This is a genomic window from Enterobacter sp. Ap-1006, assembly GCF_011752835.1.
In the GTDB taxonomy this organism is placed as follows: domain Bacteria; phylum Pseudomonadota; class Gammaproteobacteria; order Enterobacterales; family Enterobacteriaceae; genus Cedecea.
The window spans coordinates 55385-109793 of sequence record NZ_VWWU01000003.1; the positions used below are offsets into that span (position 1 = coordinate 55385).

General features: G+C 51.8%; 65 protein-coding genes and 1 pseudogene (2 of these 66 cut by a window edge). 32 read left to right on the plus strand and 34 right to left on the minus strand.

Annotation, left to right across the window (positions count from 1 at the left end; genetic code table 11):
• The 4 genes from sppA to chiD all read left to right on the plus strand — a co-directional run.
• Nucleotides 1-173, plus strand: partial view of a signal peptide peptidase SppA gene (sppA, locus tag F3J28_RS08435; RefSeq protein WP_166874948.1) — the 3' portion only. It extends 1678 nt beyond the left edge of the window; only the last 173 of its 1851 coding nucleotides appear in the window; the start codon falls outside the window, past its left edge; the stop codon is at nt 171-173.
• Between the two features lie 97 nt (nt 174-270).
• A complete protein-coding gene (ansA, locus tag F3J28_RS08440; protein ID WP_008456661.1) occupies nt 271-1287 on the plus strand; it encodes an asparaginase in 1017 nt (338 codons plus the stop codon).
• 9 nt (nt 1288-1296) lie between these two features.
• On the plus strand, nt 1297-1932 hold the full coding sequence (gene pncA, locus F3J28_RS08445) for a bifunctional nicotinamidase/pyrazinamidase (RefSeq protein WP_166874951.1): 636 nt from the start codon (nt 1297-1299) through the stop codon (nt 1930-1932).
• A gap of 205 nt (nt 1933-2137) precedes the next feature.
• Nucleotides 2138-3412 (plus strand): chitinase ChiD, encoded by a 1275-nt coding sequence (gene chiD, locus F3J28_RS08450; RefSeq protein WP_166874955.1) that lies wholly within the window; start codon nt 2138-2140, stop codon nt 3410-3412.
• Between the two features lie 48 nt (nt 3413-3460).
• On the opposite strand, the gene F3J28_RS08455 is transcribed toward chiD, so the two are convergent.
• Both F3J28_RS08455 and msrB read right to left on the minus strand, forming a co-directional pair.
• Nucleotides 3461-3742 (minus strand): YeaC family protein, encoded by a 282-nt coding sequence (locus F3J28_RS08455; RefSeq protein ID WP_008456664.1) that lies wholly within the window; start codon nt 3740-3742, stop codon nt 3461-3463.
• Between the two features lie 39 nt (nt 3743-3781).
• A complete protein-coding gene (gene msrB / locus F3J28_RS08460) occupies nt 3782-4195 on the minus strand; it encodes a peptide-methionine (R)-S-oxide reductase MsrB (RefSeq protein WP_008456665.1) in 414 nt (137 codons plus the stop codon).
• A 344-nt stretch (nt 4196-4539) separates the two neighbouring features.
• Here msrB and gapA point away from each other — a divergent pair, with 344 nt between their 5' ends.
• Both gapA and F3J28_RS08470 read left to right on the plus strand, forming a co-directional pair.
• Nucleotides 4540-5535 (plus strand): glyceraldehyde-3-phosphate dehydrogenase, encoded by a 996-nt coding sequence (gene gapA / locus F3J28_RS08465; protein ID WP_008456666.1) that lies wholly within the window; start codon nt 4540-4542, stop codon nt 5533-5535.
• Nucleotides 5536-5618: 83 nt separating this feature from the next.
• Complete coding sequence (locus F3J28_RS08470; RefSeq protein ID WP_166874958.1) at nt 5619-6509, plus strand: D-hexose-6-phosphate mutarotase; 891 nt, start codon at nt 5619-5621, stop codon at nt 6507-6509.
• A 98-nt stretch (nt 6510-6607) separates the two neighbouring features.
• Here F3J28_RS08470 and F3J28_RS08475 read toward each other — a convergent pair whose 3' ends face one another.
• Nucleotides 6608-7354, minus strand: a complete 747-nt coding sequence (locus tag F3J28_RS08475) for a MipA/OmpV family protein (protein ID WP_166865198.1) — start codon at nt 7352-7354, stop codon at nt 6608-6610.
• A 424-nt stretch (nt 7355-7778) separates the two neighbouring features.
• Between F3J28_RS08475 and yeaG the strand changes: the two genes are divergently transcribed.
• Nucleotides 7779-9713 carry a protein kinase YeaG gene (gene yeaG / locus F3J28_RS08480; RefSeq protein ID WP_008456669.1) on the plus strand — a complete coding sequence of 645 codons (1935 nt, stop codon included), beginning with the start codon at nt 7779-7781 and terminating at the stop codon, nt 9711-9713.
• Between the two features lie 71 nt (nt 9714-9784).
• A complete protein-coding gene (locus F3J28_RS08485) occupies nt 9785-11068 on the plus strand; it encodes a YeaH/YhbH family protein (protein WP_039302141.1) in 1284 nt (427 codons plus the stop codon).
• 95 nt (nt 11069-11163) lie between these two features.
• On the opposite strand, the gene F3J28_RS08490 is transcribed toward F3J28_RS08485, so the two are convergent.
• From F3J28_RS08490 to F3J28_RS08500, 3 genes are all read right to left on the minus strand, one after another.
• Nucleotides 11164-11913, minus strand: a complete 750-nt coding sequence (locus F3J28_RS08490) for an SDR family oxidoreductase (RefSeq protein ID WP_039306177.1) — start codon at nt 11911-11913, stop codon at nt 11164-11166.
• A gap of 386 nt (nt 11914-12299) precedes the next feature.
• A complete protein-coding gene (locus tag F3J28_RS08495; RefSeq protein WP_166874961.1) occupies nt 12300-13028 on the minus strand; it encodes a MerR family transcriptional regulator in 729 nt (242 codons plus the stop codon).
• Between the two features lie 129 nt (nt 13029-13157).
• Nucleotides 13158-14348, minus strand: a complete 1191-nt coding sequence (locus F3J28_RS08500) for a diguanylate phosphodiesterase (protein WP_166874964.1) — start codon at nt 14346-14348, stop codon at nt 13158-13160.
• Nucleotides 14349-14655: 307 nt separating this feature from the next.
• Between F3J28_RS08500 and ycgZ the strand changes: the two genes are divergently transcribed.
• The 3 genes from ycgZ to F3J28_RS08515 all read left to right on the plus strand — a co-directional run bounded on the left by ycgZ (nt 14656) and on the right by F3J28_RS08515 (nt 15659).
• Nucleotides 14656-14904 carry a regulatory protein YcgZ gene (ycgZ, locus tag F3J28_RS08505; protein ID WP_008456679.1) on the plus strand — a complete coding sequence of 83 codons (249 nt, stop codon included), beginning with the start codon at nt 14656-14658 and terminating at the stop codon, nt 14902-14904.
• Nucleotides 14905-15064: 160 nt separating this feature from the next.
• Nucleotides 15065-15343 carry a hypothetical protein gene (locus F3J28_RS08510; protein ID WP_166874967.1) on the plus strand — a complete coding sequence of 93 codons (279 nt, stop codon included), beginning with the start codon at nt 15065-15067 and terminating at the stop codon, nt 15341-15343.
• A gap of 37 nt (nt 15344-15380) precedes the next feature.
• Nucleotides 15381-15659, plus strand: a complete 279-nt coding sequence (locus F3J28_RS08515; protein ID WP_034808453.1) for a biofilm development regulator YmgB/AriR family protein — start codon at nt 15381-15383, stop codon at nt 15657-15659.
• A 53-nt stretch (nt 15660-15712) separates the two neighbouring features.
• On the opposite strand, the gene F3J28_RS08520 is transcribed toward F3J28_RS08515, so the two are convergent.
• Nucleotides 15713-16138, minus strand: a complete 426-nt coding sequence (locus F3J28_RS08520; protein ID WP_166874969.1) for a GNAT family N-acetyltransferase — start codon at nt 16136-16138, stop codon at nt 15713-15715.
• Between the two features lie 104 nt (nt 16139-16242).
• Here F3J28_RS08520 and F3J28_RS08525 point away from each other — a divergent pair, with 104 nt between their 5' ends.
• The gene (locus F3J28_RS08525) at nt 16243-16689 is read left to right on the plus strand and encodes an NUDIX hydrolase (RefSeq protein WP_286178061.1); all 447 of its coding nucleotides are present in this window, start codon (nt 16243-16245) and stop codon (nt 16687-16689) included.
• Here the strand turns inward: F3J28_RS08525 and F3J28_RS08530 are convergent.
• The gene (locus F3J28_RS08530; RefSeq protein ID WP_166874972.1) at nt 16686-17489 is read right to left on the minus strand and encodes a phosphotransferase; all 804 of its coding nucleotides are present in this window, start codon (nt 17487-17489) and stop codon (nt 16686-16688) included. The two genes, F3J28_RS08525 and F3J28_RS08530, sit on opposite strands and share 4 nt — an antisense overlap.
• 93 nt (nt 17490-17582) lie before the next feature.
• Here F3J28_RS08530 and F3J28_RS08535 point away from each other — a divergent pair, with 93 nt between their 5' ends.
• The gene (locus F3J28_RS08535) at nt 17583-18086 is read left to right on the plus strand and encodes a YbaK/prolyl-tRNA synthetase associated domain-containing protein (RefSeq protein WP_166874975.1); all 504 of its coding nucleotides are present in this window, start codon (nt 17583-17585) and stop codon (nt 18084-18086) included.
• Here the strand turns inward: F3J28_RS08535 and yoaI are convergent, their stop codons facing one another.
• A complete protein-coding gene (gene yoaI, locus F3J28_RS22470) occupies nt 18087-18191 on the minus strand; it encodes a small membrane protein YoaI (protein ID WP_284143111.1) in 105 nt (34 codons plus the stop codon). It abuts the gene before it with no gap.
• A 150-nt stretch (nt 18192-18341) separates the two neighbouring features.
• Here yoaI and F3J28_RS08540 point away from each other — a divergent pair, with 150 nt between their 5' ends.
• Nucleotides 18342-18788, plus strand: coding sequence for a DUF441 domain-containing protein (locus F3J28_RS08540; RefSeq protein ID WP_034808455.1), 447 nt, complete (start codon nt 18342-18344; stop codon nt 18786-18788).
• Here F3J28_RS08540 and F3J28_RS08545 read toward each other — a convergent pair.
• Genes F3J28_RS08545 through F3J28_RS08560 form a run of 4 tightly spaced genes read right to left on the minus strand, consistent with a single transcriptional unit; the run spans nt 18769 to nt 21886 of the window.
• Nucleotides 18769-19464: an amino acid ABC transporter permease gene (locus tag F3J28_RS08545; RefSeq protein ID WP_166874978.1), complete on the minus strand. Its 696-nt coding sequence runs from the start codon at nt 19462-19464 to the stop codon at nt 18769-18771. The two genes, F3J28_RS08540 and F3J28_RS08545, sit on opposite strands and share 20 nt — an antisense overlap.
• The gene (locus tag F3J28_RS08550) at nt 19454-20212 is read right to left on the minus strand and encodes an amino acid ABC transporter permease (protein WP_166874981.1); all 759 of its coding nucleotides are present in this window, start codon (nt 20210-20212) and stop codon (nt 19454-19456) included. The genes F3J28_RS08545 and F3J28_RS08550 overlap by 11 nt, the downstream gene beginning before the upstream one ends.
• Nucleotides 20209-21027 (minus strand): amino acid ABC transporter ATP-binding protein, encoded by an 819-nt coding sequence (locus F3J28_RS08555; protein ID WP_166874983.1) that lies wholly within the window; start codon nt 21025-21027, stop codon nt 20209-20211. Before F3J28_RS08555 ends, F3J28_RS08550 begins: the two co-directional genes overlap by 4 nt.
• Before the next feature lies 1 nt (nt 21028).
• Complete coding sequence (locus F3J28_RS08560; protein ID WP_166874986.1) at nt 21029-21886, minus strand: ABC transporter substrate-binding protein; 858 nt, start codon at nt 21884-21886, stop codon at nt 21029-21031.
• A gap of 294 nt (nt 21887-22180) precedes the next feature.
• Here F3J28_RS08560 and F3J28_RS08565 point away from each other — a divergent pair, with 294 nt between their 5' ends.
• Nucleotides 22181-23716, plus strand: coding sequence for a methyl-accepting chemotaxis protein (locus tag F3J28_RS08565; RefSeq protein ID WP_166874988.1), 1536 nt, complete (start codon nt 22181-22183; stop codon nt 23714-23716).
• Here F3J28_RS08565 and F3J28_RS08570 read toward each other — a convergent pair.
• Nucleotides 23706-24506 carry an AraC family transcriptional regulator gene (locus F3J28_RS08570; protein WP_166874991.1) on the minus strand — a complete coding sequence of 267 codons (801 nt, stop codon included), beginning with the start codon at nt 24504-24506 and terminating at the stop codon, nt 23706-23708. The genes F3J28_RS08565 and F3J28_RS08570 overlap by 11 nt on opposite strands.
• A gap of 98 nt (nt 24507-24604) precedes the next feature.
• On the opposite strand from F3J28_RS08570, the gene F3J28_RS08575 reads away from it, so the two are divergent.
• A complete protein-coding gene (locus F3J28_RS08575; protein WP_008456706.1) occupies nt 24605-25807 on the plus strand; it encodes a CynX/NimT family MFS transporter in 1203 nt (400 codons plus the stop codon).
• A 22-nt stretch (nt 25808-25829) separates the two neighbouring features.
• On the plus strand, nt 25830-26570 hold the full coding sequence (locus F3J28_RS08580; protein ID WP_166874994.1) for a class I SAM-dependent methyltransferase: 741 nt from the start codon (nt 25830-25832) through the stop codon (nt 26568-26570).
• Between the two features lie 488 nt (nt 26571-27058).
• Here F3J28_RS08580 and F3J28_RS08585 read toward each other — a convergent pair whose 3' ends face one another.
• Complete coding sequence (locus F3J28_RS08585) at nt 27059-27766, minus strand: CTP synthase C-terminal region-related (seleno)protein (protein WP_166874997.1); 708 nt, start codon at nt 27764-27766, stop codon at nt 27059-27061.
• A gap of 162 nt (nt 27767-27928) precedes the next feature.
• Here F3J28_RS08585 and F3J28_RS08590 point away from each other — a divergent pair, with 162 nt between their 5' ends.
• Complete coding sequence (locus tag F3J28_RS08590) at nt 27929-28432, plus strand: 2-thiouracil desulfurase family protein (RefSeq protein ID WP_166875000.1); 504 nt, start codon at nt 27929-27931, stop codon at nt 28430-28432.
• Nucleotides 28429-28782 (plus strand): DUF488 domain-containing protein, encoded by a 354-nt coding sequence (locus F3J28_RS08595; protein ID WP_166875002.1) that lies wholly within the window; start codon nt 28429-28431, stop codon nt 28780-28782. The genes F3J28_RS08590 and F3J28_RS08595 overlap by 4 nt, the downstream gene beginning before the upstream one ends.
• Here the strand turns inward: F3J28_RS08595 and F3J28_RS08600 are convergent.
• Nucleotides 28776-29081 (minus strand): hypothetical protein, encoded by a 306-nt coding sequence (locus F3J28_RS08600; RefSeq protein ID WP_008456716.1) that lies wholly within the window; start codon nt 29079-29081, stop codon nt 28776-28778. The two genes, F3J28_RS08595 and F3J28_RS08600, sit on opposite strands and share 7 nt — an antisense overlap.
• Before the next feature lie 93 nt (nt 29082-29174).
• Complete coding sequence (locus tag F3J28_RS08605) at nt 29175-30053, minus strand: LysR family transcriptional regulator (RefSeq protein WP_008456717.1); 879 nt, start codon at nt 30051-30053, stop codon at nt 29175-29177.
• Between the two features lie 132 nt (nt 30054-30185).
• Between F3J28_RS08605 and F3J28_RS08610 the strand changes: the two genes are divergently transcribed.
• On the plus strand, nt 30186-31034 hold the full coding sequence (locus F3J28_RS08610; RefSeq protein ID WP_008456719.1) for a Vmh family MBL fold metallo-hydrolase: 849 nt from the start codon (nt 30186-30188) through the stop codon (nt 31032-31034).
• Between the two features lie 81 nt (nt 31035-31115).
• Here the strand turns inward: F3J28_RS08610 and F3J28_RS08615 are convergent, their stop codons facing one another.
• From F3J28_RS08615 to fumD, 4 genes are all read right to left on the minus strand, one after another.
• Nucleotides 31116-32225, minus strand: a complete 1110-nt coding sequence (locus F3J28_RS08615; protein ID WP_008456721.1) for an SDR family oxidoreductase — start codon at nt 32223-32225, stop codon at nt 31116-31118.
• Nucleotides 32226-32586: 361 nt separating this feature from the next.
• The gene (locus F3J28_RS08620) at nt 32587-32745 is read right to left on the minus strand and encodes a YqaE/Pmp3 family membrane protein (RefSeq protein WP_166875005.1); all 159 of its coding nucleotides are present in this window, start codon (nt 32743-32745) and stop codon (nt 32587-32589) included.
• Between the two features lie 338 nt (nt 32746-33083).
• Complete coding sequence (locus F3J28_RS08625) at nt 33084-33437, minus strand: DUF1304 domain-containing protein (protein ID WP_008456723.1); 354 nt, start codon at nt 33435-33437, stop codon at nt 33084-33086.
• Between the two features lie 40 nt (nt 33438-33477).
• Entirely contained in the window at nt 33478-33693 is a 216-nt protein-coding gene (gene fumD / locus F3J28_RS08630; protein ID WP_039302094.1) for a fumarate hydratase FumD, read from the minus strand.
• Nucleotides 33694-33810: 117 nt separating this feature from the next.
• On the opposite strand from fumD, the gene F3J28_RS08635 reads away from it, so the two are divergent.
• A complete protein-coding gene (locus F3J28_RS08635) occupies nt 33811-34107 on the plus strand; it encodes a 7(1) septoil knot domain-containing protein (RefSeq protein WP_205247150.1) in 297 nt (98 codons plus the stop codon).
• A gap of 54 nt (nt 34108-34161) precedes the next feature.
• Here F3J28_RS08635 and F3J28_RS08640 read toward each other — a convergent pair whose 3' ends face one another.
• Entirely contained in the window at nt 34162-34437 is a 276-nt protein-coding gene (locus F3J28_RS08640) for a hypothetical protein (protein WP_166875011.1), read from the minus strand.
• 141 nt (nt 34438-34578) lie between these two features.
• Nucleotides 34579-34776 carry a hypothetical protein gene (locus tag F3J28_RS08645; protein WP_008456727.1) on the minus strand — a complete coding sequence of 66 codons (198 nt, stop codon included), beginning with the start codon at nt 34774-34776 and terminating at the stop codon, nt 34579-34581.
• Between the two features lie 252 nt (nt 34777-35028).
• Between F3J28_RS08645 and F3J28_RS08650 the strand changes: the two genes are divergently transcribed.
• Nucleotides 35029-35274, plus strand: a complete 246-nt coding sequence (locus F3J28_RS08650; RefSeq protein WP_166875014.1) for a DUF7661 family protein — start codon at nt 35029-35031, stop codon at nt 35272-35274.
• Nucleotides 35275-35524: 250 nt separating this feature from the next.
• On the opposite strand, the gene F3J28_RS08655 is transcribed toward F3J28_RS08650, so the two are convergent.
• Nucleotides 35525-35884 carry a DUF4406 domain-containing protein gene (locus F3J28_RS08655; protein WP_166875017.1) on the minus strand — a complete coding sequence of 120 codons (360 nt, stop codon included), beginning with the start codon at nt 35882-35884 and terminating at the stop codon, nt 35525-35527.
• Nucleotides 35885-35894: 10 nt separating this feature from the next.
• A complete protein-coding gene (locus tag F3J28_RS08660; RefSeq protein WP_166875019.1) occupies nt 35895-36479 on the minus strand; it encodes an NUDIX hydrolase in 585 nt (194 codons plus the stop codon).
• Between the two features lie 107 nt (nt 36480-36586).
• Between F3J28_RS08660 and F3J28_RS08665 the strand changes: the two genes are divergently transcribed.
• A complete protein-coding gene (locus F3J28_RS08665) occupies nt 36587-37342 on the plus strand; it encodes a DeoR/GlpR family DNA-binding transcription regulator (protein WP_166875021.1) in 756 nt (251 codons plus the stop codon).
• 92 nt (nt 37343-37434) lie between these two features.
• Here the strand turns inward: F3J28_RS08665 and F3J28_RS08670 are convergent, their stop codons facing one another.
• On the minus strand, nt 37435-38343 hold the full coding sequence (locus F3J28_RS08670) for a LysR family transcriptional regulator (RefSeq protein WP_166875024.1): 909 nt from the start codon (nt 38341-38343) through the stop codon (nt 37435-37437).
• Between the two features lie 154 nt (nt 38344-38497).
• Here F3J28_RS08670 and F3J28_RS22475 point away from each other — a divergent pair.
• Nucleotides 38498-38647 (plus strand): annotated as a pseudogene (locus F3J28_RS22475) (MFS transporter); the annotation flags it as partial.
• A 78-nt stretch (nt 38648-38725) separates the two neighbouring features.
• Here F3J28_RS22475 and F3J28_RS08680 read toward each other — a convergent pair.
• Complete coding sequence (locus tag F3J28_RS08680) at nt 38726-38935, minus strand: DUF6434 domain-containing protein (RefSeq protein WP_166875028.1); 210 nt, start codon at nt 38933-38935, stop codon at nt 38726-38728.
• Nucleotides 38936-39300: 365 nt separating this feature from the next.
• Between F3J28_RS08680 and F3J28_RS08685 the strand changes: the two genes are divergently transcribed.
• The 3 genes from F3J28_RS08685 to F3J28_RS08695 all read left to right on the plus strand — a co-directional run bounded on the left by F3J28_RS08685 (nt 39301) and on the right by F3J28_RS08695 (nt 43896).
• Nucleotides 39301-40914: an ABC-F family ATP-binding cassette domain-containing protein gene (locus tag F3J28_RS08685; RefSeq protein WP_166875031.1), complete on the plus strand. Its 1614-nt coding sequence runs from the start codon at nt 39301-39303 to the stop codon at nt 40912-40914.
• Between the two features lie 417 nt (nt 40915-41331).
• Entirely contained in the window at nt 41332-42702 is a 1371-nt protein-coding gene (locus F3J28_RS08690) for an FRG domain-containing protein (RefSeq protein ID WP_046449093.1), read from the plus strand.
• A gap of 141 nt (nt 42703-42843) precedes the next feature.
• A complete protein-coding gene (locus tag F3J28_RS08695; RefSeq protein ID WP_286178064.1) occupies nt 42844-43896 on the plus strand; it encodes a hypothetical protein in 1053 nt (350 codons plus the stop codon).
• Between the two features lie 371 nt (nt 43897-44267).
• On the opposite strand, the gene F3J28_RS08700 is transcribed toward F3J28_RS08695, so the two are convergent.
• The 7 genes from F3J28_RS08700 to icd form a co-directional block, all read right to left on the minus strand.
• Nucleotides 44268-45005 (minus strand): hypothetical protein, encoded by a 738-nt coding sequence (locus F3J28_RS08700; protein WP_166875034.1) that lies wholly within the window; start codon nt 45003-45005, stop codon nt 44268-44270.
• Between the two features lie 65 nt (nt 45006-45070).
• Nucleotides 45071-46182 (minus strand): IS3 family transposase gene (locus F3J28_RS08705; RefSeq protein ID WP_166875037.1). Its coding sequence is split into 2 segments (ribosomal slippage): nt 45071-45921 and nt 45921-46182, totalling 1113 coding nucleotides; the frame shifts between segments, so codons are not numbered across the junction.
• A 269-nt stretch (nt 46183-46451) separates the two neighbouring features.
• Nucleotides 46452-47054: a site-specific integrase gene (locus F3J28_RS08710; protein WP_166875040.1), complete on the minus strand. Its 603-nt coding sequence runs from the start codon at nt 47052-47054 to the stop codon at nt 46452-46454.
• 122 nt (nt 47055-47176) lie between these two features.
• Nucleotides 47177-47878, minus strand: coding sequence for a hypothetical protein (locus tag F3J28_RS08715; RefSeq protein ID WP_146108898.1), 702 nt, complete (start codon nt 47876-47878; stop codon nt 47177-47179).
• A gap of 401 nt (nt 47879-48279) precedes the next feature.
• Complete coding sequence (locus F3J28_RS08720) at nt 48280-49098, minus strand: DUF3800 domain-containing protein (RefSeq protein WP_135762308.1); 819 nt, start codon at nt 49096-49098, stop codon at nt 48280-48282.
• A 206-nt stretch (nt 49099-49304) separates the two neighbouring features.
• Complete coding sequence (locus F3J28_RS08725; protein ID WP_166875044.1) at nt 49305-50171, minus strand: carbon-nitrogen hydrolase family protein; 867 nt, start codon at nt 50169-50171, stop codon at nt 49305-49307.
• 65 nt (nt 50172-50236) lie between these two features.
• Nucleotides 50237-51487 carry an NADP-dependent isocitrate dehydrogenase gene (icd, locus tag F3J28_RS08730; RefSeq protein ID WP_166865332.1) on the minus strand — a complete coding sequence of 417 codons (1251 nt, stop codon included), beginning with the start codon at nt 51485-51487 and terminating at the stop codon, nt 50237-50239.
• 107 nt (nt 51488-51594) lie between these two features.
• On the opposite strand from icd, the gene rluE reads away from it, so the two are divergent.
• The 5 genes in view from rluE to hflD are tightly spaced (at most 53 nt apart) and all read left to right on the plus strand, a layout consistent with a single transcriptional unit that may run on beyond the window.
• Nucleotides 51595-52260: a 23S rRNA pseudouridine(2457) synthase RluE gene (gene rluE, locus F3J28_RS08735; protein WP_166875047.1), complete on the plus strand. Its 666-nt coding sequence runs from the start codon at nt 51595-51597 to the stop codon at nt 52258-52260.
• Nucleotides 52257-52586, plus strand: coding sequence for a lysozyme inhibitor LprI family protein (locus tag F3J28_RS08740; protein ID WP_166875050.1), 330 nt, complete (start codon nt 52257-52259; stop codon nt 52584-52586). The genes rluE and F3J28_RS08740 overlap by 4 nt, the downstream gene beginning before the upstream one ends.
• A 13-nt stretch (nt 52587-52599) precedes the next feature.
• Nucleotides 52600-53061 carry an NUDIX hydrolase gene (locus tag F3J28_RS08745; RefSeq protein ID WP_166875053.1) on the plus strand — a complete coding sequence of 154 codons (462 nt, stop codon included), beginning with the start codon at nt 52600-52602 and terminating at the stop codon, nt 53059-53061.
• Between the two features lie 53 nt (nt 53062-53114).
• Nucleotides 53115-54224 carry a tRNA 2-thiouridine(34) synthase MnmA gene (mnmA, locus tag F3J28_RS08750; protein WP_166875056.1) on the plus strand — a complete coding sequence of 370 codons (1110 nt, stop codon included), beginning with the start codon at nt 53115-53117 and terminating at the stop codon, nt 54222-54224.
• Between the two features lie 22 nt (nt 54225-54246).
• Nucleotides 54247-54409, plus strand: the start of a protein-coding gene (gene hflD / locus F3J28_RS08755) for a high frequency lysogenization protein HflD (protein ID WP_166875059.1). The gene runs 467 nt beyond the window's last position; only the first 163 of its 630 coding nucleotides appear in the window; its start codon is at nt 54247-54249; its stop codon lies off the right edge, out of view.

Consider the following 54409-nt stretch of genomic DNA (forward strand, 5'->3'; position numbering starts at 1 on the left):
ACGCCATGACCGGCTCGGTACGCGCCGCGCTGCCGCAGGCCATTCAGGCTTACCTGCCAGCGCCACTGGCGGATGCCGCGCTGGCGGTCAAGGCCCAGAATGACAAATTCGGCACCATGAACGATCCGCAAAACCGTTACGCCTTCTGCCTCACCTGCGGCGATGTGCGTTAATTTACTCAAATGAATCAAAGCCCGGTTAAACCGGGCTTTTTTTTTCCGTCATCCTCTCTATACTCTGCCGCAAATATCGAAAGCCTCGAGCAAAACTATGCCAAAGAAATCTATCTACGTTGCCTACACCGGCGGTACTATCGGGATGCAGCGTTCTGAACACGGCTACATTCCTGTTTCCGGCCATCTCCAGCGCCAGCTGGCGATGATGCCTGAATTCCACCGCCCGGAAATGCCGGACTTCACAATCCACGAATACGATCCGCTGATGGACTCTTCGGACATGACACCTGAAGACTGGCAGCACATCGCCGACGACATCAAAGCCCACTACGACGAGTATGACGGCTTCGTGATCCTCCACGGCACGGACACCATGGCGTTTACCGCCTCGGCGCTCTCGTTCATGCTGGAAAACCTCAGCAAGCCGGTGATCGTCACGGGTTCACAGATCCCGCTGGCAGAGCTGCGTTCTGACGGGCAAATCAACCTGCTTAATTCGCTGTACGTGGCGGCCAACTACCCGATCAACGAAGTGACGCTGTTCTTCAACAATCGTCTCTATCGTGGGAACCGCACCACCAAGGCCCATGCCGACGGCTTTGATGCCTTTGCCTCCCCTAACCTTGCGCCGCTGCTGGAAGCCGGGATCCACATCCGCAAGCTGAATACGCCGCCGGCCCCGCACGGTGAAGGCGAGCTGATTGTTCACCCGATCACGCCGCAGCCGATTGGCGTGGTCACCATCTATCCAGGCATTTCTGCCGACGTCGTGGGCAACTTCCTGCGTCAGCCGGTCAAGGCGCTGATCCTGCGTTCTTACGGCGTGGGTAATGCCCCGCAGCAGGGTGCGTTCATTAAAGAGTTGCAGGAAGCTAGCGCGCGCGGCATCGTGGTGGTTAACCTCACGCAGTGTATGTCCGGCAAAGTGAACATGGGCGGCTATGCGACCGGCAACGCGCTGGCGCAGGCTGGCGTTATCAGCGGCTTTGATATGACGGTGGAAGCGACGTTAACCAAGCTTCACTATCTGCTGAGCCAGGGTCTGGATGCCCAGGCGATCCGTGATGCCATGTCGTGCAACCTGCGTGGTGAACTCACCCCCGACGAATAAGGAACGCCAATGGCGCAACGTGCTTTGCTGTTGATTGATTTGCAGAACGATTTTTGTGCCGGTGGCGCGCTCGCCGTCCCGGAAGGTGACAGCACCGTTGAGGTCGCTAACCAGCTTATCGAACTGTTTAACGCCCGCGGTGAAAACGTGGTTGCCACTCAAGACTGGCACCCGGCAAAGCATGGAAGTTTCGCCAGTACGCAAGGCACTGAATCTTTTTCTGAGGGCATGCTCAACGGCCTGGCGCAAACCTGGTGGCCCGATCACTGCATTCAGAACAGCGAAGGGGCGAAACTTCACCCGCTGCTGAAGGCTTCCGGCGTCGATAAGATCGTCTATAAAGGCCAAAATCCAGCTATCGACAGCTACAGCGCGTTTTTCGATAACGGCCACCGGCAGCAAACCGAGCTGGATGCCTGGCTGCGCGAGCACAACATCCGCAGCCTGGTGGTGTTGGGGCTGGCAACGGATTTCTGCGTGAAATTTACCGTGCTGGACGCGCTGGGGCTGGGGTATGAAGTCACCGTCATCACCGATGGCTGTCGCGGCGTGAACCTGCGGCCCCAGAGCAGCCTCGAGGCATTCCAGGAGATGGCGGTTGAAGGCGCCACGCTAATGACCTTCGCCGATTTTACCTGCCAATAATTGTAGGGGCGGCTGCCCGCCCCACACTTTTGTATCGATTCCGCTCACAATCTACGCTTTTTTTGCTCGCCCTCACCTGGGAGCGCTCTCATAATCATATTCAGTGAATTTATTCAGCACGTTAGCTGATTTCGCTTTCCGCCGTTTTCGTCTGTTAAGCGTGGCCGGGGAGCTTTTATGTTGTGCCCGTCAAAGAGGAATCATTATGTCATTCACACGTAAAATGTTACCGCTGGTGGCCGCGGTGACGCTCGCCTGCAGCGGCGTTGCGCAGGCTGAATCTTTGCTTTCCGTGGGTTACTTCAACGGCGGCGGCGACGTCACTGCCGGTCCCGGGGGGGATATCAATAAGCTTGATGTTCGCCAGATTACCCACCTCAATTACTCCTTTGGCCTGATTTATAACGACGAGAAAGGCGAAACCAACGAAGCGCTGAAAGATTCGTCAAAACTGCATCAAATCTATCTTTCCCCAAAAGTTGTCTCCGACCTTGAAACCCTGCCGGCACTGCGGAAACAGAATCCACAGCTGAAAATTTTGCTGTCCGTTGGTGGCTGGGGCGCTCGCGGTTTCTCTGCCGCAGCAGCAACGCCTGAAAACCGCGCGGTGTTTATCCGTTCCGTGCAGGAAGTGATGGACAAATATGGTCTGGATGGGATCGACCTTGACTGGGAGTTCCCGGTAAATGGCGCCTGGGGCCTGGTGGATAAGCTGGACGCCGACCGGGATAATTTCACCGCCCTGCTGAAAGAGTTGCGCAAAGCCGTGGGCGACAAAAAACTGGTCACCATTGCCGTCGGGGCCAATGCCGAAAGCCCGAAAAGCTGGGTTGATGTGAAAGCCATTGCGCCGGTGCTGAACTACATCAACCTGATGACCTACGACATGGCGTACGGTACGCAGTACTTCAACTCGAATCTCTATGATTCTAAAAAATGGCCGACCGTTGCCGAAGCCGACAAGTACAGCGCTGATTTCGTAGTAAATAACTATCTCGCAGCCGGGCTGAAACCAGAGCAGATGAACCTCGGCATCGGCTTCTATGGCCGCGTACCTAAGCGTGCCGTAGAGCCGGGCATTGACTGGTCAAAACCAGACGCGCAGAAAAACCCGGTCACACAGCCCTACTTTGGCGAGCGTGAACTGGAGCTGTTTAAAACCGCGCTGGGCGTGGATCTGACGAAAGACACTTACGTCAAATACAACGACCTGGTGAAGAAAATGCTGAACGACCCGCAGAAGCGCTTCACCGAAGAGTGGGATGACGACGCGAAGGTGCCGTACCTGACGCTGAAATCTGCTGAAGGTAAACCGCTGTTTGCCATTTCCTATGAGAACCCGCGTTCGGTGAAAATCAAAGCCGAATACATCAAGGAGAAGGGGCTGGGCGGCGCGATGTTCTGGGAATATGGCGCGGATGACAACAACCAGCTGGCGAAACAGCTCGCCGAGTCGCTGGGCATCGATCACGCTAAATAGCGGTTAACGCAGAAAAACGAAGGGAGACCAGTGAGTCTCCCTTTTTGTTTACTGCAGCTTCATCGTTACAAACGGCGCAGGCTCGATGCCAAACTCCGCTTTCAGCTGCTGCTTGCTCTTCATCACCATCTGGCCATTGGTGTCGATAGTCATGTGCTGCGCCTCCGTGTTGTGGCGCGCCTGCCACAGCATCACCAGCTGGAGGCTGTTGTCTTTTTGCTCCTGGGTCAGCGCCACGCCATCAGGCCACTTTCCCAGCTCGACCGCGGTCGCCAGGCGCTGATAAATTTCCGGCGTCATCACGCTCAACATCTCATCCAGATTGCTCATTGGGCACCCCGTCGCAGAATAATTAGCTGAATCGATTCTTCAACCCTCAACCTGCTCACCATTTTGCCCGTCGGTGAAGCTCAGCGAGGCCGAGTTAACGCAATACCGCTCCCCGGTCGGCTGCGGGCCATCCGGGAACACATGGCCCAGGTGCGCGTCGCAGCTGCCGCAGCGGATTTCAACGCGTTCCATGCCGTGGGAATTATCGGTCAGATAGCGGATAGCATCGGGGCTGACAGGCTCGTAGAAGCTTGGCCAGCCGCAGCCTGAGTCGTATTTTGTTTCCGAAAGAAACAGCGGGGCCTCACACACCAGGCAGTGATAAATCCCGTCACGCTTATTATGCAGTAAACGCCCTGAATACGGCGGTTCAGTGCCGTGCTTCTGGGTCACGTAGTATTGCATTTCGCTGAGGTTTTTCTTATTTGAATCAGGGGGTAATTGATTAGACATAGGTGTACATCTCGGTCAGTTCAATTGGGACAGCTCACGGCACCATTCTAACAAAAAATTAACAACGCCGTGCTGCTTTTTGTTCTAAACTTAGCCCTGAAATTCTGGCACGGCACAAAGCGTGACGTGAATCACATTATTGTTGGGACTGGCGTTTAAAATCCCCCGCATCGTCCCCATTTGGATTTAAGCCCAAAAGGAAGCGTGAGGCGTTCAGTCGTACAAACCCTGGTCACAGGATTGATTTGTCGCAATGATTGACACGATTCCGCTTGACGCTGCGTAAGGTTTTTGTAATTTTACAGCCAACCTTTTATTCACTAAAAAATAGCTGGTGGAATACTATGACTATCAAAGTAGGTATCAACGGTTTTGGTCGTATCGGCCGTATCGTTTTCCGTGCTGCTCAGGAACGTTCTGACATCGAAATCGTTGCAATCAACGACCTGTTAGACGCTGACTATATGGCTTACATGCTGAAGTACGACTCAACTCACGGTCGTTTCAACGGTACTGTAGAAGTTAAAGACGGCAACCTGGTTGTTAACGGTAAAACTATCCGTGTTACCGCAGAACGTGACCCGGCTAACCTGAAGTGGAACGAAGTGAACGTTGACGTTGTTGCTGAAGCAACGGGTCTGTTCCTGACTGACGAAACCGCTCGTAAGCACATCACTGCTGGCGCGAAAAAAGTTGTTCTGACTGGTCCTTCCAAAGACAACACCCCAATGTTCGTTCGCGGTGCTAACTTTGAAAAATACGCAGGCCAGGACATCGTTTCCAACGCATCCTGCACCACCAACTGCCTGGCTCCACTGGCTAAAGTTATCAACGACAACTTCGGTATCGTTGAAGGCCTGATGACCACCGTTCACGCAACTACCGCTACTCAGAAAACCGTTGATGGCCCGTCTCACAAAGACTGGCGCGGCGGCCGCGGTGCAGCTCAGAACATCATCCCTTCCTCTACCGGTGCTGCTAAAGCTGTAGGCGTTGTACTGCCAGAGCTGAAAGGCAAACTGACTGGTATGGCGTTCCGCGTTCCTACCCCTAACGTGTCCGTTGTTGACCTGACCGTTCGTCTGGAAAAAGCTGCTTCTTACGAAGAAATTAAGAAAGCAATCAAAGCTGCTTCCGAAGGCGCAATGAAAGGCGTTCTGGGCTACACCGAAGATGACGTAGTTTCTACCGACTTCAACGGCGAAGTACTGACTTCCGTGTTCGATGCTAAAGCTGGTATCGCACTGAACGACAACTTTGTGAAACTGGTTTCCTGGTACGACAACGAAACTGGCTACTCCAACAAAGTACTGGATCTGATCGCTCACATCTCCAAATAAGTTAAGATGAGAACCTGATCCTAAAGGGCGACTTCGGTCGCTCTTTTTTTTGCCTCAAATCGCCAGGACTAAGGAAAAAAGAAATGATTAATAAAATTTTTGCACTTCCGGTCGTCGAACAAATTACCCCTGTGCTTACCCGCCGCGTAAACGATGAGCTGGACGTCATCGTCGTTGATCACCCGCAGGTGCGGGCATCTTTCGCACTTCAGGGCGCACACCTGCTCTCCTGGCAGCCTGCCGGTGAAGATGAGGTGCTGTGGCTGAGCGACATCACCCCGTTCCATAAAGGCAAAGCGCTGCGCGGCGGTGTGCCTATTTGCTGGCCGTGGTTTGGCCCGGCGGAGCAACCAGGCCTGCCGGCGCACGGTTTTGCCCGCAACCAGCCGTGGACGCTGAGCGCGCACAATGAAGACGCCAACGGCGTGGTGCTGACCTTTGAGCTGCATAACAATGCCGAGACGCTAAAACTGTGGCCGCATGAATTCACGCTGTATGCCCGCTTCAAGCTGGGCAAAACCTGTGAAATCGAGCTGGAAGCGCACGGTGAGTTCGAAACTAGCTCTGCCCTGCACACCTATTTCAACGTCGGCGACATTGCAGATGTGAAGGTCAGCGGCCTGGGTAATCCGTATATCGATAAAGTGCTGAATGAAGCCCCGGGCCAGTTGACCGACGGCGTACAAACATTCCCTGACCGCACCGATCGTCTCTACCTGGAGCCGGAAGAGTGCAGCGTCATTCATGATGCCAGCCAGTTGAAGCGCACCCTGAACGTGGTTCATCACCATCATTACAACGTGGTGGGCTGGAACCCAGGCCCGGCGCTGTCCGTTTCGATGGGCGATATGCCGGACGACGGCTACAAAACCTTCGTCTGCGTAGAAACCGCCTGCGCATCTAAAAAACAGAAAGCCAGTGCGGAGAAACCTACCCGTCTGAGCCAGACCATCAGCCTGGCGAAGAAAGGCTAAGCGACTTTCACCAGCTTAGGGCAAAGGCCGCCAACCTCTGCCCCATTAAAAAGCAAACGGGGCGCAGGCGCCCCGTTTTAGTGCGCTTATTGCACCAATTAGAAGCTGTAGTTCACGCCCGTCAGCAGCACACCAGTCCAGTTGCTGTCGACCATTGGGCTGTCGGTCACTTCTTTGGACAACCGCATGTAGCGGCCCATACCGAACACGTTCCAGTCTGCGTTTAGCTTGTAGTTAACGGACAGCTCAACGTACGGTGACCAGCTGTTACCCGCGTCGTACTCGTTCAGGCCGCTGCGGTTGGACTCCTTGCCGCTCACGCCATAGTAGTAGTCGTTTTGATTCTTGCTGTCCCACACGACACCAATCCCCGGCGTGACCGTCAGGCTATCCGCGTTGTAGCGGTACAGCCAGGCGGTGTCCCAGGTGATGCCGTTGCTGTTGTTCAGGATATCCCCGGCCAGCACGGTACGCAGGAAGCCATAGTCGGTGTTATGCACCCAGGACAGGCCCGCCATCACGGTAGAATGGCGGTAGTCCAGCGCGCGCATGCTGTCGTAATTGCTGTCTTTCGGCCTGAAATGCAGCGGCGAATAATAGGCAGTTACGGACAGCTTATCGGCCTGGTCATTCCACAAGTAGTAACCCGCGTTGAACCCGCGGAAGTAGAAATTGTCACCTTCATAGCCCAGCAGAGGCGCCGGATAGACGCGGTTCTGGTCACCTTTGTAAGGGTTTGGCGAAACCAGCGCCCCCGCACCGACAGACCATGGGCCCTCTGCGTGCGCAGCGGTAACGGAAGAGGCTAACAGTACGCCTAATGCGAGAATTTTGAATTTGGTCACAATCCTTTCAGTCCTTTAATCAAATAATCAGCGCAGGAAGTGTAACCGCCCTTGGCTCCCATCCCAAATAATTTACTTAGTCACAACCTTCAACCAACTTTTTAGCTTCCCGCAATCAGATGACGGCGGATTTTCAGCTTTATGTCAGCCAGATGAAAGCAAACACTGTCGCTTATCTCAAATACGAAATTTTTAGGATGAGTTATTGATATGTCATTGAAATTGAGCGTTGGCCGTATGCAAGTTTTGCAAATGCCATCTACGCTTTATTTTAGGAAGGTGAAACGCTGAGACGGCGGCGTGAGCGCCCGGTATCAACCTGGCACAAGGGTTGCTGTTCATTTAGCAGACGTCTTCCGGGGAGCCTCTATTACACATACCAACGGCTCTTTAACCTGTGCTAAAAACGAAAGGACGGCATGCCATGAATATATTCGATCACTATCGCCAGCGTTATGAAGCTGCCAAGGACGAAGAGTTCACACTGCAGGAATTTCTTGCTATCTGTAAACAAGATCGCAGTGCCTACGCGAATGCGGCAGAACGGCTATTGACGGCCATTGGTGAGCCAGTGATGGTAGACACTGCCACAGAGCCACGGCTGTCCCGTCTCTTTTCAAACCGGGTGGTTGCCCGTTACCCGGCGTTTGAAGAGTTTTATGGCATGGAAGAGGCTATCGAACAGATCGTGGCCTACCTGAAACACGCGGCTCAGGGGCTGGAAGAGAAGAAACAAATTCTCTATCTGCTGGGGCCGGTGGGCGGCGGTAAATCTTCCCTGGCCGAGCGCCTGAAAGCCTTGATGCAGCGCGTACCTATTTACGTGCTGAGCGCCAACGGCGAGCGTAGCCCGGTCAACGACCATCCGCTGTGCCTGTTTAACCCGCAGGAAGACGCCTCCATTCTGGAAAAAGAATATGGCATCCCTAACCGCTACCTCGGCACCATCATGTCGCCGTGGGCAGCCAAACGCCTGAGCGAATTTGGCGGCGACATCACCAAATTCCGCGTGGTGAAAGTCTGGCCGTCCATTCTGGCGCAGATTGCGATTGCCAAAACCGAACCCGGCGATGAGAACAACCAGGATATTTCTGCGCTGGTCGGTAAAGTGGATATCCGCAAACTGGAACACCACGCGCAAAACGACCCGGATGCTTACGGCTACTCCGGTGCGCTGTGCCGGGCCAACCAGGGCATCATGGAATTTGTGGAGATGTTTAAAGCGCCGATCAAGGTGCTTCACCCGCTGCTGACCGCCACTCAGGAAGGCAACTACAACGGCACGGAAGGCATCTCTGCCCTGCCGTTCAACGGGATTATTCTTGCGCACTCGAACGAATCCGAGTGGGTCACCTTCCGCAATAACAAGAACAACGAGGCCTTCCTTGACCGAGTGTACATCGTCAAGGTGCCTTACTGCCTGCGCATCTCGGAAGAGATCAAAATCTACGAGAAACTGCTCAACCACAGCGAACTGTCCCACGCGCCTTGCGCCCCGGGCACCCTGGAAACGCTTTCTCGTTTCTCCATCCTGTCGCGCCTGAAAGAGCCGGAAAACTCCAGCATCTACTCGAAAATGCGCGTCTATGACGGGGAAAGCCTGAAAGACACCGACCCGAAAGCCAAGTCCTACCAGGAATACCGGGACTACGCCGGGGTCGATGAAGGCATGAACGGGCTCTCGACGCGCTTCGCCTTTAAAATCCTCTCCCGCGTGTTCAACTTTGACCACGTTGAAGTGGCGGCGAACCCGGTTCACCTGTTCTACGTGCTGGAGCAACAAATCGAGCGCGAGCAGTTCCCGCAGGATCAGGCCGAGAAATATCTGGAATACCTGAAAGGCTACCTGATTCCGAAATATGCGGAATTTATCGGCAAAGAGATCCAGACCGCTTATCTCGAGTCCTACTCAGAGTACGGGCAGAACATTTTTGACCGGTATGTCACCTACGCTGATTTCTGGATTCAGGATCAGGAGTACCGCGACCCGGATACCGGCCAGCTGTTTGACCGGGAATCTCTGAACGCGGAACTGGAGAAAATTGAAAAACCGGCCGGCATCAGCAACCCGAAAGATTTCCGTAACGAAATCGTCAACTTTGTGCTGCGTGCCCGGGCCAATAATAATGGTCGCAACCCAAACTGGACCAGCTACGAGAAGCTGCGCACGGTTATCGAGAAGAAAATGTTCTCGAATACCGAAGAGCTGCTGCCCGTTATCTCGTTCAACGCCAAAACCTCTACCGACGAACAGAAGAAACACGATGATTTTGTCGATCGGATGATGGAGAAAGGCTACACCCGCAAGCAGGTTCGCCTGCTGTGTGAATGGTATCTGCGGGTCCGTAAGTCTTCTTAAGGGAGTTTCCTGCAGGTCACGCCGGGCGGCGTGACCTGTTTGCGCACCTGGCATAAGCAGTTGGGGGAACTATGGCCTACTTCATAGACAGGCGGCTTAACGGCAAAAACAAGAGCGCGGTCAACCGCCAGCGCTTCTTGCGCCGCTATAAGGCGCAGATCAAACAGTCGATTTCCGGGGCCATCAACAAGCGTTCGGTGACCGACGTGGACAGCGGCGAGTCCGTGTCCATCCCCATTGAGGATATCAACGAACCGATGTTTCATCAGGGTCGCGGTGGTCTGCGTCACCGCGTCCATCCCGGCAACGACCACTTTGTACAAAATGATCGCATTGAGCGCCCGCAAGGCGGAGGCGGCGGCGGTGGAAGCGGCCAGGGTCAGGCGAGCCAGGACGGCGAAGGTCAGGATGAATTCGTCTTCCAGATTTCCAAAGATGAATATCTCGACTTACTGTTCGAGGATCTGGCGCTGCCGAACCTGAAGCGCAACCAGCACCGGCAGATCACCGAATTTAAATCCCATCGCGCCGGTTTCACCTCGAACGGCGTCCCGGCCAACATCAGCGTCGTTCGCTCGCTGCAAAACTCGCTGGCGCGGCGCACGGCGATGAGCGCAGGTAAACGCCGCTTGCTGCACGAACTCGAAGAGACCCTCGACACCGTCAGCCGCAGCGAACCCGCTCAGCTGCTGGAAGAGGAGCGTCTGCGGAAAGAGATTGCAGAGCTGCGGGAAAAAATTGCCCGCGTGCCGTTTATCGACACCTTCGATCTCCGCTACAAGAATTACGAGAAACGCCCGGAACCTTCCAGCCAGGCGGTAATGTTCTGCCTGATGGACGTCTCCGGTTCGATGGACCAGGCGACAAAAGACATGGCCAAGCGCTTTTATATCCTGCTCTATCTGTTCCTGAGCCGGACCTATAAAAACGTGGAGGTGGTTTATATTCGCCACCATACCCAGGCGAAAGAGGTGGACGAACACGAGTTCTTTTACTCACAGGAAACCGGTGGGACCATTGTTTCCAGCGCCTTGAAGCTGATGGATGAAGTGGTGCAGGAGCGGTACGATCCGGCGCAGTGGAACATCTACGCCGCGCAGGCTTCGGACGGTGATAACTGGGCAGACGACTCGCCGCTGTGTCATGAGATCCTGGCGAAAAAACTGCTGCCGGTGGTGCGCTACTACAGCTACATCGAAATCACCCGCCGGGCGCACCAGACCCTGTGGCGCGAGTACGAAAATCTGCAGGCCACCTTCGATAACTTCGCGATGCAGCACATTCGCGACCAGGATGATATTTATCCTGTGTTCCGGGAACTGTTCCAGAAACAGACTTCAGACTCTCATAGCTAATAAAATCAGTATGTTATAAGATAAAAACCTGTTGCCAAACGGATTCAATTGGCAACAGGCTCATGCATTTCTAAAGTCAATGTTCAAACGGCTTTCTATTTAACCGCAGCATTTCCCCCGTCGGCAAACAGGGCTGAACCAGCCACAAAACTCGACATATTACTCGCCAGAAACAGTGCCGCGCTGGCTATCTCTTCCGGCTGTGCCAGACGTTTCAACGCATGTAGCCCCGCAGCCCAGGCTTTCTGATGCTCATCACCAGCCATTCGGGTTTCCGTTCCTCCAGGCAGTAAGGCATTGGCACGGATGCCTTGCCCGGCATAATCTGCGGTAAGCCCCTTCACCAGCCCCATCAGCCCGGCCTTAGCCGCCGCATATGCGGCCATTCCCGGCAGACCTACGCTGGTACCGACGAAGCTGGAGATAAAAATAAGAGAACCCCCACCTCGTTTGAGCATCAACGGGATCTGGCTCCGGGCACCGAGATAACCCGCTGTCAGGTTAACGGTCAGCGTATGCTGCCATTCGTCAGGGGCGATCTCTGCCAGTGGACGGATAGCGCCCGTTGTACCGGCATTATTGACCGCAATATCGATACCGCCGAATGCATCAGCAGCCAGGGCGGCGATTGAAGCATGCGTTTTCTCTTCGCCTGCGTCCCCGACAAAAATCCTGACATCACTGCCAACGGAACGAAGCTCCGCCGCCAGCGCATCCAGCGGTGCCTGACTCCTCGCATTCAGAATCAACGAAGCGCCATGCTGAGCAAACAAAATAGCAACAGCCCGTCCAATACCTTCCGAGGCGCCAGTAATCACAGCGACTTTACCTTCAAGTAATTTCATCACTTTCCCCATTTCATTAATGAGATTCCGAAACTCATTTTAAATCTTTCTGTTCATTTTCTTGATGCGTGTCGCCGTTTGATTTCAGCGGCTTATCCGTAAGCCTATGTCCAGGCTATGCCATAAAAACTCTGTTTCTTGCTTTTTAATTAACTTATTGATGGATAAACGCGTTATGGCGGGCCCGGCAAAACCGGATAGGGTGCGCGAAATGACAAGCCTTCAACATTTGGAGAAGGCGTTTTGGATGTTTTTAAGGCTATCCCACGTTGAGAGGTGTACCTGAAACGGATCGGTTTGCAGCGGATAAGGAAAAGCTTAAAACCGGCGCTTCACCGGCTTTTTATAGAAAACGGGGGAATAGCCTGAATCAGGCTGACGCCTGCTTATTGATGGAGTTCAATGTCGTATCCCCACTGCTTCCAGTGGAGGATCTGTTCTTGCTGGGCGGCCAGTAATGCTTTTCCCGTCCATAGAAAAATATGCTGCCCAGGAAAAAGCTCCGGACGCAAGGTTTCCACCGGCTCGGCAAATACGTTCACGCTCAGGCCTCTGCGGGACAAACGCCATGCTTCCAGCCATAACGCAGCCCGATCGTCAGTCTGCCAGCCAATCAGCAGGATTTCTTCGCCACTCTGGCTCTGCACCTCTGCCAGACTTTGGGCGCAATGGCGGATCAACACGCCATCCAGCAGGCTGCGCATCAACAAAGCCGTGGATTCATCCTGGCTAAGTTTTTGCCTTACAGGGAGTAAGAGGTTATCAATTAGCAGGTCAGCACTGTGCTCCCGGCTCAGAGAAATAATTTTCTCACGCAGCTTTGTCGGATTAACTTTCCTGACCAGAAGCATCATTTCTTCTTGCAGCGTCAACCACAGCTGCTCTTCGGGCACATGGTTACGCTCCAGCAGGGCTTTTACTTTGCCTACTGAAACGCCTTTGCTCATCCAGTATTTGATTTCTTCGATGCGCTGGATATCCGCATCATCAAACTGTCGATGCCCCCCCTCGCTTCGCTGGGGCTTCAGCAAGCCGTAACGGCGCTGCCAGGCACGCAGGGTGACCGGGTTGATGCCACATCGCTCTGCTACATCACCGATAGTGTAATAGGCCATAGTGTCCCTCCCCGTACACAGATCCCACGTCTCCATTGAAACATCAGTCAATCTGTTCAATGTGTACAATTTTTTTACGAGTTGTACAAGTGAAATCTGATCCCTTTGAGACACGACCTGCGGCAAATATCACAGCTCTGCTTTACGCTCCGGCCAGGCAATACAGAAATCTCCGTGGCCACAGGGTTTAGCAAACAAATCCCCCTGAAAATGAGAAATACCGGCAGCCTCGAGCCACATCCATTCTTCCGGTTGCTCAATACCCGTGGCTGAAACCGCGATCTCAAGCGAGGCGCAGCATTTGATTATGGCCTGGATAATCGCCTGCTGTGGCCCACTTTTATGAATCCCCCGAATCAGCGCCTGATTAATTTTAAGCCTCTCAGGCTGAAACTGTGCCAGCAGCTGTAGCCCGGCAAAGCCGACGCCAAAATCATCAATCGCAAGCTTGATACCGGCCGATTTAAGCTGCCTGATAGCGTCGGTAAACGCATCCATCTGCGGCATGATTTCGCTTTCGGTAAACTCAATAACCACCTGCTCGGGAACAAACCCGTTCGCCTCAATATCCGCCAGCAGTTGTTCCACGGCGTCAGGCATCATAGCCAGCGTCATCGGCAGCAGATTGATGCATAGAGTTTGCACGCCAATATTAGCGGCGCATGCTGCGGTGAAAGCGGCCTTCGCGTTCAGCAGTTCAGCCAGGTAAACATCGCCCCCTTCCTCCGGCGCTGAATTAGCGTCCGTGGCTAACACCTCTACTGCCGCGACAGTACGAGCCATTGGGTCAACAATCGGTTGAAAAACTATCTTTTCATGCAGCGTTTGTGGACTTGATACCGAATGAGCCGGCGCATCGAGAATAAATTCCCACGCATCACCCGGAGGGATCTCAAAATAGTTCTCTTTTTCCGTCGATTCGATGAAGGTCCGGAAAAAACTCAAGGCCCGGTCATCGTAAGCCAGTTGATATCGGCTAGTCCCTTTTTCCAGAACGACCTGCAAGACATCGTTTTTATCGTGCTCTCTTAAATCAAAAAGCTCCATGCCCACTCGCCCAAAGCGGCGGGCCGGGGCGTAATCACAGAGCAATTCAACAATGTTGTGATGGCGATCGTCTTTACAAATAGCGTGATAAACCTTCTGCACGCTCTCTTCCGGGCCTTCCAAGAGTTGAAAGAAATGTCTGCCGTTGAATAGCAGGATCCCCGTCACATTAGCGTCAATATTTTTTGCATTTGCCGCGGAAACCATCGCCTCCAGAACCTCAAACGGCGTGCCGGCGTGGATGTGGCTACGGTAAATAACTGTCGTGAGCATGGCGGGTTCCAGCGAAAGGTTAAGGGAGTAACTTAACAGATCCCCGCCCTGACGTCTCCACATACTCAACAAAGTCTAAACAACTTAACAACATGGGATGTTTTGCTCGCCATTTACCTTTAGTCAAAATGTACAATTTTACGTATCGATAAGTTAAAAAATTAAAATTATAACCAATTGATAAATAAGAATTAGCATTTTTAGTCAAAAAATAGCGGGCAAAGTAATACACCTTTGTGTACAGTTTTTATAGCAATTGCATAACTTAGTTAACATCTTGCAACGTGTGTATTTACAGGAGCGACTTATGCGACAGGACACTTTTACACCAGGTCAGAACAGCGTAGAAAATGACATTGCGCGCTATTTCAGCCGCGTTGCACCGCCGTCTCAGCAGGAAACAATGGGGCAAATTGTGCTCGAAATTCTCAGCGATGGCCGCAATCTGAACAGAAAAGCGATCTGTACCAAATTGCTCTCTCGACTCGACCGCGTTTCTGAACCGGAAGAAGAAAAGCACTATCAGGCCCTGTTGGGCATGCTTTTTACTCGCTAGCGAATAACCAGCCCGGAGTTCAATCAGAGTAATGCGTTCGCTCCCTGGTGGGAGAGTCACCTTGAAGTATAAATGCTGAATTTTCCTCATTCTCAGACTCCGGCAAATGACTTCATGCCAGCGGTATTTAACCCCCGGCGAAGAAATCAGGAGTAACGAAGTGAAGAGAAGCGACGATGAACAATTAACGGACGAGATTATCGGCGAAGCAGCGCTGTCGTTACTGAACAGCAACAGCGCAATTAATACCCGCGCTTTAGTTGCCAGGTTAGAAGCGATGTTTATATCGGAACAAGAAGTACGGCGACGTAACGCGCTGCAGAAAATTATCGCTGAAATAGAGGGGAATATTTCCCAGCGTCTGACAGGAAAGACAGAAAAAAAAGCGCTTTCAGGCGCAGTTAAGACTCAACGGCTTAACGAAAAAAATGTCCACTAGCGGCCCATGGCCAACAACTGAAAAACGGTGAATGACTATGACACAGCTAATTTCTAATCCCTCTGCAATGCATACCGGAATCGTAGACCACGCATTATCCGACTTTATAAGAAGCACAGCAGACCGGCACGCGGAGGAAAATGCAGCCATCAGTCAGGCCGTCACCGCCATTCTGGCTGCCAATAAGAGCGTTTCCAATAAAGCGATTATTATCTGGCTGGTTGACGCCCTGGAAACGACTCAAGACGTCGTCATGTGCGACGTTTATCGCAATGCTTTAGAGATTGTTGTGGGCCATACCGTGGACGATATTTAAGGCCTGCGCAGACAGTTAAAGGCCGGCCAGAACCGGCCTTTATTGTTTCTGAATTACAGCGTTTTCTTCATAAAATACCGGCTGGTGCCTTCGGGTAAACAGTCAATTTTGCCAAATTCCTCCCAGCCATGCTTGCGGTAGAAGTCCGGAGCCTGGAAACTGATGGTATATAAAAAACCAGCCACACAGCCGCGCCTGCGCCCTTCTGTTTCAAACGTCCTCAGGATCTCGCTGCCTAATCCATGCGCTCTTAACTCAGGCGGTAAATAAAACAGATCGATAAACAGTACACCGAGGGACGAACGCCCCAACATCCCACCAACAACTTTCCCACTCTCGGAACTGCGAACCACAACCGCCAGCGGCTGGCGATCGTTTATCCCGCTCATCGCATCGTTAAACTCACCGAGCCCCGCTTCAATGGGCAGCGAATACTCCTCGCTGATTTGATCAGAAATTTCTAGTTTGAAACCCGACATCGCGTACCTCACTGACATAGCCCATTATCACCCTACCAGTTCTTGCGTTGAGTCTGGCCGATAACACTGTATATATTTACAGACCACAAAAGCAAGAGTCGAGAATGATGAAGAGAGAACGCTACCAGCTTTCCGTCGCCGTATTTGTTGTCCTGCGCCGCAGAGACGAAATTTGTCTCATCCGCAGAGCGAACACCGGCTGGATGGACGGTTTCTATAGCCTGCCCGCAGGCGGTCTTGAAAGCGGTGAAACGCTGCTTAATGCCGCAGCCAGAGAAGCCCACGAAGAGACGGGGGTGATCATTGAGACCGAAGACCTCAGGTCGGTTCACTCGATGCACGTTAAAACCGAAGATCGTTCCTGGGTAGGCCACTTCTTTCTCTGCTCTTCCTGGCAGGGCGAACCTTATATCGCCGAGCCGGATAAGCACGCCGAACTGCGCTGGGTGGATATCCGACAATTACCGACTAATACCGTGCCCTATGTGAAGCAGGCCATCACCGCTATTATCGACGGTGAAATCTATTCAGAGTATGGCTGGCTAAGCTAAGCGAACGTAGAGCGCAATAAATGCCGGGCCTGTGGCAGCCAGGCCGGCAAGTTAACCTGATACCAGTCCAGATACCGGGTTAACATTTGCGGATGTCTTTGGGAAAGAAGATTCAGCACTTCTACCACCAGCCAGGCTTTAGCCAAAAGCACATGACGTGTCAGGTGTGACCTCGACCACTGAGGTGCCACTTGTTGATATCTCGCTACCATGAGGTGAATACTGGCCGGTTCCCCCATTCCTTTAATCAGAGGCGCTAAATCTATCGCCGGGCTCCCACGGCCAAAGCGCTCCCAGTCAAATAAAACTAACTCGCCCCCGGCTCGGCGTCCCCAGTTTCCGGCATTTGAATCCCCCGACACCCATTGCTGCGGCTCAAAGAGCACATCACTGTGAGCTTTGAAATGATGCAACATTGCTTCGAGCTCTGGGGGAAATTTCAGCAGGCTTAGTGCCAACTCCATTTGATCATCCCTCCACTGATGCCGCCTGAAAATTCCTGAGGGTTTCATCTGGCAATGATGGAGCGACGCCAGCTTCTCATACAAATCGGGGGAGGCAGTCAGCGTTTCCAGCGAACAAGGCTGCGGGATAAATTCGATGATCAGCCGTCGTGTCTGGCGATTAAGGGAATAAACGTCGGGAATGCCAGGCCCCTCCGCCCTGAACACGGAGGCATGGTACTGATAAAAATCGAGTTCAACCTCGGATGCATTTCGCTTTTCAACGGCAGGTTTTCCCTGAAAAACGCATTCACACACGAGGGCATTTCCCATCTGCGTCAGTACATTATTAGCCATCTTTTGCCCGAATTTTTGCATGTCAGATAACTATTATCGCGATAGGATGAAAATTCAAAGCAGAGACTTAGAAAGACGACAAGAGGCAGTGCAATGACATCCCACGCAAAAGGCGAAGACGTCCATCAGCAACTTATCGATTTATTACAGCAGCAACAGGCTCGTTACCGTGTAGTAAACCACGTGGCGGCAGGGAAATGTGAAGAAGTCTCGGCGATCCGCGGCACCGAACTTGGCCAGGGCGCAAAAGCGCTGGTCTGCAAAGTCAAAGGCAACGGCGTCAAGCTGCACGTGCTGGCGATTCTGGCGGCAGACAAACAGGCGGATCTGAGCCTGCTGGCACAGCATCTGGGCGGCCTGAAAGCGTCGCTGGCAAGCCCGGCGGAAGTGGATGAGTTAACGCGATGTGTGTTTGGCGCTATTCCGCCGTTCAGCTTTCACGCTCAGCTCCGGCTGGTGGCCGACCCGTCTATTTTCGAGCGTTTTTCAGAAATTGCCTTCAATGCAGGGTTGCTGGAAAAGTCAGTGGTGATGGATACGCAGGATTATTTGCGCATTGCGCGCCCGGAGCTGGTCAATTTTCACCGCCCCGAATAGCTACCCGAGGCGTTCGAGATAAAGGACAGACAGCACCAATACCGAAGCGATCCCGAGGAACGCGGCAGTGATGCAAATCGTGTCGAATAACGCTGGATCGCCCATCCTTTTCTCCCGCAAGCCATTGCCCGCTGTCACATCGTTCAATTATTGACCGCAAAAATGACAGAATGATGAACGGCCACAGAATCGCTGTCGGTCATTCGCCAGAACAATAAAAGTTAAAAACCTCTTATTTGGCAAGGATATATCATGATTTTTGACCCCACACTTTTGATCCTTCTGGCCCTGGCGGGATTAGGTTTTGTCAGCCATAACACCACCGTCGCGGTTTCCATCCTCGTGCTGATTATTGTGCGCGTCACCCCGCTGAACACCTTCTTTCCGTGGATTGAGAAACAGGGCCTGACTGTGGGGATCATTATTTTAACCATCGGCGTGATGGCCCCGATAGCCAGCGGCACCCTGCCCGCCAGCAACCTGATCCACTCTTTCACCCACTGGAAATCGCTGGTGGCGATTGTCGTCGGGATTGCGGTTTCATGGCTCGGCGGGCGCGGCGTGACGCTGATGGGCAGCCAGCCAGGCCTGGTAGGCGGCCTGCTGGTTGGCACCGTCCTTGGCGTCGCCCTGTTCCGTGGCGTCCCGGTTGGGCCGCTGATCGCCGCCGGGCTGGTTTCCCTTATTGTGGGTAAGCAGTAGCCTCCTGCCGCTGCCAGCTGTGAATACGCCAGGCCAGCGCGCTGCACAGCAGGTAATAAACCAGGCCGGTAAAGATAAAAATGGCCGCCGGGTAAATTTGTACCCGGCTGTTGACCTGCCCGGCAACGGTTGTCAGCTCGGGGACATTGACGATAAACGCCAGCGACGTGTCTTTGATGAGCGAGATAAACAGCCCGGCAAACGACGGTAAAGCGTTGCGCAGCGCCTGAGGCAACAGCACTAACCTCAGCGTTTGCCATGGCGTAAACCCGCCGGCAATCGCCGCCTCATTTTGCCCCTTCGCCAGCGCATTCAGCGCCGCCAGCGTGGTGTACATCACTGCCGCAGACGTAAACCAGGCCAGCGCCAGCGTGACGGTTAACGGCCCCGGTAAATCACGCCCGGTAATGGCAGGCAGCAGGAAATAGAGCCAGAAGATAACAAAAATCAGCGGAATGCCGCGGATCAAATCGGCCCAAATGAAAAGTACCCGCCGCACAATACCGCCGTAGCGCCAGGCGACACAGGCCAGCAATAACCCCAGCCCCAGGGCAAGCACGCCAGCACCTACGGCCATCATCAGCGTTAGCAACACACCGCCCGGCTCGCCCTGAGCCATTCTTCCCCACAGCAAATAATCGAGGTTGTCCGTAATAACCGAAATGTTAGCGATCATGCTGTACCTCAGGTTTACGTAACCCGCGTTTTCCTGGCGCAAAGAGTGTAAATAGCCCGCTCATCGCCAGCCCCAGCAGCAAATAAAGCACCGTGCCTGCGGCAAAAGCGCCCAACGCATGGGCGTTGTAGCTTTCGATACGGCGCACCTGGCTGGTGAGCTCGGCAAAGCCGATGCCCGTGGCCAGCGAGGAGAGCTTCATCAGGTTGAGATATTGCCCGACCAGCGGCTGCCAGGCGTTAACCACGCCCTGGGGCAGCAGCACGGTGCGAAAAAGCTGCCACTCAGAGAAGCCCTGAGAAAGTGCGGCTTCGGTTTGCCCCTTCGGCACCGCCTGCAACCCGCTGCGGATCTCCTCCACCAAAAATGCCGAGGTGAACACACCTAGCCCCCACGCCGCGCAGAGAAACTCCGGCGTCAGCCACCAGACGCCGCCGGGCAGCTGAGACCAACTGTGGTCGTCATTAATAAAGCCTCGCCAGCTCTGGGGCAGCGCGTTCCACGCCGCGAAATACCAGAAAAGCAGCTGTACCAGCAAAGGCGTATTGCGAAAAACAGAAACCCAACTCGCCGTGAAATAGCGTCCCGCCCGGCCACCCGCGAGCCGAAGCCCCAGCAGCAGCACGGCAAACAGCGTCGCAATGATTATCCCGGCAAACGTCACCCACGCGGTGGTCAGCAAACCGGAGATAAGCCAGGCTCTCGGGGCTCCACTTAACACCCCCGCCCAGTCAAAGTAGCTGTTCATGATTCTGCCCCGGCATGTAGCGGGTCGAGTACCTTTTGCAGAAAACGACGGGTGCGGGGATGCTGCGGCGAGCGGAAAAACTGCGCCGGGGCCGCCTGCTCCAGAATAGCCCCACCGTCAATGAACACCACTCGGTCGGCGATTTCACGCGCGAACTGCATCTCATGCGTGACCACAATCATGGTAATGCCGCTGTGGGCGAGATCCTTCATCACCTGCAGAACTTCACCGATCATCTCCGGGTCGAGGGCCGAAGTCGGTTCGTCAAACAGGATAATTTGCGGCGATGACGCCAGCGCCCTGGCAATCGCCACGCGCTGCTGCTGCCCGCCTGAAAGCTGCGCCGGATAGTGCTGCGCTTTGTCTGCGAGGCCGACTCGGGCCAACAGCGCCAGAGCCTGCTGATGCGCCGCCTCACGCTTCCAGCCGTGAACGTGGGTTAACGACAGCGTAATGTTCTGCTCAGCCGTCAGGTGGGCGTAAAGGTTAAACTGCTGAAACACAAACCCGATTCGGCTTCGCAGGCGGCGCAGCGTCCTGTTATTCAGCGCTCGGGTGGATTTGCCATCGATAAAAATATCGCCCTCGCTGAGGGTTTCGAGCTGGTTGATGAGCCGTATCAGCGTCGATTTCCCCGAACCGGACGGGCCGCAAATCGCCACCACTTCTCCGGCCGCGATACTCAGGTCTATCTCGCTCAGGACGGCAGTTTCACCATAATTTTTACTCGCTTTGCGAAATTCAACGCTGGCGGACTGCAGATGCAAAAAATCCGCAGCCGAAGCTGCGGACAAAAGAGGCGGTCGTTTAAACATGTTATTTGGCTACAATTTTAAAGCTGCGCGGCTGCGGGGTTTTGCTGTCGGGGCCAAACCAGGCGCTGTAGATTTGCTCTGCCTGGCCACTTTGTTCCAGCTTCACCAGCTCGTCGTTAACCGCTTTTAAAAGGGCAGGTTCCCCTTTCTTCACGCCAACGCCAATCTCTTCCTTGCTCAGCAAATCCGGCAGAATTTTAAACTTCGCCTTATCCGGCGCTTCGGCCAGCAGCCCGGCAAGAATAGTGCTGTCCTGAGTGATCGCCTGGACGTTACCGTTGCGCAGCGCGGTAAAAGCCAGCGGGATATCATCATAAGAAAGCACTCGAATTGACGGGAAACGCTGCACCAGCGCCTGTTCTCCGGTGGTACCTTTCACCGCACCCACGCGCCCTTTCGCGTAATCATCAAGCTTATCCGGCCCGGAAGCCGGGACCAGGAACTGCTGCCCGGTCACAAAATAAGGGGTAGAGAAATCCACCACCTGGGCGCGTTCCGGCGTAATGGTGATATCCGCCACGATAAGGTCGACCTTACCGGACTGCAGGAGCGGAATACGGTTCGCCGGGTTGGTGACCACCAGCTCAAGCTTAACGCCTAAGGATTTGGCCAGTGCTTTCGCGAAATCAACGTCATAGCCCACGATATCGTGCGTTTTAGCATCTATAGAGCCAAAAGGTGGATTTGCGTCAAAAGTGGCCACTTTAACCACCCCCGCTTTTTGAATATCCGCCAGCTGGTCTGCGTGAACCGCGGCGGAGGCCAGGCCGGACAGGGCCAGGACCAAAGCAGAGAGCGTTAATTTACGTTGCGCTGTTGTGTGTGAAGTTGTGTATGTTAAAGCCTTTACCTGTGCCATTGATTTTCCTTGTTATCCCGTCTGTGAGCGAGCTATGCCTTTACGCTCGCACAAGCGCCTTTCCCTCGCCAATGCTTAATCCTGCATTGCATATGCAGAAAACATATTAGTTAATCCTGAGTTAAATCTTTTACTTATAGATTTAACAAATAATTGAGTTAAGTGATTATTTTAAAAATAAAAAATTGGAAATTTATGGCATAAATTTGTGACTCACCCGCTAGTTTTCAGATCTGGTGAAAAAGTTTCCCTTCTCCTGGGCCGATAAGCTTTTCAAATAATAGGAGAGGCAAAATGAAATCACTGGCTCACAATTTGTTGTTATTAATTTGCTGTTCGATTTTGATGTCCGCCCTGGTTACCGCCATTTCACTCTACGGCAGCCACCGAAGCGCCCAAAGCACCGAAAACGGCCTGCTGGCAAAGGATTTGATGTCTGACATCAAGCCCGCACCGATTTACCTGATTGAACTGCGGCTGGTGCTTTCGCGCGTGGTGGAAGGCACGCTGAGCGTCGATCGGGCTGATGCCGAAATTAAGCGCCTCAGCGCGCAATGGCACCAGCGCGTTGATTACTGGAAGGCCGCCCTGCCACCTGAGCTGCAGCAGAATCTGCTCGGGGAACAATACCAGGCCGGGATGGCGATGATCAAAGATGCCAATGACCTGGTGGAGCTTATTCGTTCGGGCGCCCCGACGCCGCTGTTTGAAAAGCTAAAAGCGGCCGATAAAGACTTTTTCGCCCATCAGAAAGGCATTGAATCCTTCGTTAAAGCCTCCGCCGAGTATGCCGATAACGCGGTAGAAAAAGCTCAACACAGCAGCGCTAACTCAACGCAATGGCAGCTGATTGGTTCCGGTGCCGCCGTGTTGCTGCTGCTGGTTGTCGGCTGGTGGGTTCACCGCACGATTTTCCGCTCACTGGGGGGCGAGCCAAGTGAAGTGGCCGAGATTGCCAACGCCGTGGCCTGCGGAGATCTCACCCGAGAAGTGAAAGTGCGCGACGGCGACAGAACCAGCGTCATGGCCGCGATGGAAACCATGTGCCAGCAGCTCACCATGGTCATCCATCTGGTGCACGAAAGCAGCAACCAGATATCCACCCGCTCCAGCGAGATTGCCAGCGGCAATATTGACCTGGCTTCTCGCACCGAAGAACAGGCCAGCGCGCTGGAGCAAACGGCGTCGTCGATGGAAGAGATGACCGCCACGGTGAAGCAAAACGCAGAGAATGCCCAAAGTGCCAGCCAGTTGGCCAATACCGCCTCGAGAAGCGCGGAACAAGGCGGCGCGGTAGTGGCCCAGGTCGTGGAAACCATGGACGGCATTTCAAGCTCCGCCAACAAAATCACCGACATCATCGGCGTTATCGACAGCATCGCCTTCCAGACCAACATCCTGGCGCTGAACGCGGCGGTAGAAGCCGCCAGAGCCGGTGACCAGGGGCGCGGTTTTGCGGTTGTTGCTGGCGAAGTGCGCAGCCTGGCCCAGCGCAGCGCCAGTGCGGCCAAAGAAATTAAAGAGTTAATTGAAGACTCGGTGAATCAGGTCGCCAGCGGCAGCAGACTGGTAAACGAAGCGGGCAAGACCATCAACACCGTGGTGCAGGACGTGAAGCGCGTCGCTGCGCTGATGGTGGAGATTACCCACGCCAGCGATGAGCAAAGCAGCGGCATTGAGCAGGTCAGCACAGCCATCAGCCAGATGGATGTCACCACGCAGCAAAACGCGGCGATGGTGAATCAGGCCTCCGAAGCGGCCGAATCGCTGCTGGCGCAGACCTATGAGCTGAATACCGCCGTGTCCCAGTTTAAGCTGGCTAGTCTGTAAAATCGTCCCCGCCCAGGGTGCTTAAATAACGCCCTGGCGTGGTGCCGAGCGCCTTTTTAAACATGGTAATAAACGCCGTGGTGGAGTCGTACCCCAGCGACTCCGCCACGTTTTGCACGGTCATCCCGCTTATCAAATACCGCAGCGCCACGATGAGCTGCATCTGCTGCCGCCAGCGCAGAAAACTCAGCCCCGTTTCTTTCCCCACCAGCCGGGCAAGATTACGTTCGCTCATCGCCATGTCGTCCGCCCACTGGGCCAGCGTTTTCTTCTCCTTCAGGTTTTTCGCCATGCTGTCCGCCATCGCACGTATTTTGGGGTGAGATGAGATCGGCAGCTGGAGCTGCTCCACCGGCTGATGGGGCAGCTCATCAAACAGGACTTGAACAAGGCGCTGAATGGGCGCGCAGTCGAGATGTTCATGGGGAACGTTGGACAGGCGCAGGATCAGTTCCCGCACCAGCGGCGAGATCTTCAGCGTGCAGCATTCCTGCGGCATGGCGACCGCCTCCGGTTCAATAAACAAAAAGCAGAGTCGCGCGTCCGCCGTCACCCGGTTGCTGTGTGGCATTTTCCCCGGCACCCAAACCGCATACTGCGGCGGCACCATCCACATCGAGTTGGTGACTTCACTGGTGATACCGCCGTGGAGCGCCAGGATCAGCTGCCCTTTTCGATGGGTGTGGATGGGCTTTTCGTTATAGGTTTGCGCGGCGCGAATGCGAAACGCCAGCGCGGGCGTCACGATGCTGTCCGGGTCAAACCCTTCGAGATCCAGGTCACGTTCCATAGCTTGTCCGAATTTAGCGATAATCTGTCATTTTAGCTTGATTCGTAAAAAGGCAGAAGCGTGTATCTTTGCTTTACCGTTTTTCAGGACACAGACACATGACTTCCACGACTTCAGCGAGCAAAAAGAGCCGCGCTCTGCTTCTGCTCGGCATTCTGATGATTGCCACCACCCTGCGCGTCACCTTTACCGGCGCGGCACCGCTGCTGGATATGGTGCGCGATGCACTTGCGCTGTCCACCGCGCAGATCGGGATTTTAACCACCCTGCCCCTGCTGGCCTTTGCGGTTGTTTCCCCGCTTGCAGCCGGGATCGCCCGCCGCTTTGGCACCGAGCGCAGTCTGTTTGGTGCGTTGCTGATCATCTGCGCCGGGATTGCTTTGCGCTCCGCTGGCCACGCCGCACTGCTGTATATCGGCACGGCTATCATCGGCTGCGGGATCGCCATGGGCAACGTGCTGCTGCCCAGCCTGCTTAAGCGCGACTTCCCCGGCCAGGTCGCCAAACTCACCGGCGCCTACTCGCTCACGATGGGCGTGGCCGCCGCGCTGGGCTCAGTGATGGTGGTGCCGATTGCCCTGCACGGCTTCGGCTGGTCCGGCGCCATGCTGTCGCTGATGATCTTCCCGCTGCTGGCGCTGATTGTCTGGCTGCCGCAGCTTGGCAGCAGCACGGTGATGAACCTGTCCGGCAACCCGGCGCTGCACAGCCGCGGCATCTGGTCTTCGCCGCTGGCCTGGCAGGTCACCCTGTATCTGGGGATTAACTCGCTGGTCTATTACGTGATTATCGGCTGGCTGCCTTCCATTCTGATCAGCCACGGCTACAACGAAGCCGAGGCCGGGTCGATACACGGTATTTTGCAGCTCGCCACCGCCATTCCGGGATTGTTTGTCGGCCTGATCCTGAGCCGCCTGAAAGACCAGCGTGGAATTGCCGCTCTGATGGCGCTGCTGTGGTGTCTGGCGACGCTCGGCCTGTGGCTGCTGCCGGCCTTCTCCATCTTCTGGGTGTCGCTCGGCGGCTTTGGCTCCGGCGCGGCGATGATTCTGGGGCTCTCATTCATTGGGATGCGCACCGGTTCCGCACATCAGGCGGCGGCGCTGTCCGGTATGGCGCAGTGCGTAGGCTATCTTCTGGCCGCCTTTGGCCCGCCGGTGATGGGGAAGATTCATGACATTACCGGCAGCTGGGCGATCCCTTTATTAGGTTGCGCGCTACTTTCGGTCGTCATGGGCGTCTTTGGGGCTTATGCTGGGCGCCAGAAAGAGATTGGCGCGGCGGAGAAAGCCGCAGCCTGAACAGACCCCCAAGGAGGATCGAATGACATCATCGGCACCGCAGAACATTTTCGACGACCCGGTATTTTTTGAAAATTACCGTCAGTTACGGGAGCAGGACTCTGGCCTTAACGGGCTGCTGGAGATCCCCGAGCTTTACTCCCTGCTGCCCGTGCTGGATGGCCTGAAGATCCTCGACCTGGGCTGCGGCTTTGGCGACTTTGCCCGCTTCGCCCGCGCCCAAGGGGCGGCAAGCGTGACGGGTTTTGATATCTCGGAAAAGATGCTCGCCCAGGCGCGAGCCGTGACCCAGGACAGAAACATCAGCTACCACAATTTACCGCTGGAGCAATTCTCGCCGGAGGGTGAAACCTGGGACCTGGCGATTTCGTCGCTGGCGCTGCACTACCTCGAAGATTTCGCCCGCCTGAGCAACGCTATCTTTGCTGCGTTAAAACCCGGCGGGCAGTTTATCTTCTCCGTGGAACACCCGATGTGCACCGCCTTCCCGGTGGGCTGGCAGCCCTATAAAGAAGAGGTTATCTGGCCGGTGAACCACTACCACCAGCAAGGTTTACGCCACACCAGCTGGTTCGTGGAGGATGTGCAAAAGTACCACCGCACCACGGAAACCTATGTGAATACCCTGCTCGACAGCGGCTTCGCCCTCACCCGAATGCTGGAAACCAAACCGACGGCAGAAACCCTGGCGCAGCATCCACGTCTGGCAAAAGAGATGCGCCGTCCGGCCTTTTTGATTCTTCGGGCGACTAAGCCTCGGTAAAGATAAGGTCTATGATGCTATTTACGTTGGAACCCAGGCCTCACTTTATGTCCGGCACTGACTTCAACCGCAATGTCGCTTCTGTTTTCTTACCCTCACCCTCTCCCTGGAAGGGAGAGGGAATAGATAAAGCTACCTGAGAGCACTTTCCCCAACGTTTGTTTCCCCTACCACTTTGGGAGAGGGAATAGATAAAGCTACCTGGGAGCACTTTCCCCAACGTTTGTTTCCCCCACCCCTTTGGGAGAGAGAATAGATAAAGCTACCTGGGAGCACTTTCCCCAACGTTTGTTTCCCCCACCCCTTTGGGAGAGGGAATAGATAAAGCTACCTGGGAGCACTTTCCCCAACGTTTGTTTCCCCCACCCCTTTGGGAGAGGCAATAGATAAAGTTCTCTGAAATCACTTTCCCCGACATATGTTTTCCCCCTCTCCCTTTGGGAGAGGGTCGGGGTGAGGGCTATTACCCGCGACCCTAAACCCCGAATTTATCTCTCAGCGGCGGCCAGGAATGCCTCAACCAAAGGGGATGGTCTGCCTTTTAGCGCATTACGTTCGTGCTGGAAAAGCGTTGCCACAAAGAACGGATGCCCCTGAAGTTCAACCGCACGAATCTCGCCCTGCTTATCCCAGCCGGTCGGCTTCAGGGGTTCACCGGCAAGCGCGGTGGCAAACAGCTCCGCAATGCCGTAGTTGCAGTGGTAGCCCTCTTCAATTTCCGTCTCACCATAGGCACGCCCAACCGTAGAGTCAGCCAGAAGCGAGATGTTGTCAGAAACTTCCACCAACGAGCAGCTCAGGCGGCCAATCACCAGGCGCCCTTCACTCGCGGTTTCCGCATGGCCTGCATCTGCCCAGCCGAGCACGTTACGCGCATACTCCACCACCGCATACTGGAACCCGGCGCAGGTGCCGAGGAAAGGAACGCCGTTTTCTCGCGCAAAGCGAACGGCAAGGTAAGCGGCATCTTCATTCAGATAAGGGCTGGAAGGTACGCACCAGATTGCGTCGTAGCCTACCAGATCTTCAGGGCTGGTCACTTCCAGCGAGGAGACCCAGTCGTAATCCGCGCTGACGCCAAGCGCGGCAGCCGCATTATCTAACGCCTGAGGAATGGCCTGATGTGCAATCACCGCCGGGTTATAATCACCGACAAGCGCAATACGTAAAGTGGATTTCAACTGTGAGTCTGACATGCTTTGGTTGGCCTTATGTTTGAGGGAAGAGAACAACATAAGGAATGATAGAGTAGGCGTTTTGCTTTGCGCTGGCAACCGCAAAAATTGGCAGTCTTTCGCCTCTTTCCGCCGTGGCAAACAATGTAGTAATGTGTCAGGTTCACTTCATCGAAGAAGAAAATGAAAGCAAAAATACTGGTTAGTGCCTGCCTGATGGGCTTTCAGGTCCGCTATGATGGCCGCGAAAAATCACAAACTGGCGCCGCCCTCGCCCGACTGCAGGCCGAAGGCCGCCTGGTTATCCACTGTCCTGAACTCGCCGCCGGGCTGCCAACACCTCGCCTCCCCGCAGAGCTTAGTGGTGGCAGCGGTGAAGCCGCTTTACTCGGACATGCCGCCATTCTGGAAAGCGACGGCACAGACGTCACCGAACCTTATCTTCTTGCCGCCTGGCTCGCGCTTCAAACCGCCCGGGAGAATAACTGCCTGTTTGCTATTCTTACCGACGGCAGCCCGACCTGCGGCAGCCAGAAGATTTACGATGGCCACTTTGCAGGCAAAACAATCCCAGGCCTGGGCGTGGCCACGGCGCTGCTGCGTCAGCACGGTATCGAAGTGTTTGCCGACCACCAGATCCCGCAATTATTAAGCCGGCTTGAGGAAGTCGATAAGGAGCAGGCATGATCCGCTGTAAACGAGTCTATGCAGCCCCGTCTGAAGATGACGGCTACCGCGTGCTGGTGGACAGACTGTGGCCGAGAGGAATGAAAAAAAGCGACCTGCACTACGATGAATGGCCGAAGGAACTGGCGCCCTCGAACGAGCTACGCAAAGCCTTTCATGGCGACACTATCGACTTTGCCGCCTTCAGCGAGCGCTACAGGCAAGAGCTTAGGCAACATCAGGACGCAGCCCAGGCGCTTGCCCGACGTGGCGAACACGGCACGCTGACATTGCTGTATGGCGCAAAAGATACCGACCAGAACCATGCGCTGGTGCTGGCCGACTTTTTACGCCACTGCCGGGATCAATAGCTGAGGTGGAGTTCGTCTTCCTGTGGGGAAAAATCTTTGTCCAGCGGCATTAAATGCTCGGCACGCACGAAGGCGTAGCCCTGGCGGCCATCAAAAGCGATAACCTCGCCGGTCACCAGCCAAAGCGGATAGTTTGCCTCCGGCGGAAGCTGTGTTACCACGCCTGTCACCGGATTAACAAAGCGCTCCCCCGGCTGACACAGCCCGAACAGCTCTACCGCTTTACCAATATTCACCCGCCCGGCGGCGGTACGAGCGCCGATGATCATCGCCAGGCTGCCCGGTTTTAATTGAAACATTGCTGCTCCCCTCACTTTTTCGCCGCGAGATCAGAACATTCCTGGCGCAAAAAGTAAACGGCATGGCCACCCGTAACTAAGGTTTTTCTTAAATTATTTTGCGAGCCTGTCCGACAGCGCCGCCAGGAACAGCCTCAATGCAGCGGGCAGGTAGCTTCGGCTCCGGTAGATACCGTAGATCCCCATCGATCGCGGCGGATAAGCTTCAAGCACTTTGACCAGCTCCCCGCTCTCGAACCGCGGCTTCGCATCCTGAACTGGCAGCATCGCAATCCCCACGCCGTCCGCGACCGCGTCCATCAGCACCACGGAGTCATTGGCACTGAAGTTGCCGCTTACCTCCACGTTCAGCGGCTCACCGTTTTCATCCACCATTTGCCAGATGTTGCGCAGGAAATAGCTATATTGCAGGCAATTGTGGTGCGCGAGATCGCCCGGCGTGCGCGGCATCCCCCTTTGCTCAATGTAGGACGGCGAGGCATAAAGCCGGGAGTCACATTCCCCCAGGCGGCGGGCGATAATATTGGGATCGAGATCGTTGGTGATGCGAATAGCCAGATCGATACGCTCCTCAATCATATTCACCGCCTGGCTGCTGACGTGCAGCTCGACCCTCACGTCCGGGTAGTCGCGCAGGAAGTCAGACAAGAAAGGCACAATGTAATACCGGGCGCCAAACTGGGAACAGGCCACCCGCAGAGTCCCCGAAGGCAGATCCTGCTGCTTCTGCGCCGCAATACTTTCCGCCACCTCGTTGAGCGCCCGGGTTTGCTGCAGCACCCGCTCACCGGTCGGCGTCAGGGTCAGCTTGCGGGAGGAACGATGCAGCAGCCGTTCTCCCGCCCAGTGCTCCATTTGTTCCAAATAGCGGCTCACCATCGGCCGGGACATATTTAACGCCCGCGCCGCAGCGCTCAGGCTGCCCAGCTCGCAAATACGGGTATAGACTTTTGCAGCAATGATTCTGTCCATTCTTTCGCCCATCTGTTCGATTTATGAAACTTATCTTACCTGAATAAGGCCATTACGATTCACAAAATGCAATTTACACTGTTTCTCATTCCCAAACGGGCCCATTGATTCAGTTAATCAGGATAGAAAAAGATGAAGACACAGACCCTGGCCGCGGCCACCCTTTTGTTCTCCACCGCAAGCTTTGCCGCCCCGCTGACGCTGGACGTCTACAACCCGCAGGACAAAGGCGTCTTCCCGGTCACCTCTACGCTGATCAGCGGTCCAACGGAAGCCACGTTGGTCGATGCCCAGTTCAGCGTTAAAGACGGCGAGGCGCTGGTGAAAATGATTCAACACAGCGGCAAAAAGCTGACCCGCGTGCTTATCACCGCCGGTGACCCGGATTATTACTTTGGCCTGGAGCCCATTGTTAAAGCGTACCCGCAGGTAAAAATTGAAGCCACGCCGCTGGTCGTCGACCATATCAACCAAACTAAAGCAGAGAAGCTCAAATACTGGGGCCCAATCCTGAAAGATGGCGCGCCGAAAGAAGTCTTCGTGCCGCAGGTGACGCACGAGACAACCTTCACCGTCGACGGTGAAAAAATTGAGCTGCGCCAGCCCGCTTCTCACGCTGCATATCTGTGGATCCCGGCCAACAAAACCATTCTTGGCGGCGTAGGTGTCAGCTCCGGTATTCACGTCTGGACCGCCGATTCCCAGACAAAAGCTGCCCGTCAGGAATGGCGCGATGTGCTGGATGAAATGGCGGCCCTGAAGCCAAAACGCGTGATCCCGGGCCACTACATTGGTGAAGTCAAACCAGGCGCGGCCCCGGTGGTCTTTACCGGCGACTATTTAGCCGACTTTGAGCTGGCGCTGAAGAAAGGCAAAAGCGCCCCGGTCATTGCGGAAATGAAGCAAAAATATCCGGGCCTGGCCGATGAAAGCTCGCTGGAGATGAGCGCCAAAGTGAATACCGGCGAAATGAAGTGGTGATTCGCTAAACCTAAAAAGGGAGCCAAAGCTCCCTTTAATTGAATTCAAAAACTGAAAAGGGAGCCTGCGCTCCCTTTTTTATTATTTGAAGTCGACCTTCATCAGCTCGGGAATCGAATAATCCCGGGTGGTTTCCACGCAACGGCTGATGTAATCCACAAAACGCGGCGGCGGAGACATGCCTAAATCCAGCAGCTTCTCGTTAGAGAAACGCACGTTCAGCATAGAGAACTCCCCGTACAGACGCATCGCACGCAGCATTAAGCGCTCATTGCACGGCCCGTAAATGGATTTGAAGCTTCTGCGGCTTTTCACCAGTTCGCTGTAATCCACCTGCTCATAATTGGAGAAGATTGGCGTCTGGTTCAGCGCGCTGGACATCGCTTCATCGATGTCAGCAAAGCGGATGCTGCTCACGTCCCCGGCGGAGATGTGGTAGATCTTCTCTTTCAGAGAGTCGCTCTTCGCCAGCAGCAGCAGCGCTTCTGCGCAATAGTCCACCGGAATAACGTCGATTTTGTCATCCAGGGAACACATAAATTTCCCGAGCATCAGCACCATGCGGAAGACCCAGAAGATGCTGCTGGACGGGCGGCAGCCCTGCTCGCTGTGGCCCACCACGATGGATGGACGAGCGATAACCAGCGGCAGCTGCGGGAACTGCTCGGACATCATGCGTTCGATGGTGGACTTAGACCAGGTGTACTGCACCAGGTGCTCTTCTTCCGGCTTGCTCGACATGCTTTCCGTTACCAGCGTGCCCGCATCCGGTACACAGGACATTGCGGTGCCGACGTGCAGGAAACGCTGCAGGCCCTTAACCTGGGACATGCGGCGAGCAAACTGCAGCGTGCCTTCCACGTTAACTTTCCAGATCAGCGCATTCTCGCCAAACGATGCCACCGCGGCGCAGTTAATAACGTGCGTGACGCTGGACAGTCTTTCATCATCCAGAAAATGTTCAGGCTCGGCTAAGTCACCCAGTAATATATTTTCCGGGTTAATTTGTGCCAGCTGTGCTTCAGTACAGCCAAAATTAGCAAGGTTATTTCTGATTCTGGCCACGCCCTCCTGAGGAGAGTTCGCTCGTACCAATAGTAATACGGTATTGAAAGAAGATTCAGAGAGGGATCGGGCTAAAACCGCGCCGCCCAGGAAACCTGTCGCACCGGTAATCAAAAGTTGACTCATTATTATAACCTCAGGAGTGAAAACACGAGCATAGTAAAATGGCAAAAATAAACGTTTCCTCAATAAAGCGGATTACCTTTACATAATGCCCAGTACTTTCGTGTAACGGTTTGTACATCCTTGTTTTAAAAGAAAAATAAAAATAAAAAATTAATTTCAGGCGCAATTATTTTGACTATTTATTGATGTCGGTAATATTAAGAAAACCTTAATAAACGATAAACAGAACCGTTATTTCTGGGTAATCAGGAACTCTTTTTAATTTACAGGAAATAAAAAGCCCACAACAGTGGGCTGGAGGTGAGTTGCCAAAGCAGTCATTTTTTCTCGGGCGCAGGCGTCGCAGCAATGGCCCAACAGGTCAATCCCGGGTCTGAACCCAGAACGCGTGAATCAGGCCGGGGAAGTAGCCCAGCAGGGTGAGGAAGATATTGAGGATGAAGGCCCAGCCAAAACCTTTGCCGATAAGCACACCCAACGGTGGCAGGATAATTGTTAAAACAACTCGCCAAAACCCCATATAAACTCCTGATAAATTAGATTAGTCCATACTAAAAAAACACCTTGCCCTTAAAGCGTAGACGAATCTCAGAGGTTTGTTCAGAGTGATAATTCTGGAAAATTTAGTTTCATAACTCAATGTTGAAAAAAATATCATGCGGCACTTGCCAACCATAACAACTCAGGATAATTTCTTGCCTTCGGTAGCTTGATGAACCCTCATTCCGCTATCGAAATATGCCTATATTTCTCCTCCACTGGAGGGGCCGGAACCACTCAAAAAACGATCCGGTCGTTCACCAATTATATTAATGATGATAGCCTTATGGTGACCCGGCGTTTGCCGGGTTTTTTCGATTATATTCCTGCGAATAATGCAATCAATGCCAATGCCGCAGGCGCTGCCTGCACATAAAGTATTTTTTTACTGGCTGTTAAACCACCAAATAAACCAGCAACCAGAACGCAAATAAGGAAAAACAGTTTAAATTCATAGCCGCTGCTTGCCGCCAGAAGTCCATAAAGCAATCCCGCTGCTAAAAAACCGTTGTACAACCCCTGATTGGCTGCCAGAGTTTTCGACTGTTGAGCAAACTCAGAAGACAACCCAAAAGCCTTTCGCCCCGCCGGTTTATCCCAAAGCACCATTTCCAGCACCAGAATATAAAGGTGAATCACGGCCACCAGGCCGATAAGAATATTGGCAATCATAGGCAATTCCTGAAAGGGTTATTTTGTCGCCAGGCACCGGCTACACTTCATAGCCCAGCGCCTCGATCACGTGTTCCATCGCTTCGCTGGTCAGCGGGGAACGTTTGATTTTATGGTTAGCCAGCATGGTTCTGACCACCCCGGCAATCACGATATGTTTAGGTTCCTGCCCAAGATCGCGCATCTCCAGCACTACCTTACCCACCACGCGGCACATCTCCTGATACAACAGGTCATCTTTTGCTTTTTTATCCATCTCGCCTCCGGCTTATCTGTTTGATCTTACAGTAGCATTTAAGTCATGAATTTATAACCTGAGAGGAGAAAAACGGCTATGCTATCCACTGATAAATAATAAACCAGGATGCCAGAGATGAGATTATCAGGACTGATTTTGGTGACCGCGGCCGCACTTTCTTCCTCCGCGGTATTGGCTGTGGATGTCTCACAAATTTACGGCAAAATCCAAATTGTCGATTCGTTTCCAGACTATAAAGTGCAGGTTGTCGATGCTTTTGAAGACCTGGATGTTCAGAAAGTTGACGCCTTCGCAGATTCCCCAGGGCAATGGCAAATAGTCGATTCTTTCCCGGATTATAAAATTCAGATAGTGGATTCGTTCCCTGACTTCACCATTAAATATGTTGATGCTTTCCCAGGGCCACCGTAAATACGCGCGTAGTACTTGCCACAATCAAAAAAGGCGCCTCTCAGCGCCTTGATGTTAATCATCCCATTTAAACGTCACGCCAGCCCGGGCGGTACTGTTGCTGTTATCGCGATCGTATTTAGAATAAGGATCGGACAGCAGCTTTTGGTCACCTTTATCAAGCCTGCCGTACATATTTTGAGGTTTCTTTTCTTCGTTACTCACACACACATTCCCGTAGCAGCCCGGGTCTTGTTCCGCCTCGGTCCAGACGAGCTCCGAAGCAGGCTTATTCGCGGCATAAACGTGAGTGGTAAACAACATAGCGCAGATGATAAGTGTCTTATTCATAAACAATCCCTTTTATGATAATGATAATCAACTGCAATTTTAACATCTTCATGTCACTTGAAGACAATCAGTTTATAACTGAAGATTATTGGCCAAAGCAGTATAAAAATAGCGTACTATTAGACGGCCCTGAACACACGTTTACCCCAGGATCAGGACATCAACCGCCCTCTGCACCGCTACGTCATCCAGACCACTGGCATACAGCTTATGTATCATGTCGGCTATCGACTCCCGCGATAGCGCCTCTTTACGCGCCAGCAGTTGCACGACAGCCGCCCCGATAACCTGCAGCGTTTCAGGATGAAGCTCCTCGGAGACGTGCTTGTCCTTGTCCATACTCACTCCATAAATGAAATTCCCTGTCTTTCTAAACTAGCACAAGAGAACTCAGACAAAACTGGGATCTTTTCCTAATCCCCCGCCCTTTTGCGACGTCGGCAAATAACTCATTGATACAACTCTGTAACATTTCGCGGATTTTTTATGTCTGAATTTTACAAGAGGAAAAATGCCACCTAAATACTGGCCTGTTCAACATGCCCGGTAGCGATTATCATTAATAAATATAGGGGCACCCCAGGGGAAAGTATGCTGCACTTTGATGTCTTTGGTAGGCGTTTGGGCGTAAAGAAAGTCAGTGAACAATGGCTGCTTTATCGCGTTGATCCTAACGAGGGTAAATATTCCCGGATTTATGATGTGGTTATCCCGGCATGGCTAACGGAAGAAGAACTCCCCGCCTGGCTCGGAGATATTTACCATGAAGCGGCGAGTGAAAAACATCCGGATGTCCGTTTAATTAATGCCGGAGAATCGTCTTCAGGCAAGATTTAACCCTATAAAAATATCCAAATTCATAAGCAGAAGGATTAGCAAATATTAATCAGGCTCAGAGAAAATATAACGGGTTCAAAACTAAAGCGATTTGTATCGGAACCTGAATTAACGTTTATTCCCGGCCACAGATGATTCACCGCTCAAGTATGTTTAAGAGCAAATGCTGTTTTCATGATTAAATATACTGTTCATTTCATTGAAGACGCCGCCAGTTGCCTGCACACTGGCAGGCAACTGAACGCCAAAATCATGCCTGCGGGATATCTTCCAGGCAGAAATAGACAGCCAGCCCATGCTTGCGTGCAACCTCGATATCCATATCGGCCCCTTTAGAGTTTCCTTCAATGCGATAGATGGCATCACATTTTGCGATCAGCCTATGCGCAACCGGGTAAAACATAGATTCCGCAATTTCATCATCGATAGCTTTAGAACCTGCGGCCTTTGCCAGGGGCAGAGCCAGCCATTCGCCAATGACGGGAATGTGCCCCCGTTGGTATACCGTTAACGCGGCATTTTCCAGCCGGGCGAGATTGGCCTCGATAAGATCTTGTTTCCCGTCAGTACCGCTGCGGTAGGGGCCGGCGATAAGAATGAGTAGTTTCATGCTGAGAACCTCACAGAATACTTTTCAGAGCAACGTGATAAAGCAACATAATGGTTTTACCATCGACGATAAGGCCACTTTCAACGGCGCTAAGAGCGGCATCCATGGTCAGCTCTAGCACTTCGATATCTTCACCTTCAGCTTCTATTCCGCCGCCCGCGCCAGCCTTGTTATCAGCATCATATTCAGCGATGTAAAAATAGAGTTTCTCCGTTACCGAGCCAGGGCTCATGTAAGCCTCGAAAACCTTCTGTACGCTGGAAACGCGAAAGCCAGTTTCTTCTTCAACTTCCGCTTTTATGCGGTTTTCTGGGTCCATATTGTCGAGCAACCCAGCGGCAGTTTCGATCAGATAACCACCGTGGCCGTTCATAAAGACCGGAAAACGAAACTGACGCGTTAAGATAACGGTTTTCCTGTCACGGTTATAAAGCAGGATGGTAGCCCCATTGCCCCGATCGTAAACTTCGCGGCTTAGTCGCTGCCAGTCCCCGTTTCTGCGTTGAATATCAAAGGTATATTTTTTTAGCGAATACCAGTCATCGGACAAGATCCTGTCATTGACGATCCGTACTTCTGCACGTTTTGGTTGCATGTTTACTCCTGTTTACGTAGGATTTGCATCATAAACAGCATTATCGTGCCAATTCAAGATCAATCGTGCAGTAACATGTATGATCATGCACTCGAAAGGACTAGCCTATGCTCGCTAACCAACGTAAACAGCTCATTCTGGAGCAACTTCAGGCCGAAGGTCAGGTTCTCTCAAAAAATCTGAGTCGCCGATTTAGCATCTCAGAGGACACTATCCGGAGAGACCTGCGCGAGCTTGCCGCAGAAGGCCACTTACAACGCGTTCACGGCGGCGCGTTGCCTTCCTCCTCAGCGGTGGCCACTTTTTCCGAACGTAAATCATTAAAAACTAGTGCTAAAGTTAAGATTGCCAGAAAGGGAGCCGAACTGATTTCTGCAGGCCAGGTGGTGATGATTGACGGAGGAACGACTACATCAGAGCTTATTGCCTGCCTCCCCGATGACCTGCGCATCACGGTGGTAACCCACAGCCCCAGCGTCGCTTTAGGCCTGGTAGATAAACCCTTCATTGAAGTAATTTTGATTGGCGGCCGACTCTACAAGCACTCCATTGTCACCGTCGGGGCGGCGGCAATTGAAGGCATCAGCAACATTCACGCGGATATTTTCTTCATGGGCGCGACAGGCATTCACCCCGAAGCGGGGTTAACCACGGGGGATTACGAAGAAGCATGCATAAAACGTGCATTTTCCGGCAGAGCCGCAGAAACAGTTGTGCTCGCGTCACCGGAAAAGATTAACACCGCCTCATCGTTCGTTATTGGTGATATAGGGTTAATCAACACGGTCGTGATTGACAGTGAAACCGATGAAAGCTGGGTAAACAGTATGGAAACAAGAGGCATCACGGTTTTGAAAGCGTAATGCCTTTCCCTACGGGTTTGCGCTGGATGCAGTAAACCTACCCGCAGCATAAAACAAACTGCGGCTATGAGCCAGGAGCGAGCCTCTGTTACTCAGGATGTACGACTCAATTCCTGATGCATGAAATCAATCAGCGCTCTTATTTTACCGGGCAAATAGCGCCGATCGGAATAAAGGGCGAACAACTGTAATGGGGCTGCCGAGTGTTCGAACTCAATTTCGATTAACCGGCCATCGTCAATCCAGGGCTGGCAGGCCTGCTTCGCCAGAATGGCAAACCCGACACCTGCTACCGCCGCTCGCCCTGCCATCTCTCCGCTGTTGACCCGATAATGACCTTTCACCCTGATAATCTCGAATCCTCCCTTTTTATTGACGAACTGCCAGGGCGCGCCTTTCAGCGCACTGACCGTTGTAATACAGGGTAATTCTTCAAATTGCTGTATGCGATCGGGCGTACCATAGCGCTGAATGAGGGCCGGGGCCGCAACAACCGTACAAGGGATAGTCAACAGGTGGCGGGCAATGTAGTCACTGTCATCCAACTTGCCGCGGCTAACAATGATCGCTAAATCCAGATCGTCGCGCAGAGATTCAAACCCGGACAAATTTGTGACACAGCTGATTTCCAGGTCCGGGTGCCGGCAGGCGAAATCAGCAATAACAGACCCGAGCAATGCAGGCCCCAGTTCATTAGGAATACAAAGGCGCAATGGGCCTTTGAGTTGCATCTGCCGTAGCGTTAATTCTGTTTCTGTTTGCTCGATCGCCTCCACTAAGGGCTTCGCCCGGGTATAAAGCAGGTGCCCCGCCTGGGTGAGTTTCATATGCCGGGTGCTGCGCTCAATGAGCTGCAGATTCAGTTTTTCTTCTAACTGAGAGATACAGCGACTCACGTTGGATGTCGGCATCTCAAGCACTTTTGATGCCCCAACAAAACTTTCTTTTTCAACCACGGCAATGAACACTTTCAGGGTATTAAAATCAAGCGCCGGACGCATCAACTATCCCATAAATGATAATAATAAGTGCCATTTTTACCACCTAATTACCTGTATTGATAGCCGTTAAACTCAGGCATCTTTCACTCACAGGTGCCTGCTATGCCACCGGTTACACAGATATTTAACGATAAATCCCTTATGCGGATAGCGCTTACCCACTGATGAAATAGCGCCACAGAATATGAACATGTTGCTGGTGCTATGTGCCATTTCCGCATCAGGGTCCCCTATTTTCGTTATTATTCTGCAAAAGAAACTGGCTAAACGGACGATTCATGCTGAGCGCCTTCTTAGCGATTAGATTAGCGGCTGATTACGTGCGATGCGGACGGGCGTGAACCTGAGGGACTCCGCAATGTGAAACGCGGGCGTTCCTTCTCTAGAATGAATGTCTGCGCTTCCACTCATCAACGACATCACCCAAATTTTTGGGGAGATCATTTCGTATCCACGCTATAAATTCACGATCAAATCGAAAGCGCGGCCCGCACTCACCCATCATGAAGCGCCGAACGTTTTGTGTATTTTTGTAGTTTTTATCCACTACCGTCGAGCGTGTTAATACCGCACTGTGCCAGTCGATGTTCACTTGCTTACTCCTGTAATAAGCAACCGATAGTGGCGTTAAACTTAGCACATTGGCGCTGAAATACTGCGCCAGAGACGCACCGTGCCTCGTAAGAGGCGTCAACATCATTAACATCCACGGCATCTACATCTGTGGTGTCAGGTTTAACAAACCGACATTGCTCACTGCCCGTTGCATCTAATACCGTGGGCTGATCGCTGGATGTAATTTGACAGACGGAAATTGGCAATTTTATAATCGGCCCACTTTCACGTCTCTTTAGAGGTATTCGTCCAATGCGCAATTAATGCCCACCGTCATCTTTGACGGCCTTTATGCAGTTTCCTTCGGGGGCTGTTTTGGTGCATTAATTTCAGGGTTATCGCATGACGAATTCTATTCTTACGCTCGATCGCGTTTCTTTTGTATTGCCTGATGGCAAACGCCTTTTCTCAGATCTCACTGAACAATTTGACCACCGACATACTGCTCTGATCGGTAGAAATGGCGTGGGTAAAAGCCTGCTGGCTAAAATTCTTTCAGGCCAGGTGGCGCCGACTTCCGGCCAGTGTAGTTGCTCAGGTCGTGTCAAATATCTGGCGCAGCATCTGACCCCGCACCATTATCATAGCGTGGCGATGCTTGCGGGAGTCGACAGCCAGTTAGCCGCGCTAGATCGCATTGAAGCAGGTAGCACCGATCCGGCTGATTTTGACCTTGTGGGTGATAATTGGGACCTTCGCCAGCGGCTGCAGGCGCAGTTAGAGTCCGCGGGATTGGGTTACCTTTCGCCGGGTTCAGCGGTCAACCAGCTGAGTGGCGGAGAAGCCATGCGGGTAGCACTGACCGGCGCGATGCTATCTGAGGCAGATTTTCTTATCCTTGATGAGCCTACCAACCATCTGGATGCCGCCAGCCGACTGACGCTGATGCGGCAGTTGCAACAATGGCCCCGTGGTCTTTTGCTCATCAGTCATGACCGGAAGTTGCTGCAGCAGATGGAGCGAATGGTCGAACTATCGTCGCTCGGTTTACGCAGCTACGGCGGCAACTATGATTTTTACCAGCAAATGAAAGCGCAGGAGACTGCCTCCGCCACGCAAAACCTGGAACGCCTCAAAACCGAGCGTAAGCACGAAGAGCAGGTGCTGCGTGAACAACGCGAACGACTTGAAAAACGCGGATCCCGGGGTACCCGGCAGGGTAAGAATGCGAATCAGGCAAAAATATTGCTGGGCCGTCAAAAAGGCCGGAGTGAGACTTCAGCAGGAAAACGGATAAAGCAGCAAACCCAGGCGCGGGCGTTGCTCAGCCAGCAGGTGCAGCAAGCCATAATACAAATTGAGGTATCTACGCACATCGCCATGCACATCACCTCTACATTCGGGGCATTACCGCAGAAGGTCGCCACACTTGACGAGGTCGTTTTACCTTTTGTTCCTGCCTCTTTTCGCGAGATAACGCTGACCATTAACGGCGGGCAACGGATAGGTGTTGTCGGTTCCAACGGGTGCGGTAAATCAACATTATTAAAAACTTTAGCGGGTCTGTTGCCACCGGTGTCTGGTCACCGTGAGGTCTGGGCTAAAACGGCTTATCTTGACCAGCAGATGTCCATTCTGGATCGGCAAAAAACGGCACTTGAGCAACTTCTGGCGGTGAACTCTCAGGTGGGGGAATCCCAACTGCGTATGCAACTTGCCCAGCTTGGACTGGATGCATCTCGTGTGTCATTACCCTGCGGCGAACTTAGCGGCGGGGAACAACTTAAAGCTGCGCTGGCAATGCTAATTTATGCTGACTCGCCCGCCAGCTTTTTATTGCTCGATGAACCGAGTAATCATCTGGATATTGTATCCCTGCATACGCTGGAATCTTTCCTTAATCAGTATCAGGGTACCCTGATGGTGGTGTCACACGATGAGGTGTTTCTCAGCCAGATTGAGCTAACACACTGGCTGGTTGCGGGGGATAAGGGTTGGGAATTATCCCCCTGTTAGCAGGTTGAATGATCTTATGGCTCATGCAATTTCAAACAAGATGCAGTGAAATACCGATTCAGGCCGCATAAGCAGAAGTGAGCAATATCTGCTTCTGGCACTTGGCGGAAGAGCTGATAAAGCTGAAGGTCCGGTGTGAGCGAAATATAGTCATTGACTACCGAATCTCTTTCCGGCGAAACGCGCTACTAAATAGCTAGCGCGTGCGCAATGGCACGCTAGTGCTGATATACGTCAGGAGTAAAGCGTGATGTAAATTTTTCTGATGAATTTTCAGAATGTATCATCCAGGCTTACCGATGGCAGTGTTGTTTCGGATCAAAAAGGTGTGAAATATAAACAGCAGTGCTGATGTTTAAATAATTATCAAGTCTGGCATGATGAGAGCGAAACTTAACTTATGCGAGGATCGCAAGTATGCTGAATCTTATCGTTGTCGGAAACCCCAACTACTACACTTTTTTTTCTGAACCCAGCGGCCATGACTCTTTCCCAGTGTCACGACTCTTCGAATCCACGCCAGAGTCTCTCAGAAGCAGATTGCTTCCCCTGACTGAAAAAACCTATCATTTTCTTCAGGAACTGCCCGTTGTATTTATGTCCGAGCCGGAAATTGAATTCGATGAAGATAATGAAAAAATAGGTTATTTCAGCCACATCCGCTTAGGAAAAATCAGCAAGATAAGTACGTCCGTGTATAACAGAGAAAAAGTTTTAGCGTTTGATTATGAAATTACCAGTGATATCGGCTACAAGCCCTTAACCAGCGATAAAGAGTACGTAAGTGAGCTGGAGTTGGGTAGTTTCGGACTAAACAGAACGTTCTGGGCGGTCAAAGAGATTGCCGTAAATGAGATTCTGCGTGTTTTAGGCCTTGAAGGCTATTCTAATGTTGAGCCCGCAGCAGCGAGTGCGGAAGCACCGGAGAATAATGAAGAACTAGAGATCATTGCGGATATCAATCAATACTTGCAGGTGATACTCGATCATACACAGGGAAACGATGAAGAGGTATTTTACCGCGGTCACTCGGACATCAGCTACCAACTGGAACCCTCACTGTTCCGCAAGGATACTCAGGGTAACTATCGCTACCGCCATCACGAATCGGACATGATAACAGAGCTGCTGACCGTGCAGCCCGCCGAGTTCAAAGACGATCGGTATATGCTAGATAAACTCGTGCGCATGCAACACTATGGCCTACCCACACGCCTGCTTGATGTATCAACAAACCCCTTGATCGCACTATATTTTGCCTGTTCTAAAATCAAGCACGATGAAAATAATCATGAAATTGACGGGAACGTCATTATTCTGACGACGCCCAAAAGTGAAATTAAGTTTTTCGACTCGGATACCGTAAGTTGCATAGCCAATCTTTCCCGTCTTCCCTCTCGCTTCAAAAGCAGCCTGAAAACTAATCTCACCATTCCGGCGTTTAACGAATCTGAAGAGTGCGGACAACTACTACACCTGATCCGCGATGAAAAGTCCTATTTCAAAAGCATCATCGATCCGGCCCATCTAAGTAAAATTGTTGTGGTCAAAGGTCGGCTCAGTAACGCACGTATTTCGTCCCAATCAGGCGCTTTCCTGCTCTTTGGTGAAAACGTAGACCTACCGGAAACGGGACTCAGTACGCTGAACATCAAAAAGCTTGTTATTAGAAACAAAGAGCATCTGATGCAGCAACTGAGCCGCCTTGGCATTAACGAAAGCACGGTGTACCCCGGTATTGAGAAGGCGGCTACGGAAATTGCAAAACTATACGATGGACGAATCTGATAGCGCTCTAGTCGCACGGCACGGCTGTGTGCCAGCATGGACCCATAGCCGCTTTAATCGCCGTGCAGAATGCAGTTTTCAGGTAACTTCAGAGAAACAAGTGATCTCATTTCGTTGTATTTATTAGCTGCGGAGTCATTAATGGAAAGAATCAAGAGGAATCCCGAACGATTTGAACCCTTTGAGCTTTTTTCCTCGTTGGGCCAGATCTATAATTACGATATTAAAAACCCCGAGCACCAAGATGACTTTATACAAAAGGTCACCACGTCATTAATCGCTTCCCATCAGAATCCAATTCTGCTGAACGGGAAAAGAATAGAAAACCTATTTAAACACGTTTGCGCCGCACTGAACCACTGCCAGTTTCTTAAACAGGAAGACGCCGGAGACATGATGTCAGCCGATCCCGATCTGGTGGCACCTGACTACCGCATTATACTGAAGGATCGCCGTCAGATCTTTGTGGAAGTAAAAAACTTTAACGCGGATGACGTGACTGACGATTATCGCCTGAAGAAATCGTACAGTGATAAGGTTGAAAATTACGGTGAGCTCCATGGTATTCCAGTTTATTACGCCATCTACATCAGGATGCTGCGCCGGTGGGCGCTGGTTGCACGCTCCTCAATGAAGGAGCTAGAGCGTGAACATATCTTGACGCCGGCCTCGGCGCTCGCAAAAAGTGAGATGTACCTGCTGGGCGACCTATCGATAGCAACAGAGCCCGATCTGGTTTTTGAGCTTATCCCCGACCGGACCAAAGAAGTTTCAGTTAGTCCCGAGGGCATCGCCCATTTTACAATTGGCGGGATTAAAATTTACTGCAATGACAGAGAAGTAACGGATAAATTTGAAATGAACACGGCGTTTCATCTGATGCGCTACGGAGAGTGGCTCTGCCCCGGTTCGGAGGCAATATTCACTGATGGTCAGCTTGAGAGCATCCGATACACATTTTCCCCGGAAGACGACGAAAATTACAAAAGACAGGGTTTCGACTTTATAGGCACGCTGAGTTCGCTGGTCACGTCGGCTTTTAACGAGCAGACTGTGCACGACAGCCAAGTCAGGTCAGTTGACACCCGGCAGAATGTCAGACTTTTCACGGTAACCATCCCTGATGATTACAAAGGGGGAGGCCTGCCTCTGTGGCGTTTCTCAATGCAGCCAAACTATGAATTTACCGATTAAGAGTAATAGTGAGACATTTAATCGGGATAAGTCGCTCGCTAATTCGTTGCTACTTCAACAACTTATAAATGAGAAGACCTAGCCTAATAACCTCACAATCAACTTCATTGCGGATCCCCAAAGATAGACGGGCATAGGCGGCTTTTTATCACCTAAGCGTAAGCGCAACATAAATGATCGGGTCAATGGAATGACCTGTTCCCCGTTGAACAACACAGATGGTTGTTAGCCACTTCCGCACTTGGCATGACTTGTCCCACCGTTTGATACGTTACTATCTTAGTAATGTCCGCTTCTGGCACGAAGCTATCGTAGGTTAGGCTCAAGGACAGCTTTGAGCGAAGAGCGGACGTTGAAATAGTCTGTCGCATTTATTTATCTTTGATAAATAATGAATCAATCAATTTCAAACATTTTGATGAAGTACCCGGCGCATATACACCGGCAAAGAATATACGATAAAAATATGGAATTTTAGCATTGTAATATACATATCTATAATCACCAATATTCCAAAAATACTCGCCAGCACTACATTCTTCCGTTTGCCCTAAAATCTCCTGTAATAAAATTAATAATGACTGTTTATTTTCATCCTCATCTACACGTTCACCATTATATGAGTTTTCTATACTGTATTTGCTTACCAGTATAGATGTGATAATATCAGGAAAGTTATCTAATCCCGTAGAATATATAATATCTTCAATGCCGCCAGTTTCAACTTTAACGGTAATAGCATCACCTTGAGGATCAATATCTAGCATGTCTTTATTATATTTCTTTGTGACATCACTAAGTCTCATCCCTGGCAAAATACTTGAGAAACCCATAGGTAGTGGCTGCCCATGCTGAAAAGTGGATAAAGTTGAAAGTGTTAATAACCGATTTTTATAATCATTATTTTCAGCAGCAAGGCTCTCATTGTTTAAATGTAAGGCACTAAAGTTCTTTTGTTGCTTATCAATTGTATTTTTTAGTGAATCAATCTCCTTCTTATGAAATTTATTTTGCTCAATTATTTTTGCGTTTAATTCACTAATTGTATTCTCATTTTGTTTCTGATACAGAGGGATAACATATGTAAAAGCAATAGTTGCGGCAGCCAAAAAACCAGCCGCACAAGACGACGTTACTATAAAAAAATTTGAATCTCTCTGTAAGCACACCCGTTTTAGTTCCACGCACTTTTTGAGATTTCCGGGTTTTCAGCCATCAGCCGGTACTCTTCTGGCGTCAGGTTATTCAGGGATTCATGGGGCCGCTCACTGTTATATTCAGCCAGCCATCGCTCAGTGATTTCCCGAGCTTCATTCAGGGTCCTGAAGAGATAAAAATCCAGGATTTCTGTCCGGTACGTTCGGTTAAACCGTTCGATAAAGGCATTCTGCGTCGGTTTACCCGGCCTGATAAACTCCAGCATCACCCCGTGTTCTTCCGCCCATTGTGCCAGCGCCAGCGACACCAGTTCTGGCCCGTTATCCATTCGCATCTTCAGTGGATATCCGCGGTTTGCTACTATCCTGTCCAGTACCCGGACTACACGCTGGGCCGGGATATTCAGGTCAATTTCTATCGCCAGCGCTTCCCGGTTAAAATCGTCCACCACATTGAAGGTACGGAAGCGTCTGCCACACACCAGCGCGTCGTGCATAAAATCGATGGACCAGCTCTGATTAAGTGCCTCAGGGCTTGCCAGTGGCGCAGGGTTTCGTACCGGCAGACGCTGCTTGCCTTTGCGGCGAAAATTCAGCTTCAGTACGCAGTAAATCCGGTGAACACGCTTATGATTCCAGGCGTTACCCTGCCTGCGCAGCACCTGAAACAGCTTCTTAAAACCGTATCGCGGATAGCGTTCTGCCAGTTCAGTCAACGCAAGGATCACCGGTTCATCACGCCGGGTATCGGGCTGATAAAAATACACCGTCCTGCTCAGCGATAATGTCCTGCACGCCTGGCGGATGCTCATGGCAAACTGTGCCGTCAGATAGCTGACGAGCTCCCGCTTTATCGCTGGTTTTAAAGCTTTTTTTCGATAACGTCTTTCAGTGCCCGACATTCAAGGCTGAGATCGGCAAACATCTGCTTCAGACGACGATTTTCGTCCTCAAGGTCTTTAATTTTTTTGATATCAGCAGCTTCCATCCCGCCATATTTCGCCTTCCAGTTGTAGTAGCTGGCTTCGGAAATAGCGGCCTCACGACACACATCTTTGACGGTCCTGCCCGCTTCGACGGACTTCAGGACGGCGATAATCTGGTGCTCGGTGAATCGGATCTTACGCATAGCGATCTCCTCAGGGGACATAATCAGTATGTCGGAAGATCTCTAAAAGTGAATGGGCCGTTTTGCAGGGATACTTACATCTCCAGTTAGACACGTTCACCCGCTCCTGAAATGAATAAATTGGTAGCTAATGGTCGCTATATTGCGTAAATAAACTCTCAGAGTAAAGGGCATACGTAAGCAACGGCATAACCATTTATATCCTATAGCATCCGAATGCTAGCAACTTCTGCTTCTGGCACAGGGCTGCTGTTGCAGCCCTGACAACCTTAGACTTCAATCGATTCTGAGATCTCTAACGCATCATCTACTTCAATGCCCAGATAACGGACTGTGCTTTCCAGCTTCTTATGGCCCAACAGAAGTTGGATCACCCGAAGATTCTTGGTTTTCTTGTAGATCAGGTAAGGTTTTGTTCTTCTCATGGAATGAGTGCTGTAAAGCGAATCTTCGAGACCAAGCTTTTCTACCCACCCATGAAAGATCCGGTTGTATTGACGTGTTGATATGTGCTGGTTAGTTCCGACCCGAGACCGGAACAAGAAGTCTTTACTGTGCAAATTGCCAAGCTTTATCAATGCAGCAACAGCTTCTCTTGTCCCTTTGGTTATCTCAAATTGCACAGGGCTACCGGTTTTCTGTTGCAGCACCGTAGCTCTGCTTGAAACCGAGTTACCATATGCCACATCAGATACTTTGAGTTTGACCAGATCACAGCCTCGAAGCTTACTGTCCAGGGCCATATTGAACAGAGCTAAATCGCGCGTTTTACCTTCCAGTTCAAGCCGGATTCGGATCCCCCAGATATGCGATATCTGAAGTGGTCTTTTTTGGCCGATGATACGGTCTTTGTTCCACGGTGACGTGTTCATACTCAAATCTCCTGCAATGTGGGAGATTTGAGTATGGTTGTCCCTTATGAGCGATAAGAGGACGTTAATAGCCCAAACTCAGACAGAAAGTCCCATTGTCAAAACATTTCGAATTATGAAACTTATCTTCTCTTAGCATGTAATTTTTTAGCTCTTAAAGCAGATATTTTATTCTCAATTGTCCATGATGCCATATCATGTTGTGATTTCTCAAACTGCGTAATATGGAGCCAATAATCGCGGTGGTGGGCTTTGTTCGGAGACTTAATTATGTCTTCAAGTATGCAAGACAAGCTTTGGAAAGCGGCTTTTTTTTGATAAAGGTCTATCACCGATATGCCTTGAATTTTAGAAGTCAGCTCTGCATTGACATTCGTATTATTTGTATTCAATGCAACAATCCATTGACCGTGGGCAATCTTATTTCGTAGCAAGCTTGGGTCAAAAACATAAGCATCTATGAGTTCATTAATTTTCAGTTTTGCATTTGGGACATGGCTACTATTTTTCCCTTGTACTTTTTTAAAGGAAAGTTCGACGCATTTTTTCCATGCCTCTACGATATTTTTCTTACCTTTCATTTTAATTTGATTAATGTCATTGATACTCAGACCATTAGGAGTATGAATGACTTTTGAAAACACGGCTTCAGCGTAAGCGCAATAAACTTGAGCTAATAACTTTGTATGTATCTCAGCTGAAGAAATGTCGCCACAAGAATATGCAGCGTTGATAGACTTATTGATGTGTTTCCATGCTTGCTCAAGTGCTCTTACATTTTTTGTTTGAGCAGCAAAGACGTTGTTCCTATCAGATTCTTGCATTAGTTGACCTCGAGGTAGGTAAAAAGCACTCTGCGAATGCTCTTTACCTACCCGGAATTGAACCGGGATCCCATTCAGAAAATGGTGTCTTGCCAAATTAGACGATAGGTCTAAACCCATATTCGCCTTTGTGGATAAATTTGTCAAGATTAGAACTTACACAACTACATATGGGCTTCTGGGCTTCTGGGCTTCTGGGCTTCTGGGCTTCTGGGCTTCTGGGCTTCTGGGCTTCTGGGCTTCTGGGCTCAACTTGAAAATCACTTCCGATTCAGACATTTAGTAGCCACCAATCTTTATCCAAGGCTGTTATTAGAAAAGAGGAAATTCATAATTGTGCTAATCACTGATTGAGCCATCACTTACATCTTCGCCTATATTAATGAATAACGCACAGGGACCTAAGGTTTTTTCATTCCTTTATCAACCCTATCAAGCCAGTGTATTAAGTCAGTATGAATTGTTTTAGCCTTTTTCGTCATTATTGCTCTACGCATCTCATTCTCATCAGGATCTAAAAAATGAATGAATTGCATGAAACACAGAAAATCATTGTCAAACGTAGTTCGTGGCTCTTTAACTTGTAGATGTGTTGAGCGATTAATGCAAAATGCAATAAAATCAGCAAGTTGTAGCAATGGCTCTGAGTCTGAAGACTCATACATACCATTGTAACTAGCAACGACACCGGAGAAAATCTCCTCAGCAAAAGGAGTCTTGGCACGTTCCCTCCCTTCATCCATAAATAAAATTACGTTCTCTGGATGGTTTTTGCACCTCATTCTTAATTTTAGTAATAGCATCAACAAAGATAAGTCTTCAAATTTATTTGTATCGAAACCAGGAAGATTCAGGTTTATTAATTTACCACCATGATCTTTAATAGTCCTATCGTCAACAGTCTGTATTACAAATTTAATATTAAATTTTACAGCAAAGACTGCAAAGCGTTGAAATATTAGCATGTTGGTTATTGAGTCGTTAGTAGTTAAACATTTCCAGTCGCGTTGCCTGTTATAAATATCTGTGAAATGAAACTCCTTAGCTTTAATTCCTAGGTTTACATTTAATTCTTGCAAGTAATCTATAATGCTCTTCCTCAATGGATTTACAAATTCATCATCGACAATTACAGCCACATGCGTCCTTCTATTTTTAGTAACGTAGACTGAATTACCATTTCCAGCAGTACCATATGTATCATCAATTGCGATATGCATTTATTCCCCTAATATAGAGTGTGATTATTAAACATATAACTGAAACATATACTCTCTCTAAAATGATAAAAAATCCACAAGATTAAATGTTGGATATTTGACCTGCTCCTCATACCTGGAAATGACATAATGTTAGCAACGTCCGCTGTTGGCACAGAGCGGACGTGAATCCTTCACGCTATAAAACCACAATAAATATATTGCTCTTAGCTGAGGCAAATCACTCTCCCGGCGCACTCGCCGTCCTTTAAATCCATAATGACCAGGGCGGCACGATCCTCTGGCGCCTGAGCGATAAGTTCACCTTTTGCATTCCATGCGGCGCTTTTCCCGACTGGCTTCCAACCGCCTGAGGTGCCACAGTAATTGGCCATTAGCGTAGGCATTGCGTAATATTTTGCGTAGTTTTTAAGCACATCGGTATCTTTCTCATAGCCGCCTGCGCTCAAAACTGAATTAATATAAATCTCAGCGCCTATCTGCACCGTTTGTTCTACATGCCTCGGCTGCCCGGCGTCCGCGCATATAGCCAAGCCGATGTTAAACGTGCGGGCCGTAATAACACACGCCGCTTTGCCGGATGAAAAGTAATCAGACTCTCCGGGATGAAGATACATTTTTCGATAATAAGAAATTGGCTGCCCGGCAGAAATGACACATGCGCCAATAGCCGGTTTATTATCCTGCACATACAAAGGTGCCCCCGCCACAATGGTCATCTCATGGCGGTCGGCCAATGCCTGAAGCGGCTGGAGGCAGGACTCATCGGTGAGAGCCAATTTTTCAGCTAACTCAGGCTCATAACCCGTTAAAGAAAGCTCCGGAAAAATGATCAGGTTTACATCTGCCGAGGCGGCCAAAGTAATCAGCAATTCGTGACAGCGCATATTCTCTTCAATATTGCCGCGAACCGGAGCAAACTGTCCCGCGGCAATGCTTAACCTTTCCCGAATACCGTTCATACTTATCCCCGCAATTTTTTTACAATCATCGGCTAAAATCTTAAAACAAACACCTTGCCTCATATTCAGGCAGCCCCAATGTTCTTTTGGCGCAGGGGTGGTAACCATCATCCAAAACCGAACAATAAAAAACGGGAACCCTGAGGTTCCCGTTGTCACATCACCAGCGGCGCTGATTACATGTGTTTAATGATAGCGTCGCCAAACTCTGAACATTTCAGCAGCTTAGCGCCATCCATCAGACGCTCGAAGTCATAGGTTACGGTCTTAGCTTCGATAGCGCCTTCCATACCCTTAACGATCAGGTCAGCTGCTTCGAACCATTCCATATGACGCAGCATCATTTCTGCGGACAGAATGATGGAGCCTGGGTTCACTTTGTCCTGGCCTGCGTACTTAGGTGCGGTACCGTGGGTCGCTTCGAACAGCGCGCAGTCGTCACCGATGTTTGCGCCCGGGGCGATACCGATGCCGCCAACCTGTGCCGCCAGGGCATCAGAAATGTAGTCGCCGTTCAGGTTCATACAGGCGATCACGTCGTATTCTGCAGGGCGCAGCAGGATCTGCTGCAGGAACGCATCGGCGATCACGTCTTTAACAACGATCTCTTTGCCGGTGTTCGGGTTCTTGATTTTCACCCACGGGCCGCCGTCGATCAGCTCACCGCCGAACTCTTCACGAGCCAGCTGGTAGCCCCAGTCTTTGAACGCGCCTTCGGTGAACTTCATGATGTTGCCTTTGTGCACCAGGGTCACGGAATCACGGTCGTTGGTGATCGCGTATTCGATGGCCGCACGTACCAGGCGTTTGGTGCCTTCTTCGGAGCAAGGCTTGATGCCGATACCGCAGTGCTCAGGGAAGCGAATTTTCTTCACGCCCATTTCGTCACGCAGGAACTTGATAACTTTGTCCGCTTCAGCGCTGTCCGCTTTCCACTCGATACCCGCATAGATATCTTCGGAGTTCTCACGGAAGATAACCATGTCGGTCAGCTCAGGCTGTTTCACCGGGCTTGGGGTGCCCTGGTAGTAACGTACCGGGCGCAGGCAAACGTACAGGTCCAGCTGCTGACGCAGGGCAACGTTCAGGGAGCGAATACCGCCGCCGACTGGGGTAGTCAGTGGGCCTTTGATGGCCACGCGGTAGTCGCGAATCAGGTCCAGAGTTTCTTCTGGCAGCCAGACGTCCTGGCCATAAACTTGGGTAGATTTTTCGCCGGTGTAGATTTCCATCCAGGAAATTTTCCGCTCGCCGTTGTAGGCTTTTGCCACGGCAGCATCCACCACTTTAATCATGGCAGGAGTTACGTCCACACCGATACCGTCCCCTTCAATGAACGGGATCACCGGGTTGTGAGGAACGTTGATTTTGCCATTTTGCAGGGTGATCTTTTTACCTTCCGCCGGAACGACTACTTTGCTTTCCATTCACCTCTCCTTCGAGCGCTTCTGGTTTTTTGTTAATGATTTGTAATTTGCGGGCTCATACTACTGCAATATCGGGCTCGCGCCAATCACTCATGTTTTCCGTTATAATGCGTCAATCCACCCGCGCTGAAAACACTATGAACAAAACTTCTTTTAGGAATCACCAAGTTAAACGATTCAGCAACCCACAAGTCGCCAGGCGCAAGAAGCCTGACGGTCCAAAGAAGCTGGTTATCTTCAATAAGCCCTACGATGTGCTGCCGCAGTTCACCGACGAAGCAGGGCGCAGCACACTAAAGGATTACATTCCTTTACAAGGCATCTATGCCGCGGGGCGATTAGATCGCGACAGCGAAGGGCTGCTGGTGCTCACCAACGACGGAGCATTGCAGGCGAAACTGACCCAGCCGGGCAAACGCACCGGCAAAATCTATTACGTGCAGGTGGAAGGCGAGCCAACGGAGGAAGCGCTTAACGCCCTGCGCAACGGCGTCGAGCTGAACGACGGCCCCACATTACCGGCAGGCGCCGAACTGGTTGCCGAACCAGAATGGCTGTGGCCGCGTAACCCGCCGATTCGCGAACGTAAGGCGATCCCCACCAGCTGGCTGAAGATCACGCTTTATGAAGGCCGTAACCGCCAGGTTCGCCGCATGACGGCGCACGTGGGCTACCCTACCCTGCGCCTGATTCGCTACGCCATGGGCGACTACACGCTGGAAGGCCTGGCCAACGGCGAGTGGCGCGAAGTCCCCCCGGAGCAACCAAAATGAAAAAGATACTGCTGCTGAGCTTACTGCTCGGCTCCGCCACCGCAGGCGCGGCAAGCTTTGACTGCGCCAAAGCCAGCGCGCCAGACGAAAAAGCGATTTGTGCCAATCGGGCGCTGAATGATAAAGACGTTGAAATGGCCACCGAATACCGGCTGTTAAAAGGGCTGTTTGCCATGGGTGGCCAGGGCACCATGCAGGATCAGCAACAGGCGTGGCTTAAAGACCGCCGGGCCTGCGGCGCGAACGTTGCGTGCCTGACCACGCAGTACAACAAGCGCCTCAGCGCGCTGGATGCCATTTACGCCAAAATCGACAAACCGCTTTAACCCAGGAGAAGTGATGTTTAAACCGCACGTCACCGTGGCCTGCGTTGTTCAGGCCGAAGGTCAGTTTTTAGTCGTCGAAGAAACCATTCACGGCCAAGCACTGTGGAACCAGCCCGCCGGGCATCTCGAAGCCGACGAAACGCTGCTTGAAGCCGCGAAGCGTGAGCTGTGGGAAGAAACAGGGATTACCGCCGAGCCGCAGAGCTTTATCCGCATGCACCAGTGGATCGCCCCGGACAACACGCCTTTCCTGCGCTTCCTGTTTGCTATCGACCTCGATAAGCAGCTGCCGACCACCCCGCACGACAGCGACATTGACCGCTGCCTGTGGCTCGATGCAGAAGCCATTCTCAATGCGGCAAATCTGCGCTCGCCGCTGGTGGCGGAAAGCATCCGCTGTTACCAGCAGGAGCCGCGTTATCCCCTGTCGGTGCTGGGGGCTTTTAACTGGCCGTTTACAGAGGGTGTCAAGTAGCGGCCTGCGTGATAGAATACGCCGCTTTGAAGTTCAATGTCGTGAGTCTCTCCATGTCTGATAACAGCCAGAAAAAAGTGATCGTCGGGATGTCCGGCGGCGTCGATTCCTCCGTTTCCGCTTACCTGCTGATGCAGCAGGGCTATAAGGTGGAAGGCCTGTTCATGAAGAACTGGGAAGAAGACGATGGCGAGGAGTACTGCACCGCAGCGGAAGATTTAGCCGATGCGCAGGCCGTTTGCGACAAGCTGGGCATTGAACTGCACACCGTTAACTTTGCCGCAGAGTACTGGGACAACGTGTTCGAACTGTTCCTCGAAGAGTACAAAGCCGGGCGCACGCCAAACCCGGATATCCTCTGCAACAAAGAGATCAAATTTAAAGCCTTCCTGGAATTTGCCGCCGAAGATTTAGGTGCCGACTACATTGCTACCGGCCACTACGTGCGCCGCGCTGACGTGAACGGTAAAAGCCAACTGCTGCGCGGCCTGGATAGTAACAAAGACCAGAGCTACTTCCTCTATACGCTGAGCCACGAACAGATTGCCCAAAGCCTGTTCCCGGTCGGCGAGCTGGAAAAACCAGAAGTGCGCCGCATTGCCGAAGAGCTGGATCTGGTCACCGCGAAGAAAAAAGATTCCACCGGCATCTGTTTCATCGGCGAGCGCAAGTTCCGCGACTTCCTGGGCCGCTATCTGCCAGCCCAGCCGGGTAAAATTATTACCGTGGACGGCGAAACCGTCGGCGAGCACCAGGGGCTGATGTATCACACTCTCGGTCAGCGTAAAGGCCTCGGCATCGGCGGCACCAAAGAAGGGTCTGAAGATCCGTGGTACGTGGTCGATAAAGACGTCGCCAACAATATTCTTATCGTCGCGCAGGGTCACGATCACCCGCGTCTGATGTCGGTCGGGCTGATTGCCCAGCAGCTTCACTGGGTGGATCGCGAGCCGCTGACCGCGCCGCTGAGCTGCACGGTGAAAACCCGCTACCGCCAGACGGATATCCCCTGCACGATTACGCCGCTGGACGCTGAGCGCATAGAAGTGCGTTTTGAAGAGCCGGTGGCTGCCGTCACCCCAGGCCAGTCCGCGGTGTTCTACCTCGGCGAAGTGTGCCTCGGCGGCGGCATTATCGAGCAGCGTTTGCCGCTCGTCAGTTAATTACACACAAGGACGCAGCCTGGTGGCTAAAAACTACTACGACATTACTCTCGCGCTGGCCGGCATTTGCCAGTCAGCCCGTCTGGTTCAGCAGTTGGCACATCAGGGTCATTGCGACAGCGACGCGCTCCACGTCTCGCTCAACAGCGTGATTGACCAGAATCCAGGCTCAACCCTGGATGTTT

Bases quoted from the DNA above. Each gene is read 5' to 3' on its own strand.
- ansA (WP_008456661.1), top strand. From the start codon at position 271: ATGCCAAAGAAATCTATCTACGTTGCCTACACCGGCGGTACTATCGGG.
- pncA (WP_166874951.1), top strand. From the start codon at position 1,297: ATGGCGCAACGTGCTTTGCTGTTGATTGATTTGCAGAACGATTTTTGT.
- chiD (WP_166874955.1), top strand. From the start codon at position 2,138: ATGTCATTCACACGTAAAATGTTACCGCTGGTGGCCGCGGTGACGCTC.
- F3J28_RS08455 (WP_008456664.1), bottom strand. From the start codon at position 3,742: ATGAGCAATCTGGATGAGATGTTGAGCGTGATGACGCCGGAAATTTAT.
- msrB (WP_008456665.1), bottom strand. From the start codon at position 4,195: ATGTCTAATCAATTACCCCCTGATTCAAATAAGAAAAACCTCAGCGAA.
- gapA (WP_008456666.1), top strand. From the start codon at position 4,540: ATGACTATCAAAGTAGGTATCAACGGTTTTGGTCGTATCGGCCGTATC.
- F3J28_RS08470 (WP_166874958.1), top strand. From the start codon at position 5,619: ATGATTAATAAAATTTTTGCACTTCCGGTCGTCGAACAAATTACCCCT.
- yeaG (WP_008456669.1), top strand. From the start codon at position 7,779: ATGAATATATTCGATCACTATCGCCAGCGTTATGAAGCTGCCAAGGAC.
- F3J28_RS08485 (WP_039302141.1), top strand. From the start codon at position 9,785: ATGGCCTACTTCATAGACAGGCGGCTTAACGGCAAAAACAAGAGCGCG.
- F3J28_RS08490 (WP_039306177.1), bottom strand. From the start codon at position 11,913: ATGAAATTACTTGAAGGTAAAGTCGCTGTGATTACTGGCGCCTCGGAA.
- F3J28_RS08495 (WP_166874961.1), bottom strand. From the start codon at position 13,028: ATGGCCTATTACACTATCGGTGATGTAGCAGAGCGATGTGGCATCAAC.
- F3J28_RS08500 (WP_166874964.1), bottom strand. From the start codon at position 14,348: ATGCTCACGACAGTTATTTACCGTAGCCACATCCACGCCGGCACGCCG.
- ycgZ (WP_008456679.1), top strand. From the start codon at position 14,656: ATGCGACAGGACACTTTTACACCAGGTCAGAACAGCGTAGAAAATGAC.
- F3J28_RS08515 (WP_034808453.1), top strand. From the start codon at position 15,381: ATGACACAGCTAATTTCTAATCCCTCTGCAATGCATACCGGAATCGTA.
- F3J28_RS08520 (WP_166874969.1), bottom strand. From the start codon at position 16,138: ATGTCGGGTTTCAAACTAGAAATTTCTGATCAAATCAGCGAGGAGTAT.
- F3J28_RS08525 (WP_286178061.1), top strand. From the start codon at position 16,243: ATGATGAAGAGAGAACGCTACCAGCTTTCCGTCGCCGTATTTGTTGTC.
- F3J28_RS08530 (WP_166874972.1), bottom strand. From the start codon at position 17,489: ATGGCTAATAATGTACTGACGCAGATGGGAAATGCCCTCGTGTGTGAA.
- F3J28_RS08535 (WP_166874975.1), top strand. From the start codon at position 17,583: ATGACATCCCACGCAAAAGGCGAAGACGTCCATCAGCAACTTATCGAT.
- yoaI (WP_284143111.1), bottom strand. From the start codon at position 18,191: ATGGGCGATCCAGCGTTATTCGACACGATTTGCATCACTGCCGCGTTC.
- F3J28_RS08545 (WP_166874978.1), bottom strand. From the start codon at position 19,464: ATGATCGCTAACATTTCGGTTATTACGGACAACCTCGATTATTTGCTG.
- F3J28_RS08550 (WP_166874981.1), bottom strand. From the start codon at position 20,212: ATGAACAGCTACTTTGACTGGGCGGGGGTGTTAAGTGGAGCCCCGAGA.
- F3J28_RS08555 (WP_166874983.1), bottom strand. From the start codon at position 21,027: ATGTTTAAACGACCGCCTCTTTTGTCCGCAGCTTCGGCTGCGGATTTT.
- F3J28_RS08560 (WP_166874986.1), bottom strand. From the start codon at position 21,886: ATGGCACAGGTAAAGGCTTTAACATACACAACTTCACACACAACAGCG.
- F3J28_RS08565 (WP_166874988.1), top strand. From the start codon at position 22,181: ATGAAATCACTGGCTCACAATTTGTTGTTATTAATTTGCTGTTCGATT.
- F3J28_RS08570 (WP_166874991.1), bottom strand. From the start codon at position 24,506: ATGGAACGTGACCTGGATCTCGAAGGGTTTGACCCGGACAGCATCGTG.
- F3J28_RS08575 (WP_008456706.1), top strand. From the start codon at position 24,605: ATGACTTCCACGACTTCAGCGAGCAAAAAGAGCCGCGCTCTGCTTCTG.
- F3J28_RS08580 (WP_166874994.1), top strand. From the start codon at position 25,830: ATGACATCATCGGCACCGCAGAACATTTTCGACGACCCGGTATTTTTT.
- F3J28_RS08585 (WP_166874997.1), bottom strand. From the start codon at position 27,766: ATGTCAGACTCACAGTTGAAATCCACTTTACGTATTGCGCTTGTCGGT.
- F3J28_RS08590 (WP_166875000.1), top strand. From the start codon at position 27,929: ATGAAAGCAAAAATACTGGTTAGTGCCTGCCTGATGGGCTTTCAGGTC.
- F3J28_RS08595 (WP_166875002.1), top strand. From the start codon at position 28,429: ATGATCCGCTGTAAACGAGTCTATGCAGCCCCGTCTGAAGATGACGGC.
- F3J28_RS08600 (WP_008456716.1), bottom strand. From the start codon at position 29,081: ATGTTTCAATTAAAACCGGGCAGCCTGGCGATGATCATCGGCGCTCGT.
- F3J28_RS08605 (WP_008456717.1), bottom strand. From the start codon at position 30,053: ATGGACAGAATCATTGCTGCAAAAGTCTATACCCGTATTTGCGAGCTG.
- F3J28_RS08610 (WP_008456719.1), top strand. From the start codon at position 30,186: ATGAAGACACAGACCCTGGCCGCGGCCACCCTTTTGTTCTCCACCGCA.
- F3J28_RS08615 (WP_008456721.1), bottom strand. From the start codon at position 32,225: ATGAGTCAACTTTTGATTACCGGTGCGACAGGTTTCCTGGGCGGCGCG.
- F3J28_RS08620 (WP_166875005.1), bottom strand. From the start codon at position 32,745: ATGGGGTTTTGGCGAGTTGTTTTAACAATTATCCTGCCACCGTTGGGT.
- F3J28_RS08625 (WP_008456723.1), bottom strand. From the start codon at position 33,437: ATGATTGCCAATATTCTTATCGGCCTGGTGGCCGTGATTCACCTTTAT.
- fumD (WP_039302094.1), bottom strand. From the start codon at position 33,693: ATGGATAAAAAAGCAAAAGATGACCTGTTGTATCAGGAGATGTGCCGC.
- F3J28_RS08635 (WP_205247150.1), top strand. From the start codon at position 33,811: ATGAGATTATCAGGACTGATTTTGGTGACCGCGGCCGCACTTTCTTCC.
- F3J28_RS08640 (WP_166875011.1), bottom strand. From the start codon at position 34,437: ATGAATAAGACACTTATCATCTGCGCTATGTTGTTTACCACTCACGTT.
- F3J28_RS08645 (WP_008456727.1), bottom strand. From the start codon at position 34,776: ATGGACAAGGACAAGCACGTCTCCGAGGAGCTTCATCCTGAAACGCTG.
- F3J28_RS08650 (WP_166875014.1), top strand. From the start codon at position 35,029: ATGCTGCACTTTGATGTCTTTGGTAGGCGTTTGGGCGTAAAGAAAGTC.
- F3J28_RS08655 (WP_166875017.1), bottom strand. From the start codon at position 35,884: ATGAAACTACTCATTCTTATCGCCGGCCCCTACCGCAGCGGTACTGAC.
- F3J28_RS08660 (WP_166875019.1), bottom strand. From the start codon at position 36,479: ATGCAACCAAAACGTGCAGAAGTACGGATCGTCAATGACAGGATCTTG.
- F3J28_RS08665 (WP_166875021.1), top strand. From the start codon at position 36,587: ATGCTCGCTAACCAACGTAAACAGCTCATTCTGGAGCAACTTCAGGCC.
- F3J28_RS08670 (WP_166875024.1), bottom strand. From the start codon at position 38,343: ATGCGTCCGGCGCTTGATTTTAATACCCTGAAAGTGTTCATTGCCGTG.
- F3J28_RS08685 (WP_166875031.1), top strand. From the start codon at position 39,301: ATGACGAATTCTATTCTTACGCTCGATCGCGTTTCTTTTGTATTGCCT.
- F3J28_RS08690 (WP_046449093.1), top strand. From the start codon at position 41,332: ATGCTGAATCTTATCGTTGTCGGAAACCCCAACTACTACACTTTTTTT.
- F3J28_RS08695 (WP_286178064.1), top strand. From the start codon at position 42,844: ATGGAAAGAATCAAGAGGAATCCCGAACGATTTGAACCCTTTGAGCTT.
- F3J28_RS08710 (WP_166875040.1), bottom strand. From the start codon at position 47,054: ATGAACACGTCACCGTGGAACAAAGACCGTATCATCGGCCAAAAAAGA.
- F3J28_RS08715 (WP_146108898.1), bottom strand. From the start codon at position 47,878: ATGCAAGAATCTGATAGGAACAACGTCTTTGCTGCTCAAACAAAAAAT.
- F3J28_RS08720 (WP_135762308.1), bottom strand. From the start codon at position 49,098: ATGCATATCGCAATTGATGATACATATGGTACTGCTGGAAATGGTAAT.
- F3J28_RS08725 (WP_166875044.1), bottom strand. From the start codon at position 50,171: ATGATGGTTACCACCCCTGCGCCAAAAGAACATTGGGGCTGCCTGAAT.
- icd (WP_166865332.1), bottom strand. From the start codon at position 51,487: ATGGAAAGCAAAGTAGTCGTTCCGGCGGAAGGTAAAAAGATCACCCTG.
- rluE (WP_166875047.1), top strand. From the start codon at position 51,595: ATGCGTCAATCCACCCGCGCTGAAAACACTATGAACAAAACTTCTTTT.
- F3J28_RS08740 (WP_166875050.1), top strand. From the start codon at position 52,257: ATGAAAAAGATACTGCTGCTGAGCTTACTGCTCGGCTCCGCCACCGCA.
- F3J28_RS08745 (WP_166875053.1), top strand. From the start codon at position 52,600: ATGTTTAAACCGCACGTCACCGTGGCCTGCGTTGTTCAGGCCGAAGGT.
- mnmA (WP_166875056.1), top strand. From the start codon at position 53,115: ATGTCTGATAACAGCCAGAAAAAAGTGATCGTCGGGATGTCCGGCGGC.